This is a genomic window from Dyella sp. SYSU CM1112, assembly GCF_058216415.1.
In genome coordinates, this window is record NZ_JBZEGI010000013.1 from 57,672 (window position 1) to 114,935 (window position 57,264).

The 57,264-nt window shown below is 60.8% G+C and carries 48 protein-coding genes (2 of these 48 running past the window's edge); 30 read left to right on the top strand and 18 right to left on the bottom strand.

Annotated features, from left to right (window positions below; translation table 11 throughout):
- Positions 1–198: the 3' portion of a PAAR domain-containing protein gene (locus AC4HNJ_RS16985; RefSeq protein WP_490480788.1), read on the top strand. The gene continues 84 nt to the left of window position 1, outside the view; 198 of the gene's 282 nt are visible here — the last part of the coding sequence; its start codon lies beyond the left edge, outside the window; it ends in the stop codon at positions 196–198.
- A 166-nt stretch (positions 199–364) separates the two neighbouring features.
- On the opposite strand, the gene AC4HNJ_RS16990 is transcribed toward AC4HNJ_RS16985, so the two are convergent.
- From AC4HNJ_RS16990 to AC4HNJ_RS17000, 3 genes are all read right to left on the bottom strand, one after another.
- The gene (locus tag AC4HNJ_RS16990) at positions 365–1,813 is read right to left on the bottom strand and encodes a glycoside hydrolase family 125 protein (protein WP_490480789.1); all 1,449 of its coding nucleotides are present in this window, start codon (positions 1,811–1,813) and stop codon (positions 365–367) included.
- A 178-nt stretch (positions 1,814–1,991) separates the two neighbouring features.
- A complete protein-coding gene (locus tag AC4HNJ_RS16995; protein WP_490480852.1) occupies positions 1,992–4,658 on the bottom strand; it encodes a beta-mannosidase in 2,667 nt (888 codons plus the stop codon).
- Between the two features lie 279 nt (positions 4,659–4,937).
- On the bottom strand, positions 4,938–5,891 hold the full coding sequence (locus AC4HNJ_RS17000) for a LysR family transcriptional regulator (RefSeq protein ID WP_490480790.1): 954 nt from the start codon (positions 5,889–5,891) through the stop codon (positions 4,938–4,940).
- A 98-nt stretch (positions 5,892–5,989) separates the two neighbouring features.
- Here AC4HNJ_RS17000 and AC4HNJ_RS17005 point away from each other — a divergent pair, with 98 nt between their 5' ends.
- From AC4HNJ_RS17005 to AC4HNJ_RS17040, 8 genes are all read left to right on the top strand, one after another.
- Entirely contained in the window at positions 5,990–6,820 is an 831-nt protein-coding gene (locus AC4HNJ_RS17005) for an SDR family oxidoreductase (RefSeq protein ID WP_490480791.1), read from the top strand.
- A gap of 87 nt (positions 6,821–6,907) precedes the next feature.
- The gene (locus tag AC4HNJ_RS17010; protein WP_490480792.1) at positions 6,908–7,651 is read left to right on the top strand and encodes a dienelactone hydrolase family protein; all 744 of its coding nucleotides are present in this window, start codon (positions 6,908–6,910) and stop codon (positions 7,649–7,651) included.
- Between the two features lie 176 nt (positions 7,652–7,827).
- Positions 7,828–9,399: a PAS domain S-box protein gene (locus AC4HNJ_RS17015; RefSeq protein WP_490480793.1), complete on the top strand. Its 1,572-nt coding sequence runs from the start codon at positions 7,828–7,830 to the stop codon at positions 9,397–9,399.
- 70 nt (positions 9,400–9,469) lie between these two features.
- The gene (locus tag AC4HNJ_RS17020; RefSeq protein ID WP_490480794.1) at positions 9,470–10,102 is read left to right on the top strand and encodes a TIGR02466 family protein; all 633 of its coding nucleotides are present in this window, start codon (positions 9,470–9,472) and stop codon (positions 10,100–10,102) included.
- A gap of 272 nt (positions 10,103–10,374) precedes the next feature.
- Positions 10,375–10,890, top strand: coding sequence for an RNA polymerase sigma factor (locus AC4HNJ_RS17025; RefSeq protein WP_490480795.1), 516 nt, complete (start codon positions 10,375–10,377; stop codon positions 10,888–10,890).
- Positions 10,883–12,010, top strand: coding sequence for a FecR family protein (locus tag AC4HNJ_RS17030; protein WP_490480796.1), 1,128 nt, complete (start codon positions 10,883–10,885; stop codon positions 12,008–12,010). Before AC4HNJ_RS17025 ends, AC4HNJ_RS17030 begins: the two co-directional genes overlap by 8 nt.
- A 120-nt stretch (positions 12,011–12,130) precedes the next feature.
- Complete coding sequence (locus AC4HNJ_RS17035; RefSeq protein WP_490480797.1) at positions 12,131–14,965, top strand: TonB-dependent siderophore receptor; 2,835 nt, start codon at positions 12,131–12,133, stop codon at positions 14,963–14,965.
- Between the two features lie 326 nt (positions 14,966–15,291).
- Positions 15,292–16,827: a CehA/McbA family metallohydrolase gene (locus AC4HNJ_RS17040; RefSeq protein WP_490480798.1), complete on the top strand. Its 1,536-nt coding sequence runs from the start codon at positions 15,292–15,294 to the stop codon at positions 16,825–16,827.
- 29 nt (positions 16,828–16,856) lie between these two features.
- Here the strand turns inward: AC4HNJ_RS17040 and AC4HNJ_RS17045 are convergent, their stop codons facing one another.
- Positions 16,857–17,981, bottom strand: coding sequence for a DUF4232 domain-containing protein (locus AC4HNJ_RS17045; protein ID WP_490480799.1), 1,125 nt, complete (start codon positions 17,979–17,981; stop codon positions 16,857–16,859).
- 512 nt (positions 17,982–18,493) lie between these two features.
- Here AC4HNJ_RS17045 and AC4HNJ_RS17050 point away from each other — a divergent pair.
- Positions 18,494–20,164 carry an MASE1 domain-containing protein gene (locus AC4HNJ_RS17050; RefSeq protein WP_490480800.1) on the top strand — a complete coding sequence of 557 codons (1,671 nt, stop codon included), beginning with the start codon at positions 18,494–18,496 and terminating at the stop codon, positions 20,162–20,164.
- Between the two features lie 22 nt (positions 20,165–20,186).
- Here AC4HNJ_RS17050 and AC4HNJ_RS17055 read toward each other — a convergent pair whose 3' ends face one another.
- Positions 20,187–20,648 carry a hypothetical protein gene (locus AC4HNJ_RS17055; protein ID WP_490480801.1) on the bottom strand — a complete coding sequence of 154 codons (462 nt, stop codon included), beginning with the start codon at positions 20,646–20,648 and terminating at the stop codon, positions 20,187–20,189.
- Between the two features lie 622 nt (positions 20,649–21,270).
- On the opposite strand from AC4HNJ_RS17055, the gene AC4HNJ_RS17060 reads away from it, so the two are divergent.
- From AC4HNJ_RS17060 to AC4HNJ_RS17075, 4 genes are all read left to right on the top strand, one after another.
- On the top strand, positions 21,271–23,442 hold the full coding sequence (locus AC4HNJ_RS17060; RefSeq protein ID WP_490480802.1) for a diguanylate cyclase domain-containing protein: 2,172 nt from the start codon (positions 21,271–21,273) through the stop codon (positions 23,440–23,442).
- Positions 23,443–23,490: 48 nt separating this feature from the next.
- Positions 23,491–24,267 carry a sulfite exporter TauE/SafE family protein gene (locus AC4HNJ_RS17065; RefSeq protein WP_490480803.1) on the top strand — a complete coding sequence of 259 codons (777 nt, stop codon included), beginning with the start codon at positions 23,491–23,493 and terminating at the stop codon, positions 24,265–24,267.
- Positions 24,268–24,464: 197 nt separating this feature from the next.
- Complete coding sequence (locus AC4HNJ_RS17070; RefSeq protein WP_490480804.1) at positions 24,465–24,665, top strand: CsbD family protein; 201 nt, start codon at positions 24,465–24,467, stop codon at positions 24,663–24,665.
- A 489-nt stretch (positions 24,666–25,154) separates the two neighbouring features.
- Positions 25,155–26,186, top strand: coding sequence for an extracellular catalytic domain type 2 short-chain-length polyhydroxyalkanoate depolymerase (locus AC4HNJ_RS17075; RefSeq protein WP_490480805.1), 1,032 nt, complete (start codon positions 25,155–25,157; stop codon positions 26,184–26,186).
- 51 nt (positions 26,187–26,237) lie between these two features.
- On the opposite strand, the gene AC4HNJ_RS17080 is transcribed toward AC4HNJ_RS17075, so the two are convergent.
- Both AC4HNJ_RS17080 and AC4HNJ_RS17085 read right to left on the bottom strand, forming a co-directional pair.
- Complete coding sequence (locus AC4HNJ_RS17080) at positions 26,238–27,572, bottom strand: NRAMP family divalent metal transporter (protein ID WP_490480806.1); 1,335 nt, start codon at positions 27,570–27,572, stop codon at positions 26,238–26,240.
- 18 nt (positions 27,573–27,590) lie between these two features.
- The gene (locus tag AC4HNJ_RS17085) at positions 27,591–28,082 is read right to left on the bottom strand and encodes a universal stress protein (RefSeq protein ID WP_490480807.1); all 492 of its coding nucleotides are present in this window, start codon (positions 28,080–28,082) and stop codon (positions 27,591–27,593) included.
- 466 nt (positions 28,083–28,548) lie between these two features.
- Between AC4HNJ_RS17085 and AC4HNJ_RS17090 the strand changes: the two genes are divergently transcribed.
- Positions 28,549–28,734 carry a hypothetical protein gene (locus AC4HNJ_RS17090; RefSeq protein ID WP_490480808.1) on the top strand — a complete coding sequence of 62 codons (186 nt, stop codon included), beginning with the start codon at positions 28,549–28,551 and terminating at the stop codon, positions 28,732–28,734.
- Positions 28,735–28,761: 27 nt separating this feature from the next.
- Entirely contained in the window at positions 28,762–29,199 is a 438-nt protein-coding gene (locus AC4HNJ_RS17095; protein WP_490480809.1) for a universal stress protein, read from the top strand.
- 16 nt (positions 29,200–29,215) lie between these two features.
- Here the strand turns inward: AC4HNJ_RS17095 and chrA are convergent, their stop codons facing one another.
- The 4 genes from chrA to AC4HNJ_RS17115 all read right to left on the bottom strand — a co-directional run bounded on the left by chrA (position 29,216) and on the right by AC4HNJ_RS17115 (position 34,191).
- A complete protein-coding gene (gene chrA, locus AC4HNJ_RS17100) occupies positions 29,216–30,433 on the bottom strand; it encodes a chromate efflux transporter (RefSeq protein ID WP_490480810.1) in 1,218 nt (405 codons plus the stop codon).
- A complete protein-coding gene (locus AC4HNJ_RS17105; RefSeq protein ID WP_490480811.1) occupies positions 30,430–31,914 on the bottom strand; it encodes a multicopper oxidase family protein in 1,485 nt (494 codons plus the stop codon). The genes chrA and AC4HNJ_RS17105 overlap by 4 nt, the downstream gene beginning before the upstream one ends.
- A 15-nt stretch (positions 31,915–31,929) precedes the next feature.
- Positions 31,930–32,553 (bottom strand): class I SAM-dependent methyltransferase, encoded by a 624-nt coding sequence (locus AC4HNJ_RS17110; RefSeq protein ID WP_490480812.1) that lies wholly within the window; start codon positions 32,551–32,553, stop codon positions 31,930–31,932.
- A gap of 246 nt (positions 32,554–32,799) precedes the next feature.
- Positions 32,800–34,191 carry a cytochrome C gene (locus AC4HNJ_RS17115; protein ID WP_490480813.1) on the bottom strand — a complete coding sequence of 464 codons (1,392 nt, stop codon included), beginning with the start codon at positions 34,189–34,191 and terminating at the stop codon, positions 32,800–32,802.
- Between the two features lie 229 nt (positions 34,192–34,420).
- On the opposite strand from AC4HNJ_RS17115, the gene AC4HNJ_RS17120 reads away from it, so the two are divergent.
- The gene (locus AC4HNJ_RS17120; RefSeq protein WP_490480814.1) at positions 34,421–34,753 is read left to right on the top strand and encodes a high-potential iron-sulfur protein; all 333 of its coding nucleotides are present in this window, start codon (positions 34,421–34,423) and stop codon (positions 34,751–34,753) included.
- A gap of 307 nt (positions 34,754–35,060) precedes the next feature.
- Positions 35,061–35,600 carry a cytochrome b gene (locus tag AC4HNJ_RS17125; protein WP_490480815.1) on the top strand — a complete coding sequence of 180 codons (540 nt, stop codon included), beginning with the start codon at positions 35,061–35,063 and terminating at the stop codon, positions 35,598–35,600.
- A gap of 30 nt (positions 35,601–35,630) precedes the next feature.
- On the opposite strand, the gene AC4HNJ_RS17130 is transcribed toward AC4HNJ_RS17125, so the two are convergent.
- The gene (locus AC4HNJ_RS17130; RefSeq protein ID WP_490480816.1) at positions 35,631–37,013 is read right to left on the bottom strand and encodes a sensor histidine kinase; all 1,383 of its coding nucleotides are present in this window, start codon (positions 37,011–37,013) and stop codon (positions 35,631–35,633) included.
- A gap of 32 nt (positions 37,014–37,045) precedes the next feature.
- Positions 37,046–37,825 (bottom strand): response regulator transcription factor, encoded by a 780-nt coding sequence (locus AC4HNJ_RS17135; RefSeq protein ID WP_490480817.1) that lies wholly within the window; start codon positions 37,823–37,825, stop codon positions 37,046–37,048.
- 282 nt (positions 37,826–38,107) lie between these two features.
- Between AC4HNJ_RS17135 and AC4HNJ_RS17140 the strand changes: the two genes are divergently transcribed.
- From AC4HNJ_RS17140 to asnB, 3 genes are all read left to right on the top strand, one after another.
- Positions 38,108–39,220, top strand: coding sequence for a glycosyltransferase family 9 protein (locus tag AC4HNJ_RS17140; RefSeq protein WP_490480818.1), 1,113 nt, complete (start codon positions 38,108–38,110; stop codon positions 39,218–39,220).
- A 162-nt stretch (positions 39,221–39,382) separates the two neighbouring features.
- Entirely contained in the window at positions 39,383–40,909 is a 1,527-nt protein-coding gene (locus tag AC4HNJ_RS17145) for an ArnT family glycosyltransferase (RefSeq protein ID WP_490480819.1), read from the top strand.
- A gap of 227 nt (positions 40,910–41,136) precedes the next feature.
- Entirely contained in the window at positions 41,137–43,044 is a 1,908-nt protein-coding gene (gene asnB / locus AC4HNJ_RS17150) for an asparagine synthase (glutamine-hydrolyzing) (protein WP_490480820.1), read from the top strand.
- Positions 43,045–43,135: 91 nt separating this feature from the next.
- Here the strand turns inward: asnB and AC4HNJ_RS17155 are convergent, their stop codons facing one another.
- A complete protein-coding gene (locus AC4HNJ_RS17155) occupies positions 43,136–44,020 on the bottom strand; it encodes a universal stress protein (RefSeq protein ID WP_490480821.1) in 885 nt (294 codons plus the stop codon).
- 32 nt (positions 44,021–44,052) lie between these two features.
- A complete protein-coding gene (locus AC4HNJ_RS17160) occupies positions 44,053–44,622 on the bottom strand; it encodes a GNAT family N-acetyltransferase (protein ID WP_490480822.1) in 570 nt (189 codons plus the stop codon).
- A 200-nt stretch (positions 44,623–44,822) separates the two neighbouring features.
- On the opposite strand from AC4HNJ_RS17160, the gene AC4HNJ_RS17165 reads away from it, so the two are divergent.
- The gene (locus tag AC4HNJ_RS17165) at positions 44,823–45,626 is read left to right on the top strand and encodes a universal stress protein (protein ID WP_490480823.1); all 804 of its coding nucleotides are present in this window, start codon (positions 44,823–44,825) and stop codon (positions 45,624–45,626) included.
- 169 nt (positions 45,627–45,795) lie between these two features.
- Here AC4HNJ_RS17165 and AC4HNJ_RS17170 read toward each other — a convergent pair whose 3' ends face one another.
- Positions 45,796–46,251 carry a CBS domain-containing protein gene (locus AC4HNJ_RS17170; protein WP_490480824.1) on the bottom strand — a complete coding sequence of 152 codons (456 nt, stop codon included), beginning with the start codon at positions 46,249–46,251 and terminating at the stop codon, positions 45,796–45,798.
- Between the two features lie 199 nt (positions 46,252–46,450).
- Between AC4HNJ_RS17170 and AC4HNJ_RS17175 the strand changes: the two genes are divergently transcribed.
- Positions 46,451–47,185 (top strand): Crp/Fnr family transcriptional regulator, encoded by a 735-nt coding sequence (locus tag AC4HNJ_RS17175; RefSeq protein WP_490480825.1) that lies wholly within the window; start codon positions 46,451–46,453, stop codon positions 47,183–47,185.
- A 64-nt stretch (positions 47,186–47,249) separates the two neighbouring features.
- Here the strand turns inward: AC4HNJ_RS17175 and AC4HNJ_RS17180 are convergent, their stop codons facing one another.
- Positions 47,250–49,283, bottom strand: a complete 2,034-nt coding sequence (locus tag AC4HNJ_RS17180; RefSeq protein WP_490480826.1) for a PAS domain S-box protein — start codon at positions 49,281–49,283, stop codon at positions 47,250–47,252.
- 8 nt (positions 49,284–49,291) lie between these two features.
- Complete coding sequence (locus AC4HNJ_RS17185) at positions 49,292–50,047, bottom strand: response regulator (protein ID WP_490480827.1); 756 nt, start codon at positions 50,045–50,047, stop codon at positions 49,292–49,294.
- Between the two features lie 142 nt (positions 50,048–50,189).
- Between AC4HNJ_RS17185 and AC4HNJ_RS17190 the strand changes: the two genes are divergently transcribed.
- From AC4HNJ_RS17190 to AC4HNJ_RS17220, 7 genes are all read left to right on the top strand, one after another.
- Positions 50,190–50,885 carry an ABC transporter ATP-binding protein gene (locus AC4HNJ_RS17190; protein ID WP_490480828.1) on the top strand — a complete coding sequence of 232 codons (696 nt, stop codon included), beginning with the start codon at positions 50,190–50,192 and terminating at the stop codon, positions 50,883–50,885.
- On the top strand, positions 50,882–51,967 hold the full coding sequence (locus tag AC4HNJ_RS17195; RefSeq protein ID WP_490480829.1) for an HlyD family secretion protein: 1,086 nt from the start codon (positions 50,882–50,884) through the stop codon (positions 51,965–51,967). Before AC4HNJ_RS17190 ends, AC4HNJ_RS17195 begins: the two co-directional genes overlap by 4 nt.
- Complete coding sequence (locus AC4HNJ_RS17200) at positions 51,945–53,459, top strand: efflux transporter outer membrane subunit (RefSeq protein WP_490480830.1); 1,515 nt, start codon at positions 51,945–51,947, stop codon at positions 53,457–53,459. The genes AC4HNJ_RS17195 and AC4HNJ_RS17200 overlap by 23 nt, the downstream gene beginning before the upstream one ends.
- Positions 53,456–54,598 (top strand): ABC transporter permease, encoded by a 1,143-nt coding sequence (locus AC4HNJ_RS17205; protein WP_490480831.1) that lies wholly within the window; start codon positions 53,456–53,458, stop codon positions 54,596–54,598. Before AC4HNJ_RS17200 ends, AC4HNJ_RS17205 begins: the two co-directional genes overlap by 4 nt.
- A 282-nt stretch (positions 54,599–54,880) precedes the next feature.
- A complete protein-coding gene (locus AC4HNJ_RS17210) occupies positions 54,881–55,324 on the top strand; it encodes a phasin family protein (RefSeq protein ID WP_490480832.1) in 444 nt (147 codons plus the stop codon).
- The gene (phbB, locus tag AC4HNJ_RS17215) at positions 55,314–56,060 is read left to right on the top strand and encodes an acetoacetyl-CoA reductase (protein WP_490480833.1); all 747 of its coding nucleotides are present in this window, start codon (positions 55,314–55,316) and stop codon (positions 56,058–56,060) included. Before AC4HNJ_RS17210 ends, phbB begins: the two co-directional genes overlap by 11 nt.
- Before the next feature lie 4 nt (positions 56,061–56,064).
- On the top strand, positions 56,065–57,264 hold the 5' portion of the coding sequence (locus AC4HNJ_RS17220) for a bifunctional enoyl-CoA hydratase/phosphate acetyltransferase (protein ID WP_490480834.1). It continues 219 nt past the right edge of the window; only the first 1,200 of its 1,419 coding nucleotides appear in the window; the start codon lies at positions 56,065–56,067; its stop codon lies off the right edge, out of view.

Consider the following 57,264-nt stretch of genomic DNA (forward strand, 5'->3'; position numbering starts at 1 on the left):
GGGCGCGCTGTCGCTTGTGAAGGGGATCGGGTCATCTGCCGCACCTGTGGCACCACGGGTCGTATTGCCTGTGCAGGCAAACGTGTCACCAACACCATCGACGGCCGTGAGGTCGCTTTGACCGGGGATCTATGTCTGTGCCAATGCAATCCGGCGCCCCTGTTGATCCAGTCGCAGACGCTGGCGACCTGTGCTTGAGCTTGTTTCGGTGGAACCGACCAGGTGAGCGATGTGTCGCCAGTGTTGATGCAAGCGTTATCGGCTGAAAGTGTCGGCCAAATTCGCGTAGCGCACATCGCCGATGGACTGTCCCTCCAAGGCGACGGATGTCACTGAGTTTGCGTGGCTACGGCTTGGCGGCAGGTCAACCAGACATCTCCTTCGCCAACAGCGATGGATAGCGCCGCTGCACATCCACGATCAATTCACCGAACAAGGTATTGGCCCAGGCGAACCAGCTGCGCGTGAAATGGCTGGGATCGTCCTGGTCGAAGGATTCGTGCATGAAGCCGGTGCCGGCATCGGTGTCGCGCAGCCAGCGCAGGCATTGGCGAACTTCGTCGATGCTGTCGCTGGTCTGCGCGTAGATCATGATCGACATCGGCCAGATCATGCGCAGGCCTTCGTGCGGACCGCCGATGCCTTCCGCAGCTTTGCCGTGGAAGAAATACGGATTGCGCGGACTCCATACCCGCTTGCGGGTGTTCTGGTAAAGGGGATCGTTGCGTTCGCAGCAGCCGAGATAAGGCAGGCCGAGCAGGCTGGGTACGTTGGCATCGTCCATGAAAAGCTGGTTGCCGAAACCATCGATTTCGTAGGCCCAGAAGGTATCGCCGTTCGAATCATGCATGCGGCCGTCCCGTTGCACGGCTTGCTCGACTTCGTTGGCCAGCGCTTCGCAGTCGGCGGCGAACGCGGCGTCGTGATGAAGCGCGTGGCTCATCTCGGCCAGTTGCCGCAGGCTGCGCACCGCGAAAAGATTGGCCGGCACGAACAGCGGGTAGACGCAAGCGTCGTCGGACGGACGGAACATCGAATGAATCATGCCATTCGGTCGCGTGGGCGCGCCGTAGCCACCGAGCATCTGTGTTTCCGTCGGATTTACTGATGCGCGCTGAAAGTGATACGGCCCCTTGCCGTGTTTGCGCTGCTGTTCACGGAACGTCTTCAGCACCTGATGCATGGCGCTGCGCCAATCGTCGTCGAACGGTTCCGTGTCGCCCGTCGCTTGCCAATAGCCGTGGGCCAGGCGGATCGGATAACACAGTGAATCAATCTCCCATTTGCGCTCGCCGACGCCGGGCTTCATGTCGGTGTCATCGTGGCGCGCCCAGCTCAGCGGTTGTGCGTGCGGGTCGGGCATGAACGCATTAGCGTAGGGATCGATGCGGATGCAGCGCGCCTGGCGACGGATCAGTCCGCGAAACAATCGCTGCAGTGCCGGGTCACCCTTGGCAAGCGGGATGTACGGAACGACTTGCGCGGAAGAGTCGCGCATCCACATCGCATCGATATCGCCGGTAATCACAAACGTATCCGCTTTGCCGTCCAGCGTGCCCAGTTCCACCGTGGTGTCGAGCGTATTCGGATAGCAGTTCTCGAACATCCACGCGAGTTTTGCATCAGCGATGGATGCTTTGACCGATGCCAACTGCCGCTCGACCGCTTCGCTCGTGAATTTTCGCTTGGCAAGCGGCGGGCGCTTGCTCGCATAAGGCGAGGAAGTCGCGGACCACGCAGGCAGGGACATACCGGCCATGCTGGAGGCGGCGGTGGCGCTGAGCAGTTTGAGGAAGTCGCGGCGTGTGGACATGGGAATCCTGATAAGTGTCGATGTACAACTGAAATCCGGATGGCCAAGGGCGGCCCCCTTACCTACGTGCAGTAGGGGAGGGATGGGGAGGGGTGGAGTCCATCGAGCTTGCGGCAAGCTCGTGCAACCCAACCCTCGGCGCTCCCCTGCATGCAGGGAAAGGAGCTGTGCGCGAGGCTCACTGATGGGTACCCATCGCGCTTGCAAGGTTCTGCACCAGCAAGGCCTTTTGCAACGTAGCGAGTGACGCCTTGCTGTGCACGGTCAAGCGGATGCTTTGTCCAGGTAGCAGATTGAAAGCATTGTCCGAAACCTCGGCATCCAGATCGCCGAAGGAAAGCCACACATCACGCGCCAGCTTGTCCGTCGTCAGGCGCAACGTATAGCCATCCGGACCAGCGCTGAGAGCGGATTGAATATGCGGCACAGGTAATGACAATTGCTTGGCTGCATCGAAGAACACCAGGTTCTGCGATACCAGCTTGTCGCCGTCCAGCAGCTGGAACACTGCGAACACAGCGTGCGGATCCTGCCTCTTGAGCAAGTCGGCATCGGCATAACTGGCGACCTTGGTGCTGGACAAGGCGGGTAGGGTGACGTTCTGCGTACTCTCTTGCAGCACGTGCCCGGCGAAATCCATCACCTGCATGCGCCAGCGCAGCGTCGTGGGTGTCGTGCGATCGGAAACCAGCGAGACGGTGGTCTGTCCGTTGTTGCGCAGTGCGGCGATGAGCAGGGGTGCGTAGAAGCGCCGCGCATGGAATTGCAGCGCTTTCCAGCGGCCGAAGTAATCGATGCTGGCCCAGGATGCGCCGGGCCAGACATCGTTGAGCTGCCAATACAGCGAGCCCATCGCTTGCGGGCGGGAGGCACGCAAGTGCTCGGCAGCGAGCTGAATACCGTGTGCCTGCATCACTTCGCTGAGGAAGACGAAGTCAGCAAAGTCCTTGGGTTGGCCATAACTGCGCGTGATGTACAGCAGCAGGCGTTTGTTGCCGTTGCCGCTGTCGTATTTCTGGTGCGCGCGCATCACGGTCGATTCCGGCTGCAGGTCGCCCGGTTGCGCAAAGGCACGGATGGTGTGCATCACGGGGAAGGATTGCAGGCCGTATTCGGATTGGAAACGCGGCGTCACATTGAGATATTCGGTGACCGGCTTCGCCTCGCCGGACCACACGTTCCAGTAGTGATAGTCGCCGTCATCCAGCACGTTCGCCGGCCCGTCGTAATCGGTGCTGGGCGAGCTGGCCCAATACGGCACGGTGTCGTCGTACTGGGTGACGACATTGCGCAGCGTATTGCTGAAGAGATTCACCATCCCACTCACCACGCTGTCGCGCTCTTCGGGCGTGATGCTGGCGGCGAACTTCTTGCGATCCGGCCAGGATTCCCAACCCGTCTGTACTTCGTTATTGCCGCACCAGAGCACGATGCTGGGATGGTCGCGCAACCGCTTCACCTGCTCGATCGCCTCCTCACGCGTATTGGCGACGAAGGCCGGATCGCGCGGCGGAATCGCGCCGCCGAACATGAAATCCTGCCAGACCATCAGGCCGAGGCGATCGGTCAGCTCGTAGAACGCGTCGGGCATGTAATAACCGCCACCCCAGATGCGCACCATGTTCATGTTGGCGTCGCGGGCCGACTGCAGCACCCGCGCCATCTGTGCCTCGCTGACCCGGGTGGGGAAACTGTCGAACGGAATCATGTCCGCGCCCTTGGCGAACACTGGGATGCCGTTGATCACGAATGCGAAACTCTTGCCCCAGGCATCTTTTTCGCGGCGCAACTCAATATGGCGAAGGCCCGTCGCATGCTGTGCCTGGAACACCTCGTGCTGGCCATCGCGGATGCGTGTCTTGAAGGTGTACATATCCTGTGCGCCGTAACCGGCCGGATACCACAGCCGGGGATGATCGATGCGCAGTGGCACGCTGACGGTGTTCTGGCCGGGATCGACGGTAACCGACTGTTCGGCGTGCGCAGCCGTCTGGCCGTCCGGGCCGATGGCGTCGATGCTTAGCTGCAGCGACTGGCGCGTATCGGCATTGATCTCGAACTGCGCGCTCACCTGCGCCGCTTCAGGACTGACGTAGGTCTGCGCGATGTGCATGTCATCCACACGCACCGCATTCCAGCTATCCAGATGCACCGGTTGCCAGATGCCCTCCGTCACGATGCGCGGCCCCCAGTCCCAGCCGTATTGGTAGGCTGCCTTGCGAAGGTAATTGGCCGTCTGTTTGCCTTTCGGTTCGTCGCCGAATGCCGAGTCGAATTCGCCCGGCAATGCATACGGCTGCTTGAGCAGCCAGGGTTGCAGGCGCTTGATCGGCGAGTACAGCCGTACTTCCAGCGTATTGCTGCCTTCGTGCAGGTCGGCCTTCACCGGAAGGCGCCAGCGGCGGAACATATTGTCGGTGGCGATCAGTTTGTGGCCGTTGAGATAAACGTCGGCAAAGGTATCGAGCCCGTCGAACACCAGTTCGACATGATTGCGTTGCAAGGTCGCCGCGTCGACATGGAAGGTCGTTGCGTACTGCCAATCGGCCAGGCCCACCCATTGCACGTGCGCTTCATTGTCGCGATAGAACGGATCGGGCAGCAGCTTGGCGGCGATCAGGTCGGTCTGCACCATGCCCGGCACCGTGGCGGTATGCCAGCGCGCGGCTTCATGGTGATCCGTCGCCAGCGCATCGCCTTGCAGCAGGCGGAAGTGCCAGCCGTTGTCGATCATCTGCTGCGTGGTTTGTGCCGACGCCAGACCGTGGGCCAGCGGCAGCCATAGCAGGGATGCCAGGGCGATATTCAGGAGACGCCGGATCGCGAAAGGGCGTGACAAACGGATGCGTTCAAGCATGCAGCTCAGCCGTGTGAAGTGGAAAGAACATGCGGTTGCGCCGCTCCGCCTTGATAGCGTGGCGGGCTTCCGCGCCAGCGGTATGACCCCTATTTAGATCGATCTATATCAAGTGACACTAGCAGTTGGCTAGGGGGCTTCGCATGCCGCAGCGCAATAGGTGGGTGTGCCGTGGCTCCGACGTCCGCACGCATGCCCCATCGGTGCTGGGTAAAAGAAGGCCGCTTCCATCCTTTGTTGGCCGCAGAGCGCGCATCGCCGTCAAGCTCAAGCTTGCGGCCTGCGCCGCGAAGGACCTTTTGTGCGCACCGTATCGATTGACGCATGCGGTAAGGGCACCACCTCGCGTACCAGGTCGACGAAAGCCCGCAAGCCTGCGGGGATCAGCCGATGACCGGGGTAGTACAGGCACAAGCCGGGGTAGGCTGGACACCAGTCTTCGAGTACGCGCACCAGCCGATGTGCGGCCAGATGTTCCGCCACCAGGCCATCGCTGGTCCAGATCAGGCCGACGTCATGCAAGGCGGCTTCGATCATGAGGTTATGGTTGTCCAGGGTCAGCGCGCCCTGCACGTCGATGACCGTCTCCTTGCCATGCCTGGCGAATTCCCACTTATAAAGTGCGCCACTGGGATAGCGGCAGCGGATGCAGGCGTGCGCAAGCAGGTCGGCGGGCACGCGTGGTTTCTTGTGTTTTTTGAAGTACGCCGGCGAGCCGAACACGCCGAAGCGTATGGGCGCTGTGCATGGCACCGCGATCATGTCCTGCGGTACGGCTTCCAGGTCGCGGATACCGGCGTCGAAGCCATCTGCCACGATATCCACCAACCTGCCTTCCGTCACGATGTCCACTTTCATGTCGGGATAGCGCCGCAGGAACTCGAACACGATCGGCGCAAGTACCAGTCGCGCCGCGCCTTCAGACGTATTGATGCGCAGCGTGCCGGCGGGGCTGGCACGGAAATCATTGATGGCTTCCATGGCCGCGTCGATCTCGCGCAGTGCGGGTCTTACGCGCGCCAGGAAATGCTCGCCCGCTTCGGACAGCGACACGCTGCGCGTGCTGCGATGAAACAGGCGCACGCCGATACGTTGCTCAAGCGCGGCGATCGCATGGCTCAGCGCGGATGGCGACATGCCCAGTTCGGCAGCGGCACGCCGAAAGCTGCGGTGAACCGCCACCGCGACTACGGCATTCAATTCGGCCAGGCTATGAGGCATTGTGCAATATCCTGCATCAGTGCATGCAAGATTAGCCCGATTGTTTCATCGATGGCGCACACCTATGGTCATGGTTCTTCATGCAAGAGGTAGAACAAATGACCAAGACGGTGCTTATCACGGGCGCATCCACCGGCTTCGGCCGATCCGCGGCCGAGCTTTTCGCTATGCAGGGTTGGAACGTGATCGCCAGCATGCGTACGCCTGCGGCGGGTGCATCGCTTGTGGACCGCAGCAACGTACTGGTAACGCGGCTGGACGTGCAGGACCGCGAGAGTATCGAGCAAGCTGTCGCTGCCGGTATCGAGCGTTTCGGCGGCATCGACGTGCTGGTGAACAATGCCGGCTTTGGCCTGTTCGGCATTTTTGAAGCGACACCGCGCGAGAAAATCCAGGAGCAGTTCGAGGTCAATGTTTTCGGTGTCATGGATGTGACGCGGGCATTGCTTGCGCATTTCCGTCAGCGACGCGCCGGCGTCATCATCAATATCAGCTCGGGTGCGGGCGTGTTCGGTTTGCCGATGATCTCGCTCTATAACGCAAGCAAGTTTGCGCTGGAGGGGTTTTCGGAGTCGCTTGCTTATGAACTTCGGTCACAAGGCATCGTGGTGAAGATCGTAGAGCCCGGCGGCGTGGTCAGCACCGACTTCGGCAAGCGCTCCGCGGCCGAAGCGGTGCAGCAAACGCCTCCGCATGATTACGACGGCTTTATCGCCGATGCGCAGCAATGGTTTGCGCAACTGCGGTCGTCGCGCACGGCGACGTCGGAGGATGTGGCAAACGTGATCGTCGCTGCGGCAAGCGACGGCACCGATCGTTTGCGCTACGTGGCGACGCAGGATATCGAACCGCTGGTGCAGGCGCGGCGTGAAACCTCGGAGGATCGTTATATGGCGATGATGCGCTCGATGTTTGTTCCGACGCGCTGAAAAATAGTGCGAATGCGGACCTCCTTGTACATGAGGGTTTCTTCATGTATCTAGCATGGCCTCCCCCCCGATCTGGAGTTCCGCATCATGCCTCGCCTTTCACTCACCATCCCGACACGCGACGGCGAATGTCCGGCCTCGTTCTTCACGCCGGCCGAGGGGGCGGGTCCATGGCCCGGCGTGATCTTCTTCATGGATGGCCTCGGCATTCGCAGCACGATGTGGGAAATGGGGCAGCGCCTTGCCGATCTGGGTTACGCCGTGCTGCTGCCGGATTTGTATTACCGCGCCGGTCCCTATGCGCCGATGAAGCCAGCCCAGGTCTTCGCCGATCCTCAAGCCAAGGACAACTTGATGCGGCTGATCGGCAGCCTGGATCGCGATCGCAAAGTGGCCGATGCCGGCACCTTCATCGAATACCTGTTGCAGCGTCCGGAAGTCAAAGGCACGCGTCTGGGCGCAACCGGCTATTGCATGGGCGGCAATATCGCACTGACGGCGGCGGGTGCTTATCCCGACCGCTTTGCGTCGATCGCTTCCTTCCATGGCGGCGGCCTAGCTACGGAGGCACCGGATAGTCCGCACCGTTCCGTCCACGGCATCACCGGACGGGTGTACGTCGCAGGCGCAGTGGAAGACGCGCACTTCACCGACGAACAGAAGGCCAAACTCGAACAGGCCTTGACCGAAGCAGGTGTGAGGCATCAGGTGGAAACCTATGCCGGCGCGCATCATGGTTTTGCCGTGCCGGATCATCCCGCATTCAACGCGGCGGCAGCCGAGCGTCATTGGCAAATGTTGTCCACATTGTTCGCGCAAACACTGGCTTGAGCAGCGGGATGCGGCGCCTGCGTGGTGCCGCGTCAGGTGGTTCCCATGCTTGCGTCGATTGTGGTGCTGCAAGGTGATGTGATGTCGTGCACGAAGTGTCGCAGAGGAGTGTGGGCGTTCTTCACGTCGCTCACATAATTGGAGGAGTACAACCTGACAGCCCAGGAGGGTGCTCCATGAATGAGCGCGCAGGTTGTCAGGGCGTGGGTCCCGAAGCGCAAACTCCATCGGTTGATACGGCGACGTTGGCCAGGGTCATCGAGGCGAGCAGCATCGGCATGATCGTCACCGATGCATCGCCCGATCAGACGATTCTGTACGCGAACGATGCTTTTCTTCGCATGACCGGCTATGAGCGCGGAGAGGTCGTCGGTCGCAACTGCCGTTTTCTGCAGGGACCGGAGACCAGCAAAGAGACGGTCGCCGAGCTCGCCGGTGCTTTGCAGGAGCAACGCGAGGTCTCCACCGAGCTGGTCAACTACCGCAAAGACGGCAGCACTTTCTGGAATCTTCTGCATATTTGCCCGGTGCAGGACGCAGCGGGGCAAACCCGATACTTCTTTGGCTACCAGCGCGATATCACGCAGCGAAAAGAAACCGAGGATGCCCTGCAACAGGCATTGCGGCTGGAAGCGCTGGGCAAGCTGACCGGCGGCGTCGCGCATGACTACAACAATCTGCTGCAGGTGATCCAGACTTCGCTGGAGGTGATCGAGTTGGGCGTTTCCGCCAACGAGGACATCGCCCGTCGTGCCGTGACTCCCATCGCGGCCTGTCGTCGCGCGATTGAGCGCGCCAGCACCTTGACCAAACAGTTGATGGTGTTCGCCAGGCGTCAGAAATTTGCATCCGCGCCCATCGATATCAATCACCTGATCGGGCGCCTGCGCAGCATGCTTACGCAAGCGCTCGGCGAAGCGATCCAGGTGAAGCTGCATCTGGAGCCCGGCTTGTGGCATTGCAGTGCCGACCCGATGCAAGTGGAACCGATCATCATCAACATTGCGATCAACTCGCGCGATGCGATGGAGGGTGCGGCGGACCAGCGGCTGGATATCAGCACTTTCAATCGCGATCTCTCGCCCTCCGAATCGCGCTTGCGCAGCGTGGAGCCTGGACGTTACGTCGAAGTGGTGATCGCCGACAATGGCCCCGGCATACCGCAAACCATTTTGAGCCGGGTACTGGATCCCTTCTTCACGACCAAGACCGAGGGCAAGGGTGTTGGGCTGGGTTTGTCGGTGGCCTACGGCTTTGCCCGCCAGTCCGGTGGCACCTTGTACATCGACAGCAAAGAAGGTTGCGGCACGGCCATCCATATTCTCCTGCCCTATACGGAGATACCTATCGAGGAGCGCTTGCCCAAACGAGACGGCCAGGTCGTTGCGACTGCCGCGACGGTGCCGCGCATTCTGCTGGTGGAAGATCGCGGTGACGTCGCAACCGCCACGCGTCACATGTTGGAATTGCTCGGGTACGAAGCCGATACGGCGCGCGATGCGGACTCGGCCCTGTTGATGCTGGGCCAGAACGATGCCTACAGGCTGCTGCTCTCCGACATCGTGATGCCGGGCGCCATGGATGGTCTCGCGCTGGCACGCGCCGCCATTCAGCGATATCCCGGGCTCAAGGTCTTGCTCGTAACCGGCTACACGCACCTGGCTGAGGAAGAAAACCTGGAGTTCCCGGTGCTGGCCAAGCCTTACCGGCATGCGGAACTGGCTCGCATGCTGCGCGAGTTGCTATAAAAGGCGCGTTATTACAACCGTCACAGTAGGCCGTTATCGTGCGCAGCGTTTTTCCCGAAGGCCACGATCCATGAGCTGGAGCTACAGCGTGACGATGGGCGCCGAGGCGGCGCCGGAACGGCGCCCTGCGCAAGGGGTCGACCTGTTTCCCACGCGTATCTGGCAAGCGTACTTGCCACAGCTGTCGCCTCAGTTCGCAGCATGGGTGGCGGCGATCCTGGCGATGCGGGCCGCTGCGCCGGTTCCGGCGGGCCGGACCAATCGCGGCGGTTGGAACAGCACCGACCACGCGGTATTGCATCAACCGCTCTTCGCCGAGTTGCATGAAGCTGTGCGGCATTACTGCCTGCAGAGCTTCAACGAAATGGGCCAGGGCACGCCCGCGTTTGACGTGCAGTCGTGGGTGAATATCCACGATCGCGGCGGCTTCAACTTCCAGCACATGCATGAAGGCTGCTTGCTGAGCGGCACGTTCTACCTGCAAGTACCCGAAGGGTCGGGCTCTCTGGTATTCAAGGATCCGCGCCCGGGTGTGCTCAATGCCTATGCAAAGGGCGGCGGCGCCAATGCGTACAAAGACGTCCAACTGCATCCAAAGCCGGGTTTGCTCGTGCTGTTTCCGCACTGGCTGGAGCATTTCGTGGAGCCGCATGACAGCGACATACCGCGCATCTGCATCCCCTTCAACGCGTTACGTCCTTGATTTGCTCTGAAAGACACCATCGCTGCCTTAGGGCCTGTTTGCCCGTCATACGGCGTCATCGCTCCGTCGTGGACCGACGTACACGCCTTTGCTCTTGCTTGTCCGGCGCGCAAACAACTCCCAGCGCGCGCCACGCCAGTAATGCAAACAGGCCCTCATTCACCGGCAGGCTGACCGGCGGCGTTTCACAAAACCGTCATAACCGACCCCTACGCTCTCCAGCGGTCTCGATGCCGTAGCCTACTTCGGCTAATGCGGTCGAAGGAGGGGTAGTGCGTGAAAAGCATGCGACATGGTCGGCGCTGTTCGCGGAGAAGCGCGCGACGCTGACTAGTTATTTTCTTCGGCGTGTAGCGCATCGGTGGGATGCGCAGGATCTCATGCAGGAGGTCTACTTGCGTTTGCTGCGCATCGAGCCAGCCGATGCGGCCAATATCCGCAGTCCGGAGGCGTATCTCTTTACCGTGGCCGCCAATCTGGTCAAGGAGCACGCTGTGCTGCGCCAACAGCAGCCGGCTGGCAGCGACGAGCTGGAGCAAGTGGTGGAGCATCTGGTCGCGCCGACCAATGTCGAAGCCGATATCGACAGCGAGTCGCGCCAGCAACATTTGCATAACCTGATCGACCGGCTTTCGCCCAAGTGCAAGGCCGTGTTGATCATGCATTACCGCGACGAGATGTCGTACCGCGAAATCGCCGAGCGCATGTCTATCTCGACGAACATGGTAAAGAAGTACATTGTGAAAGGACTGGCAGCCTGCCGGCAGAGGATGGCCGACTATGAGTGAATCCACTTCCTTCGACGCAGCAAGGCAAGCGCGGCGAATCACCGAACAGGCGGTAGCCTGGTACATCGAGCAGCAGGAACCGCTTACCGAACGGCAGCGCGTGGCGTTTTTTACGTGGCTGCGCGCATCGCCCAAGCACGTCGCCGAATATTTCGCGGTGGCGCAAATGCATGGCGATCTCAAGGCGGCCGCCGTGCTCGAACAGCTTTCCACCGCTGAACTGGTGGAGCGTGCAAAACGCGACAATCCCGTGGTGATGTTCCCGCTGATGGGCAACGCCATGCCGGGCGAGCGGCATGCGCCGGCTGCATTCGATCGCGGCACGCGGCGTTTTTTTGCCGGCATGGCCGGGATCGCGGCGACGGTGGCCATGATCTGGTTGGGTATTGCGCATTGGCATACGGCCAGCAAGCGCTTCGAGCAGCGTTTCGCCGATACCACATCCGTGGTCCATTCGCTGAAGCTTGTCGATGGCACGCTGGTGCAGCTGGATCGCAATAGCGTCATCGACGTGCATTTCAACGAGCACTATCGCCGCATTGACGTGATCCGCGGCAATGCCCTGTTCGACATCGGCAAGGATCCAGCGCGACCGATGCTGGTCAGCGTCGGCCAGCATGTCCTGCAGGACATCGGCACGGTCTTCGACGTCAAGCGCGACGGTCCGGTCGATACGCTCACCGTCATCAGCGGCCACGTACGCGTCTTGAATGCACCGGAGGCATCGGCAAAAGGCGTGGCGATCTCACCGTTGACCGGGCTGGCCGTGGCAGACGTCACCGCCGGGCAGCAAATTGAATTGAGCGCATCGGGCGCCGGGCCGGTGCATCCGGTGAAAATCGCGCAGACCACGGCGTGGCTACCGACAGAAATACGCTTCGAGCACGAAACGGTCGAAGACGTTGCACGACGCTTCAATGCGTACACAAGCAAGCCACTGGTGATCGAGAACGAACACATCGCCGGCAAGCGCATCAGCGGCGTCTTCCACGCAAACAACCCTCAAGCGTTTGTCGCCTACTTGTCGACGTTGCCGGATGTGCGAGTCATTGACGGTGCGGATCGCATCCGCATCGTCGCCGTCGCGCATCAGGCAGTGGCAAGAAAGGACGAACTGTAAGAAAAAATTCATGCGATGAGCGGTACCCGATTGCCGGCGGGGGGACTCTTGAAAGGTATAGGCAAGTGAAAACGCACTCTGCGCACCTGCCATCCGTTACCCTCTCAAGGTTGCTTCTCCATGCGAAATCGATTGGCTCTTCAGATTGCGCTCGTTCTTGGTACGAGCGTTCCCCTCGCCGCGCTTGCGGGTGCTCCCTCCGCGCCGCAAACCACCGCGATTGCGCCAATGCTATTGGCCAAGGCGCTGGAGAATTTCTCGCACGAGGCAGGTTTGCAAGTCGTCTATGGCTCGGATATCGCCGACAGCGTACGCAGCCCGGGTGCGCAGGCGGGCCTCACGCCGGAACAGCAACTGCGCCAGTTGCTGACCGGCACGGGACTGACCTATCGATTCGTAACACCGAACACGGTGACGATCGTTCCCGGAGATGTAGCGGGAAACGCAGCAACCAATGCGGGCAGTCCGGCCTCCGCTGCGGTAACGACGGCCGGTAGTACGGTTCCTTCTTCTACTTCCAGCGCGGCAAGCAACAGCGCTGCATCTGCTTCGCCGAACATCGACAAGAACACCAAGGATCTCGACCAGGTGGTCGTGACGGCGCGCTCCGGCGTGGACGTGCGTACCAGGGCGGAAACCAGCTATTCGATTACCACCATCGATGAAGATCGTTTACGCATGCAGGCGCCGACCAGCGTGACGGAAGCAGTGAAATCCGTACCGGGCTTCTGGGTGGAATCGTCCGGCGGCGAAGCCAGCGGCAACATCCGCGCACGCGGCATTCCGGTCGATGGCTTTGGTTCGGTGCAGCTGCTGGAAGACGGCATTCCCGTGCAACACGATCCGGCGCTGGGTTATCTCAATGCCGACCAGGCGTTCCGTCTCGATGAAACGATCGAGCGCGTGGAAGTGGTGCGTGGCGGTCCCTCGTCGATCTTCTATTCGAATGCACCGGCTGGCGCGATCAACTTTATCCCACGCCAGGTCGGCGACATGGCTGACGGCTTGATCAAATACACCGCCGGCAACTATGGCCTGGGCCGATTGGATTTCTGGTACGGCACGCCGCTCGGCGACGGTTGGAAATTCAGTACGGGTGGCTTCTTCCGCATCGATCACAACATCCGCAATCCCGGCTTCGACGGCGATAACGGCGGCCAGTTGCGCGCGACCTTGTCGAAGGACTTCGAGAACGGTGATTTCAGCCTCGACGTGAAGCGGCTGGATGACCGCGTCTACTTCGACCTCGGCATCCCGATGTACCGCGATCCGAGTGGCGACTTGGTGTCGGTGCCCGGTTTCAACGGCAACTATGGCACCGTGGCCGGTCCCGACACCGAGCATGCGATGCTGCAGCAGGGCAATGGCAGCTATTACAACTTCGATAACTCGCTCGGCACCGATGTACAGCGTACCCAGCTCACGCTGAAATTCGACTACAACGTGTGGGACGACTGGAAGCTGGCCGAGAACGTGCGCTACAGCAATACCGACACGATACGCAACGGCGTGTACCCCAATTCAATCGAGACGGCCGACGCCTTCCTCGCTTCCGCCCAATCGCATCTGCTGCAGTACTACCCCAATGCGGCCGGCATGCGCTTGCAGTACGTCGATACGGGCGCGGTGTTCAACAACGCCAACCAGAACGGCAATGGATTGGTGATGCTGGGTGGCCTGCGCGGCATCACCATGCCGGTGAACGAAATAACCAGCGATACGCGCCTGCTGCGCAAGTTCGATATCGGCGACCAGACGCATGACGTGACGCTGGGTTACTACCACGCGTATTTCAATCAGAGCTTCGACCGCTATTCGTCCACCGTGCTGCTGGATACCTCGGACAATTCCAAACTGCTGAATCTGGTCGCGGTGAACGCAGCAGGCACGCCGATCGGCATGCTCACCGACAACGGCATCTACAACAACGGCTATGAATGGGCGCACGCCCATGGCACGTCTGATACGGATGCGTTCTACTTCTCCGATGAGTGGCAGATCAACAGCAAATTGCGCATCGATGGCGGCGCGCGTTGGGAACGCGTGAACACCCAGGGCTGGACCGAGCTGCCGGCCACGGTGAACCTCGGTACGCCCTGGAGCGCGGCAATCCTTACCGGCAGCGGCCAGTACGCGTCCTACAACCACAGTTTCAACAAGCTGGGCTGGACCTTGGGCGCGAATTACCAGTTCAGCGATCACCAGGGCGTGTTTGCGCGGTATACCTCGACCTTCCGTCTGCCTAACCTGAGTTCGTACATCACCACGCCGACGGCCACGCCGATCATCCAGACGATGGCGCTGCCGGAAGTGGGCTACAAGTTCGCCAACCGCTATATCGAAACCTACGAAACGTTCTTCTACACCCGCTACAACAACGTCGCTTTCAGCAACTACGTGTTCAATCCCACCTCCGGCGCATCGACGGCACAGACCGGCTATGCAGATACCGAAACCTACGGTCTGGAGCTGGAAGGCACGATCTATCCGTCCAAGTTCTTCGATCTGCAATACGACGCCACCTTGCAGGACCCGCGCTACAAGGGCTTGCGCTATACGGTCATCCAGGCGGGCGAGCCGCTGCTGCTGGACTACGACGATGATCAGTTGATTCGCGTGCCACGCAAGAGTTTCCGCATCGTTCCCGGTGTGAACCTGTTCAACAACAAAGTGCGCCTGCAAGCGGCCTTCGAATACGAAGGCAAGCGTTTCTCGGATACAGCCAACTCCGTGGTGTTGCCGCAATACACCACGCTCGACCTCAGCGCGCGCTACCAAGCGACGCCGAATCTGTCGTTCTTCCTGTATGCCGACAACATCACCAACTCGTTGGGCTTGACCGAAGGCAATCCGCGTTCGGGCGAACTCAAGAGCACCGATGCGGGCGCGACCGTGTTTATCGCGCGCCCATTGCTGGGCCGCTCGTTCCGCGCCTCGGTGATGTATCGCTTCTAAGCGTTGTGATCGTTCTTGCCCGAAACGTGGATACTTGCCCAGCGTGAACTTAGGCAGACACCCATGCCGCAAGAGCACAAGTTTGAATATGCCGTGCGTGGCACGCAAAACTCCGCATTGCGTGTCGCGCACGACATATCCATGAAGCATGGGATGGATAGCGATTCGATGAGTGTCGATTCACCGTGGACATCCCTATCGCGGGTAAGGACTCGCACTTCTGCGTGCAAGGAAGAGAGTCGCAAGCGCATGGCAGGGATCGGGTGCACTCAAATAATTTCCGCGGAGAGCATGCACGCTCAACGCGGCACAACGTGATCAAGACCATGAAAACATTGCCATCCCGTCACCTTTTCCCTGTATGTGCCTTGCTGGTTTTATGGCTGAGCGCCGCCTTTGGCGCGCATGCGAATGAGCAAGCCCCCGATCTCATCCTCAAAGGCGAAATCCACGGCAGCGACAACCATACCTATCGGCCCGTGCCGTTTACGGTGCCTGCCGGGGTGAGCCGCATCACCGTGCAATTCGAGTACACCGGGCACGAGCAGCAGCGCACTACGATCGATCTCGGCTTGCTCGGACCGGATGGCTTCCACGGGCAAGATGGGTTTCGCGGCTGGAGCGGCGGCAGCAAGAAGATCTTCACTGTCAGCCAGACCGATGCCACACCGTCGTACCTGCCCGGCCCGATTCGTCCGGGGCGCTGGACGCTGCTGCTGGGCGTTCCCAATATCCGGCCTCACGTCACCTCCGATTACACGGCGAAGATCTGGTTCGATCACCCGGACGATCCGGCATGGTTGCCCGGAGTATTGAATCCGCCGCTGCGGCGCGAAGCGGGCTGGTATCGCGGCGACCTGCACATGCATGGTGCGCATAGCGATGGTAGCTGCGCCAGCCAGAGCGGTACGCAGCACGTACCTTGTCCGTTGTTTTTCACCGTCGAGGATGCGGTGCATCGCGGTTTGGATTTCATTGCGCTGAGCGACCACAACACGGTGTCGCAAGCCAACGATATGCGGGAACTGCAGCCTTACTTCGATCGTCTGTTGCTGATACCGGCGCGCGAGATCACCACCTTCACCGGACACGCCAACCTGTTCGGCACCTTCGCGCCGGTGGATTTCCGGGTCGGCAGCGCCACGGTGCCGGACTGGAACACGCTGCTGCGCAACGTCGCCAAGCTGCATGGATTGATTTCCATCAATCACCCGATCCGGCCCGACGATGAAAGGTGCATGGGCTGCGGCTGGGCGCCCAAACAGCCGGTAGACATGCATCTGGTCCAGGGAATCGAAGTCGTCAACGGCATGGATGCGATGACGCCGTATTCGGGCATTCCGTTCTGGCAGCACTTGCTCGATCAGGGTTACCGTCTTACTGCCGTGGGCGGCAGCGATAACCATCACGCCGATCAATCCCCCACGCAGCCGGGCGCTCCCCTGATCGGTACGCCCACGACGGTCGTGCATGCGGAAGAACTTTCGATTCCGGCCATTCTGGCCGGCATCCGGGCTGGGCACGTATTTGTCGATGTGCAGGGTACCCGCGACCGCTTCCTCGATCTCACTGCGGTGGCAGGCAAGCAGACCGCCGACATGGGGGATGCGATCACGGCGGCGGCCGGTAGCACCTTGCACTTCAGCGTGACGGCCACCGCCACGGCGGGGGATCGCATTGAGATACTGGTCGATGGCAAAGCCTGGCAGCCGCCGGTGGATCTCACCCTTCACGGCGGCTCGCAACGTCAGTCGTTCGATTGGCAAAGCGACGGCCAGCGCCATTGGATTCGCGCCAACGTGCGCACCGCAGGCGGTGGGCTGGTGCTGGTGGGCAACCCGGTCTACGTCAATTTTCACTAAGGCTTGCTCACGCTATGTGCGTGGCGGGCTCAGTGCACCGAAGACAGGAGTGTCGAGATCATGCTGATGGGTGTCACCGTTACGGGACAACTGGCATGGGGAAAAGGGAGGGTTTCCAGCCATGTTCTCGATAGCGGCAAGGCCACCTTCACGGTCAGGCCGTAAGGCGGATCGCAAGCCGTAGCCGTGTGAAGGCCGAACCAGGCCGTGTTGTTTTTCGGCGAAAGCGTCACCGGCAGCGGTGCTCCCCGCAAGTCGGTGAAATAGGTTCGTCCGGAGTACGCCGCAGCGGTTGGTTGGGGTTTGCCTTTCGCGTTGTCGACCTGGATCGTGGGGAAACCGCGAACGCGGCATGCCGTCGAGCCTTTGTATGCGATCAGATAGGTGTTGAGAACCTGCGACATGCCGCCGTCGCCCACCTCGCCGCGCTTGAGCGATAGCTCCGACGGCTTGCAATCGGGTAAGCGCCGGTCGAGGTGGGTGGCGAAATCCGTTACATCCTGCAACCGTTGCGCGATTGCCTGCGCGATGCATGGACCCAGCTTCTCCTTGGCTTGCGGGCATTGGGATGCTGTTTGCGGAAATGCCGCTTCCTGCGTGTCGAACGCCACTCGCCACGCTGGCCTCAGCCGTGGTTGCAGCTGGCGCGACTGGGCTTCGATCTGGCGAACAGCATCGAGCAGGTGGGGATCGCCGCAAACCACCTTCGCGAAACCGGCCTCCATGGCGGAAGTCTGCATGGGGTCAGCCGGATCGCCGCACCGCGGAACCATGCTCGCTTTTTCTGCCGCTGCGATAGCCGCGTTGTCGAATGGCAGGGATGACAGCGCGTCCGACATCTCCTGGTACGCCTTCATCAAGCAATCGACGTTTCCGCCGCATACATCGCGCCGGCCATGCAGCCACGCTTGCTGCATCTGCTCGGCCTGTTGCTTCAGCGCGGGCGATTTCGCCTCCGGTCCGGATAAGGCGCGATACATGGCGGCCACCTTGTCATCGAGGGCAGCCAACTCGGGCGTTGAGCAGATGGCCCACTCGGTATCGCTTTCGGCCTGGCGACAATCGAAACTTTGCGACCAACCCGTTCGAGGCACCATCGCCAGCAGCCACAGCAGTGCAAAGGGCAGCCATCTCAGGGTCTTCTTGGCGCGCATGTTCTCGTCTCCGATAAAGAGCAAGCCGTGTCAGCGTCGCCGCAGTGAGGCAGATGCGAGCCAGATGACGTACGGCGCGTGAAAGCATAGTTCGATGCCGAGGGAATCCCTATCGAGGCGCACGAAGTCCAACCCTTGCTCGCCGCAGTCGGCCGCTTTCAGCATTCACGATGACTTCCGAAAGCCGTTCGATGGGCAAAGCGATGGCAGGCGAGATCGGATCCGGACGCCTGTAGCCAACGCAGGCGAAGAGCTGGTGCCGGTGGCTAGTCCGATCCACGTCAGTCTTGAGCAAGAGCTTCCTTCACGATTCTCAGCCTCTCCTTCGACCATGTCACACCGTGGAATAATCTCAAAACGTCGCGGAACGGTCACAATGTGACCCAAGCAGCCCTGTTTCCCCCAGAATCACGCAACCTTCACGGGGTGCTTGTTTTATGCTTCTGCATAACCGGCGGGTTCAAACAACCCGCTTACGAAACATACATGTGGGTCTTTGGCAGGGGATGGTGATGGGGAGCCGTTGGTGGAAGCACGAATGGTTGCTGCAGCTGGGCGTGGCTGGCGGCTATGCGCTTCTGTATCTCGCGATACATCCATTTTCCACGGCGCATTGGCCCATTCATGCCGGCATACGTCTCGCATGCCTGCTGCTGATGCCCTACCGGTTCTGGCCGGCGCTCTATATAGGTGAAGGGCTGTCGAACGCCTATGAAATTCTTCCGTGCGACAACCTTGGCCTTGCGTTCGTCATTGCCCGGTGCATCCCGCCCTTTACGGTGGTGATGCCCATCGTCTGGTGGTGCCGCCGCAAGATGCCGCCGATCCTCTACAAGCCGGAGCGCGTGGTAGACATCAAGGCGTTGCTTCTGTGCATCGTGCTGGTGTCTCTGGGAAACATGACCTATAGCTGGCTGGCTGTTTCCTTTGCAAACACAGTAAAAGGCCCTCTTTCTATTCTCTCGTGGTTGCCTGGTTATTTCTTTGGCCCTTATCTGGCCATACTTTCTGTTGTGCCATGGGTATTAATGGCGTGGCTTGATTATCGACCTGGCCATTGGCGTGAACAGGCACGCGCGATACTCACCAGCCGCTTGTCGCTTCACATGCTGCTCTTTCTCATTCCAACGCTGGCGCTCCTGGCATGGCTTAGCCAGACGGCCGACCAGCACCGGCAGATCAGCTTGATACCGATCATCGCCATGGTCATGCCCCTGGCATGGCTGACGCTGCAACATGGATGGCGTGCCGTTGCAGTAAGCGCGCCCGTGGTTATCGCCTGCGTTTCCCTCCCTATCCCAATTGAAGATATTCCTGAATGGAACTTCTTCAGCACCGTCATGGCGATGATGATGTTTCTAGTCATCACCGTAACTGCCTTGTTTATCCTTGGGGCACGCATCAGTACTCAACTGATGAAGGAAGAACAAGAGCGGCGTGGCGCAAGCAACGTGCGGCGCATCGCAAGAAAGAGCCTTCAGCTCAGTGAGCAGCGTATGCGTCAGGCTTCCCAGGCGCTTGAGTATCTTGCAGGAACCTCGTACATCACCCAGGGACGTTTGCTGGAGCACATGCGCCGCATCGTGCCGAATATCGAAAGCCATGCTTTCTACAAGCAAGCAACCAACATGCAGAACCAGCTATATAGCCTGGCCGAAAGCATGCACCCGGTGGCGTGGCGGGAACGTGGCTTGCCGGCAGCGCTGCATGAAACCGTCGCGCGTGCCCTGGATGAAGCTGGCATTGCCTACCGTTGCGTGATCACCGGGCGCGGGTTTACCCGGTTTGCACCCGCCGTGTTGAGCACGTCTTATCGAAGCGCTTGCGAAGCGGTGGCCTACATCACATCCCGGTTGGCCTGCACTAGCGTGAGCCTGGTGCTGCGCGGCGGTGAAACGCATGGCCGGCGCTGGATCGTGCTCCGCGTCACCGGGTCCCTGGAGGACAGTGGTGTCGCCGGTGCGATCTATTACTCGGAGCAGCGCAAACGCATCGCCCCCAAGCTGGGCGCAAGCATGCTGGATATTCCGGATATGCAAACGCAGGTGAGCATCTTTAATGGACAGCTGCACCTGCGTACGTTTGCCAGCAAACTTCAAATCACACTATTGCTGCATGATGTCCCCCGAGCGGAGGAGCCGGCGTCGCGCCGCGCCCCTCCTGTTCGGCTATGGGTGAAATAAGCGATCCGTGGCATTGGGCTGATTAGGGGCCTCCGTTGCCGCCACATCCAGGGGTGGGACAACTATCCGCCGACTGAACCGTGAACCTTGTTGTTCCGTCACTCTGTGGTGTCTCGGCCACGGTCGTCGTGCCATCGCTGTAGACAGTCTGCGTCGTGCCCGCATCGTTGGCAGTCGATGCGGCGGATGATGTTGGCGTCGAAACATTCAATGCATCCACACCCATCGGCGTGACGAATGGCGTGCCGTTGATCACGCCGATCAATGCATGCACGGTGCCGGCCTGGTCCTTGATCTGGATGTACTTGATGCCGTTGAGCACCACGGCATAAACAAGCCAATTGGAGTTAGTGCTGACATCGGTGGCGTTCTGCCATAGCGAACTTGTCGTGCTTGCTGTCTGGCCGAAGGCTGTTGCAGCAGTGCAGAGTGATAGGGCACCGACCAACGCCGCATGGCGGATAAGACGTGTTTTGTAGGACATAAGGTTTTCTCTCGTAGTGTGTGAATGATCGCGCTACGCAACCGGTAGCAAGCGAAGCCTAAGTGGAACCCTATGGAAGCGATATGCGACTACTGCTACTTCAGCAAGACCGTCACGCAACGCCATGCTGGATGGTTTGCTAAGGAATGCCTTCATTTTCATTTTGCGTTGAGGTGGATGAACTGTTCTTTTGTAAGGCCTGCGTTGTACACGCGCCGTGCATGGAATGCCCCACTGTTTTAAATACATCGCGGACCGGTTTTGCCCTCTCTCGCCTGCCGGCATGCGATCTGCAACCGCTGCGTGCAGCGCTTGCTTTCAAGCGATTCGCATAGGGAACAGAAAGATTCGCGCGCATCAGAAAAAATTTGAATCGTGACAAGCCGGATAAAGGCCGTTCGCGCGATCGGGCAAACGAAGCCCATGCACGTCCCTTTGCACGCTGTGGCGCCGCCGCCGCTATGCTGCCCTTAAGCGGGTGCCATAAGCGGAGCAGGGCATGCCGGTTTTCGGCAGGCCGTAGCGCGAGAAAGGGCTACGACAGCTGGGACGGCAGTCTGGCAGGAGTCTTGCTTGCCGCCGGATAAGGGGTACGCCCGCCATTATCTGGACTACAAATCTCATGAACGTCGGGCGGCGTGCCGCAGACATCGTATGGCCGTTCCTGGGCGTGTTCGTGCTGGGAGGCGGGCTGTCGTTCTGCACTCTGGTACTGGCGCATAGGAGCCATGCCCCCGTTGCCTTGTGGCTGGCTAACGGGGCGGTTCTCGGCTGGCTGGTGCGCAAGCCGCTGGCGCAGGCATGGCCGCTGCTGCTCGCGGTTTTCCTGGGCTTTCTGGGTGCGCGGGCCGCGCTCGGCGGCGCGCTGCTTTCTTCAGCGTTGTTGGGGGCATGTAATGCTGCGGAGACGCTTATCGTCAGTGCCGCCATTCGTCGTCGTTTTCCGGTAATCAGCACGGAAACGCCTTTTCGGGATCTGGCCCGGATCGGATTGGTCAGCGCGCTGATCGCCAGTGGTCTCTACGCACTGGCAGCCATGTCGATTCAACGGATGTGGTCGGATGCGGCGTATTGGGTCAGCTTCAACACGTTCTTCCGCGCCCATTTCGTCGGCATGATGATCGCGGGAAGCAGCTCGCTGATCGCCATGGTCAAGGGATTTCGTGTTTCCCAACCGGGCAAGGCTTGGGCGCTGGTACGGGATCTGGTGCTGCTCGCAGCGATGACCGTTGCGGTATTCATGGAGCCGCGCGTGCCGATGGCCTTTCTGGTCTATCCGCCATTGTTGCTGCTGGTGTTTCGCCATCGCCTGGTCGGCATGGCGGTCGGCATGATCGTCGTCGCCGTGGTGGTGACCCTGGCGGTGGCCTTCGGCATCGGCCCGTTCAACCTGGTCGCGGGCATTACCCCGGCCTTTCGCGTGGTGATGGCGCAGATGTTCATCGGCGCGTCTTATCTGGTCGTGCTTCCGGTGGCGCTGGCGCTGACGGAACAGGATCGTCTGCAGGCGCGTATCCAGGATAGCGAGCGTCGCTATCGCACGCTGGCGGATCATAGCGGCGACCTGGTGATGCGCATCTGTCCCAACGGCGACCGCCAATATGTATCGCCGTCGATCAAGGAGCGGCTGGGCTGGGATGTCGAGGACTTCATGCGGCCACGGCCCGATCTCATCCATCCGGATGACCGTGAACGCATTGCTGCGGTGGTGGCGACGTTGCGCCGTGATGGGGGCTCGACCACCGCGACCTACCGGCTCAGGCACAAAGACGGCCACTATCTCTGGATCGAAGCATTTGCCCGGCTGGTGACCGATAGCGAGGGAGGTGCGGACATCGTCTATACAGGCCGCGACGTCACCGCGCGTGTAAAGATCGAGCAGGAACTGCTCGAAAGCCAGGCGCAGTTGCGCACCATCACGGATAACATCCCGGCGGTGATCGCCCGCCTGGACATGTCCGAGCGCTATACCTATGTCAATCGCTTCGTCGAACAGGTGTCAGGGGAAACAGCCGCCCAGATCATCGGCAGGACTGTTCGCGACGTGCGTGGCGATTTTCTTTACGAGCGCCTGAAGCATTACCTGCAGCGCGCTTATGCGGGCGAGTCGGTGATCTTTGAATACGAGGCTACCTATCGCGGGAAATTGCTTTATTTCCAGACCCATTACGTGCCGGACAAGGACCCGGCCGGCAACCTGCGCGGCGTTTATGCGCTGACCACTGAAATCACCCACATCAAGCATGTGGAGCGCGAACTGCTTCGCCTGGCGCATCAGGATGCGCTCACCGGGCTGGCCAACCGGCGCTATTTCAGCGAACGGATCGCCGTCGTGCTGCAACACGCCAGCCGGAGCAGGGCGCCTGTTCTGCTGGCGCTGGTGGACATCGACCATTTCAAGTCGATCAACGACACCTACGGCCATGCCATCGGCGATGCGGTGCTGGCGGAAGTAGGACACTGCCTGCAAAAGCTGGTACGCGAAGGCGAAGTGGTGGCGCGCATCGGAGGCGATGAGTTCGTCGTGCTATGCCATAACGCCGGCGTCGAGAACACAGCAGAGGCATTCGTGCACTCGTTATGGGAAAGGTTGCACATGACGGTTACCGTGGGCGATGTGCGAGTGAATGTAAAAATGAGCATCGGCGCCGTACTTTGCAAAGGTGAAACCTCCCCGGACGCGGCGATGAAATTCGCCGACGACGCACTCTATACCGCCAAGGAGGCGGGCCGGGATACCTATCGCCTGGTGAGGCGGGGCTTCACCTCCAACAGGATCGACAGTGTGGGATAAGCGCGCGCGTCCACGCGACCGTGCAGACCTTTCAGCGAGACTTCGTGCATGCCTCATCTAAGCCTTCTTCAACTCGTATGGCTCGGCGTGATCGGCGTGGCGGTAGGCGCCATCAATGCCATTGCCGGAGCGGGTTCGCTGATCACGTTTCCCGCCTTGATCGCCTTCGGCTTCAACCCGCTTGCGGCTAATGTCACCAATTGCGTAGGCGTGGTTGCCGGCAACGTCTCCGCCACGGTCGCGTTTCGCGAAGAACTGCGCGGCCAGTGGTCGACCGTAGGGCGCATGGTGCTGTCCACGGCCGTGGGTTCGGTGGCGGGTGGCCTGCTTCTGCTGGCATTGCCGAGCCGAAGCTTCGATGTGATCGCGCCAGTCTTAGTGGCCATCGGTTCGATCCTGACCTTGCTGCAACCGGGCTGGGTGCGGCGTATCCAAGGGCGCCGCGGCAACGCCGGCCATCCTTCGCGTGGCCTGGGTTTCCAGCTGCTGCTTTTTCTGATCGCGCTGTATGGCGGCTACTTCGGCAGTGGGATCGGGCTGTTGTTCTTCGCGGTACTGAGCATGTGGTTTGCCGATCGCAGCACTCATCAAGTGGATGGAATGAAATCGGTCCTGCAAGGCTTGTCGAATGGCTGCGCAGGCGTGCTGTTTTGTTTTGTAGCACCCGTGTCCTGGCCAGCGGCCCTGGTCCTGACGGTCAGCGGCCTGCTGGGTGGCCCCATCGGCGTGGCGCTGGCGCGGCGCATACCCGCGAAGCCGCTACGCATGGTTATTGGTGCGTGCGGATTAGTGGCTGCCGTGTTGATCGGCCTCCACACGATCTGACATGCAAGCGCATGCATCGATGCATCGCGCAGCAATGCGGTTGCCTGCTTGTTCTCTCGATGCGCGGCGTGCAGTCGACGAACGGAAGTTTCATATCGTGCTCAGCAATATCGCGGCAGCTTTCACACCAAATGCACCGCATGCTGTGGTCGACATGATCATGATGACTCCCACCAACGATGAGTCAGGAGAATGTCATGGACAAGAACCGCACCGAAGGCACGAAGCATGAAGTCAAAGGTGGCTTGAAAGAAGCCGCCGGCAAGGTAACCGGCAACCACGCGCGGGAACTGGCCGGCAACATCGAAAAGAATGCCGGGAAAGTACAGAAAGAAGTTGGCAAGGCCAATGACGAAGCACGTAAGCATGAACACGAGATGCGCAAGCACGACCACTGAGAACGGTCGCGCCGAGTGATAGTCCGCGGCAAATGGGAAGCAAGCCGAGGACACTTCGCAAGGGAATCATTCAAGAGGACGCGTGGGGCGTCCTCTTTTTTTGGTGCGTTTGCCTATCGCCCACGCAGGCGCTTGCACAGTCCACGGGCACTACCGGTACGGCCGTTTCGCGGCAAACCAGCCACCGCCATTATCCGGTCACCAACAGCTCCGGGCATTGATGAGCACGCCAGTGAACTGGCCGAAGAAACCGGGGCAAGCGAGACATCGAAGCGACAGCCCGCCTTCGGTTTTGGTCCGTATTGCCCCTTGGTCCAATTCATCTGAGCGTGCAGCAGTGCTCTCTTAAGCGTCGCAACACCCGGTGTACGTGTTTCGCATGACGGTCGGCGTCAACGCGCCGAACGCGTCCGTCTGCGCGCACGACGTTGGCCGCGTTCGATCTGCCGCGGCCTTTTCCCACGTGTATTCGACCAGGAGAACACTGCCATGTGGTCCAGATTCGCCAGGTTACTGCCCCAGATGCTGTTGCTATGCCTCTCGCTTGCCTTGTCATCGGCGGCGTGGGCTGCTTCCACACTCGGTGCTTACAACATCACGCCGAGTGGCGTGACGGTTGCGGGTATTTCCTCCGGCGGCTATATGGCCGTCCAATTGCAAGTGGCTTATTCGAAGGCCATCTACGGTACGGCCGTCATGGCCGGTGGCACGTATTACTGTGCGCAGGATGATGAAGCGTATTGGGGAAGCGCCTGCGCAACCGGCATCAACGTGCCGGTTTCCTCATTGGTGAGCTATACCAATCAGGAGGCGTCGAGGGGTGCGATCGATCCCACCAGCAATATCGCCAATAAGCCGATCTACATGTTCAGCGGCACGCTGGACACGGTGAACTATCAAGCGACGATGACCGATCTGTACCAGTACTACCGCAGCTTCACATCGACCGCCAACATCGACTACAACAAAACCACGCCTGCAGAGCATGCATGGATCACGCCCGATTCTGCCGTGGCATGTTCGTATCTCTCGGCCCCCTTTATGAACAACTGCGGCTTCGACGCGGAACAGACCTTCCTGACGATGTTCTACGGCACGCTCAATGCCCGCAACAACGGGCAGCTTGGTGGCAGCTTCATCCAGTTCAACCAGAACGCATTCTGCCCGAACAGCAATTGTGCGGCGATCTCGATGGACAGCACCGGTTGGGTGTTTGTGCCGCAGAGTTGCGCGCAAGGTCAGGCATGCCGGTTGGTGGTGGCCTTGCACGGTTGCTCGCAGAACCAGGAAACGATCGGCACCACCTTCGTGCAATACGCAGGCATCAACGAATGGGCGGATACCAACAACATCATCGTGCTCTATCCGCAGACGATCAATGCGACCGTACCGTACAACCCGTACGGATGCTGGGATTGGTGGGGCTACACCAACGGCAACTATGCATTGAAGTCGGGTCCGCAGATGACAGCCATCATGGCGGAAGTCAATCATCTTGCCGGTGGCTCGCTGCAGCTTTGACCACCATCCTGTGACCCTGGGATCGCTCCGTAACCCTCCGGAGCGATCCTGTCAGCCGCCCGCCAGCATACGTACCGCTGCTGCGCCCATCACGGCCGTGGTGATCCAGCCAAGCACCACGATAAAGCGCGGCGCAGTAAATGGGCCCATCACGGATCGGCGCGTCACCAGCAGGATAATCACCACCATCAGCGGTACCGCAACCACGCCATTGATCACGGCGCTCCAGAACAGCGCCTTCATCGGTTCGATCGGTGAATACTGAATGGCGAGCGCTGCCAGCACGCTGAAGGCAATCACGCCGTAAAACCCGCGCGCGTCTTTCGCCTTGCGTTCCAGGCCCCATTTCCAGTTCATCGCTTCGCACAGGGCATAACCGGCGGAACCGGCGAGCACGGGCACGCCGATCATGCCCACGCCCAGAATGCCCAGCGCGAACAGCAGGCTGGCAAATTCACCCGCGAGAGGTTGCAGGGCGCTGGCCGCCTGCGCAGCGGTGGCGATAGAGGTGATGCCCGCGACATGCAAGGTGACGGCCGTAGCAAGGATGATGCAATACGCGGCGATGTCCGAATAGAACATGCCGTTCCAGGTGTCCCATTGGATGCGCCGGAGTTCCGCGCCTGCGTGCGCGGGATCGCCAGCGAGCGGCTTTGCCGCCGGATCCAGGCGCATGTCTTCCACTTCTTCCGAGGCCTGCCAGAAGAACAGATACGGGCTGATCGTGGTGCCGAACACGCCGATGATGACGGTGGCCGCTTCGGCATTCGGTACGAAGCGCGGCCACAGCGTGCGCCAGGCTACCTCTTTCCACGGCACATGCACGGTAAACAGCACTGCGGCATAGGCGAGCAGTGAAAGAGTCAGCCATTTCAGGTAGTAGACATAGCGGTGATACGGCACGCTGATTTGCAGTATCAGTGTGGTGATCGAAAAGACGATCGTCATGGTTTCGCGGTGGATGCCAGTCACCAGCTCCGCAGCCTCGCCCATGGCAGCAATGTCAGCGGCAATGTTCAGGATGTTCGCGATCAGCAGGAGCAGTACCACGCCTTTGAGTACATAAGGCGGAAAAGCAGCCTTGATGTTGGCGGAAAGTCCCTTGCCGGTGACGCGGCCGATGCGCGCGCACATGGATTGGATGGCCGCCATCAGCGGAAACGCCAGCGGCATCGTCCACAGCATGTTGAGCCCGAACTGCGCGCCGGCCTGTGAATAGGTAGCAATGCCGCTGGGATCGTCGTCGGCGACGCCGGTGATCAGGCCGGGGCCGATGTGCGCAAGCGGATGCACCTTCAGCCGGTTCCAAAGCATCCTGCACAGGTGCCTGGATGCGCCGCCGGCAGGTTTTTCTGCGTGGGATTCCGGATCCTGCGCGGCGGACATGACGGTATCCTGCACAGGCTATCGGCAAACAAGCACGGGTACGCAACTCTTGATGAGCACCTTCTGCGTCTCGCTGCCCAATACCATCTTGTTCATGCCATGCCAGCCGTGGGTTGCCATCACAATCAGGTCGCAGTGTTGCGCGTTGGCGGTTTCCACGATCGCTTCATAGGGGCGTTCGCCGAACGAATAGCGGCATTCGCACGCCACATCGGCCTCTTTCGCCATGGCCTTTACTTTGTCGAGGTACCGCGATGCGCTTTGCACCGCCTGCTGGCTGTAGCGCAATTCGGCCGCGGCGAGCAATTCCGTCATGTAGGCGAGGGAATTGAACGGCGGCACGACGTGCAAGGCCGTGACCTTGGCGCCGAACACCTTCGCCATTTCCAGTCCGGTCGTGAAGGCATTCAGCGACAGATCCGATCCATCGATCGGCAACAGCAAGTGCTGGAACAGTGGTCCAGGCCGGGTGCCTGGCTGCTCCGCACGCGGAGCGACAGTGGCGGACATTGAGCAGACTCCAGCGTGTTCACGCATATTCCGTTGCAGCAAGGCACACGCACAGGGCGTGTGGACATGCTCATGATGCGGCGTGTGCCTGCAGGGATATTGATTACCGTCAACTACATGCGTGACGTTTGCCGCGTGCTTGTCACGTAGCTTTTGCTGCAGCGCTCAGTTGATCGTGATCAAGATCGCCTGCACTTGTCCGCCTAAGCTGTGATCGGGCTATCTGCGGCGGGAGGTTCGCCATGAAGCGCCGGACGTTTCCAGACTCAATCCAAGGGGCACCAGGCTTGCGCGCGCGCATCAAAGCATGGCTTGCCTGTTTCAGTTTGCCGCGTTCGCTCGATGTGGCCGATGTGTTTTACCCGTGTCGCGCCATGCAGCCGGTGCGGATGACCTGCCTTGACATCCATGCATGGCAACTGCGCGGCCGTGAGCACGCGCATCGCGCCTCGCGGCGAGACGGGCCATGAAAGAGCGATCCTCCGAGCCGGCCTTCTCGACGCTGTCCATCTGCCTGCTGCTGATGGCCGTAGCGAGTGCGCTGGTAAGCATCGTCAAGGACTACGAGTCGATCTGGCCGATTGCTGACTGGATCTGCGGCATCAGTGTGGTGGCGCTGATCGCAAGCCTGATCTATGACGCACGCAAATAAGCGATGTACGGACAGCCGAGGATCTCTATGTTCAACCATATCCTGCTGCCTACCGACGGATCGGAACAAGCCGTGAGAGCGGCGCGACTCGGCCTGGCGTTGGCGCGACAAGTGGGTGCCCGCGTGCATGCGTTTCATGTGCTGGCCCCGCTGGCGGCTGTTTCCTATTTTGTCGATGTCATCCGGCACGCACCGGACGACTACGAAAACCAAGCGATTGCACGCGCGCAACGTCATCTTGAGGTGATCCACGTGCTGGCCAGGGATGCGGCTGTGGCCTACGAAGGATCCTATGCTTTCGACCAGCGTCCCTACGCGGCAATCGTCGGCGCTGCGCATCGCTACGACTGTGATCTCATCGTGATGGGAACACACGGCCATACCGGCCTGGATCGCCTGGTGCTAGGCAGCGAGACCAACAAGGTGCTGGGCTGCGCGGATATTCCGGTGCTGGTCTGCCGTTAAATGCGCGACGGCAGCATCAGATCGACAACGCTGTGCGCAGCATCGAGACGCCCACGCAGCCGATGACAATCGCCAGCGCCGACCAGCGCGCGGCAACCAGCAAAGTGAAGGCGAGCAGCGCGATCGCAAAGTCCTTGGCATCGTGCACGGCGCTGACCCAGACCGGATCGTAGAGCGCTGCCGCAAGCAAGCCGACCACCACTGCGTTGACGCCCGCCAGCATGCGCGCCGCCTTGTCGCGCGATGCCAGCGCACGCCAGAACGGCAGGCAGCCGGACACCATCAGCATGCCGGGCAGGAAAATCGCCAGCACGCTGATGGTTGCGCCGGCGATGCCGCCGCAACCATCCGGCAGGTGCTCGCCAAGCAATGCGGACAAGGTGAACATCGGCCCGGGCACGGCCTGCGCAGCCCCGTAACCGGTGAGGAAGGTATCGTTGTCGATCCAGCCCGGCGCCACGATGGTTTGTTTCAGCAGTGGTAACACCACATGACCGCCGCCGAACACCAGTGCCCCCGTGCGATAGAACGCAGCAGCGATGCGCGCCATCAGCGGCCAAGAGTGGGGCAGTGTCAGCGCGGCAAAAAGCAGCCATGCATAGGTCCCCAGCAACGCCATGCCGGTGGAGCGCCCGTAAGCGAGCGCGAAGGTTTCGCCATGTCGCGCTGTGACGTTTCTGCAACACCACAGGCCGAGCAATGCGCCGGCGGCAACCACCGCGAGCTGCATGGCCGAGCTTGCGCTTACCGCGATCAGTCCTGCTGCCATGGCGGCCATCAGCGCGCGTGGCATATCCGGTGTCAGGCTGCGCGCCATGCCGAACACGCCTTGCGCCACCACGGCCACCGCGACCAGCTTCAAACCGTGAATCACACTTTGGCCCAGCGCGCCGGCCAGATGTCCGCTCCACGCTCCGAACGCAAACAACAGCAATGCGGAAGGCAGGGTAAAGGCGAGAAAGGCCGCGATCGCGCCCAGCCATCCCGCGCGCAGCAGGCCGATGGAAAAACCGAGCTGGCTGCTCGCGGGCCCCGGCAGGAATTGACATAGCGCAACAAGCTGGCCGAAGTGTTCTTCGTCCAACCAGTGCCGTTGCTCGACACATTCGCGACGGAAATAGCCCAGGTGCGCGATCGGTCCGCCGAAGGAGGTAAGACCGAGTTTCAGAAATACGGCGCCGACCTCCCAGGCGCTGCCGGACGCGGGAGGGCGTGAAGACGAGGCGTCGCTCATGCGCAATCGAACAAGGCCATGAAGCCGAAATCCATGTGCAATTGCATGTGGCAGTGAAAGAGCGAGAGGCCGCGCTGGTCGGCGACGAAATCGATATCCATCGATTGATAGCCGCCCAGCATCGCCACGTCTTTCATCAGCCCGCCAGTAGGCCGCCCAGCGATGCGTGTGATTTCGAACGTATGGCGATGCAAGTGCATGGGATGGATATCGTCGCTGGCATTGTGCATGCGCAAGCGATAGCGCTTGCCGTACTGTAAGTGGAACATCGGCCGCATGGCTTGCATATCGAACGCGACATCGTTGATGGTCCAGCGGTTGAAGCCGTGTTCGGCCGCGTTCTGCTTGGCGAAGGTCAGGTCGAAGATCTGATCCGGCTGCGCCACCCTGGCATTCGGCTGGGTAAAACGCCGATAGTCCCATTGGAACGGTGGGGGTGCGATCCACCGCGGCTCGCCGCGGGCGCCGGCGTATTCGACCACGATGCCCATGCCGTGGCCGCGATCGTCATCATCCAGGTCGCCCATGATCCACACGCCTGGATGATGCATTTCCACGATGGCGCTGATGCGTTCCGCCGTGCCGATCCAAAGCACCGGTACGTCGGCTGGCTGCGGCACGGCATTGCCATCCATCGCCACCACCTTGAAGGTATGCCCGGGCAGCGCCAGGCTGCGAATCTCGGTAGCGCTTGCGTTCAAAACATGAAACAGCACGCGCTCGCCGGCTTTCACGCGGATCGGATCGCCGTGGCCGAGCATGCGGCCATTGATGGCGAACGCTTGATAACCCACTTCGTAGCCGTGTGCATGGCCGGTGGCCAGCGATGCTTTCATGGCGGATTCGCCGCGTTCTTCCAGCGAGTGGTCGCGATCGCCGGGGTGCAGGAAATCCATGGCCATGTCACCGCCATTGCTAAAGAACGGATCGAATTCCTTCAGCACCAGGAACACTTCGCGATCGTAGTGGCCCGGTTCGTGATGCGGCTCGATGTACACCGGCCCAGCCAGGGCGCTGTACTGCCCCAGGGTCAGATCGCTGCCCGCCACGACATGGGTGTGGTAGAAGCGAAAGCCCGAGGGGCCCGGTACGAACGACAATCGGCGCATGCCATGTGCGGGAATGTAAGGCGTGCCTTCTTCCGCGGCGCCGTCCACATCCACCGGCAGGAATTGTCCGTGCCAGTGCAGTTGTTCCGGCACCTCGGTGTCGTTATGGACGTCGACCACGACGCGTTGTCCCTCCTTCAACCGCAGCAGCGGCCCGGGAAACTGGCCGTTATAGGTTCTGGTGGAAACGATATGATCGGGCGCCAGTTCCACCAGGCTGCGGGCAATGCGCAAGGTGTAATCGGCTTTCGCTGGCAGGAGTGACGGAGCAGGGGTTTGCAACGGCTCTGCCGCATGCAGCCAGGTCGGAGCGCTTCCCGCTACCGTGGCCCATCCGCTCCATTTCAGGAATTCACGACGATCGATCGGCATAGCCCGTTCTCCGTCTCATTTGCCACGCCGACGCAGGCGCAAATAGGTAAAAGACTGAGCGGATCCCCATGGAGTCAGGTGCAGCTCGCGTGCCTCAGTCATGCGTTCAAAATCGGGGCCAAATAGTGTGCACAGCGTATCGGCCTGATAGCGCACGACATCCAGCCCGCTGCAGCGTGCAGGTCCATCCTGCGCAAAGGCCGCAACGATCACCGTGCCGCCGGGAGCTACGCTGCGCCGCACGCTAGCAACGTAGGCGGCGCGCGCTGCATCCTCTGTAAGGAAATGCAGCACGGCGCGATCATGCCAGAGCGCATACGTACGATCCGGTTGAAAGCGCGTCACTTCTTGTGTGACCCAATGCACCTGCCGGGCCCGCACTGGCCCGAGGCGTGTCTGTGCCTGCGCCATGCCGTGCGGAGAAATATCCAGCACCGTCACATCGGTGTAGCCCTGGTCGAGCAAATGATCGACCAATGTAGATGCGCCACCGCCCACATCAATCAGGGGTGCATCCCGCGGCACCTGGCTATCGGCGATGAACGACAGTGATCTTTCAGGGCAGGCCTGAAACCAGCTTACGGTGTCGTAAGCTTTGCTCTGGTAGACGTCATCCCAGTGGCGGGCGGTATCGGTCATGGCCGTTGCGCAAACGGGGTGAGAAGGGACCGCTGAATGGCATCCGAGGTAGCGGGCCTGGAATGAGGTTCAGCAGGATCTTTGCCGGACTGCCGCCATGATCCTACTGCAACGCTTAGCCTTTTCTTACAGAGGGTTCGGTAGGGGCGGTGCAAGCAGCCATGCGCCCTCGCGGCGCATGGCTATGGCTGGATAGGGGCGGTTGGCTTCCACGCCGCGGCGCGCACCGGCCATCAGGGGCGTGACTCAAAACGCCATCCACGCGTAGAAATACAGCGTGTCGTTGTCCGATGCATTTCTGCCTGCGCCATCGATGTTGTGTACCAGCCCACTGAAGCGCGTATACCAGGTGTACTGCAGACCGAACCGCACGTTCGCATAGGGTTGTGCCCATGAGCTGGCTTGCCCGAACGGATTCCAGTTCAGCTCGACCACGCCGCCGTCGGTATTGGGACTGCCATTGTTGCCGTAGAGCAGCAGATCTTTGCTGCCGTCATTGGTGAAACCACCCAGCGTGACCCCCCAGGTGTTCTTGTACCAATAGCTGGCATTGACGTTGAGGGCATGCAAGTTGTCGTGCAGGTTAGAGGAGCCGCCGCTCCCGTAGGTGGCGTCCAGTGTCTGCTGCTCGGTGAGGAATAGCGCGTTGGCGGTAATGATGTGGTCGCCGCCGTTGATGAACTGATAGCTTGCGTCCGCGCCGATGTCGCGGAATGTATCGGTAGGTCCGCCGAGGGCCACCGCATTGCCGGCAGCATTGGTGCCTGCCAGGCCGCGTGCGGTGTCGAACAGAAAGCCACCGACTTCGACATTTCCGGTCGGCAGGTTCCAGGTGTAGGCCACGCGTGCATACGGCGATACGCCGGACAGGCGCCCGCTGAAATCAGCATTGACGTCGCGCAGGAACGCCGGTGAAAGCGAACGATACACGCCGGTTTCCACATACCAGGCATTGTTGAACTGCGTATAGGCGTTGACGCCGATCACCTGTTGGGCAAGACCCCCCATCAGAATGGGTGCTGCTGGCGCACCGGGCGCCAGATCAGGCGAGGCATAAGGAAATTGCCAGGCTGGCGATGTGTTGAAGACGTCGGTCACGCTGGGATTGTTGTTGACGGAGATACCCCACAGTGCGGGATGCCCGGCAAGCGTGAACGAGCGCGCGTAACGCAGATCGCTGTTGTCCCACCCGAGCAGGCCACCATTCTGCGAATAGGTGGCTTGTGCCAGCACGCCAAGGTGATCGGTAATGCGCCCCGCCAGAAACAGCGAAGCTTGCTGCAGTTCCGTGTTGTCATTGGTCGAGAAACCGTTTGCCGGCGGCGATGTCTGTGCTTTCGCCGTATGTGTGTACGACTCGATCAGCATCAGCGAGAGCGGCACCTTGGTGTCATTGCCGACTTTCAGGGTATAGCCGAGCAGTTTGAACTGACGCCCAAATGCCGTGAGCTGCGGCCCGAAGCCGCCGATGTGGCAAGCGCTGCACGGTTGATGCGTTTGTCGCGCAAAAGCAGGCACCGCACGGCTCTGCTCGGGAAAGAGCAGGAGCATGATTGCAAGAACGCCGATAACGAACGCCAGCACGGCGCTTAGCCAGGATCCGTGCAGCGTGCGCTTGCATGTAATGTCGATATCCATCGTATTTCCCCCTCGCCTGCTGATTCCATCGGAGTGATTGGCGGCCTCCCCGTGTGGCGGAACCAGGCCGCATCGGCCACGCAGCGAGCGAGGGACAGACTGCACTGCTTGTGAGGAATTCGTTTGATCCAAATCAAATAATGGATGGGTGAAAGCCGTACGGTAGTCGCATCAAAGCGCACGCCAGCGCGGCGGCGTTCATCAAGACCTGACAGAGAAGGAGAGCGTCATGACATATTGCGACGAGCAGGACCCATCACGTCGCCGGTTTCTCACGTGGACTGCGGTGACGGCAGTGACAGCTTGCCTGGGTGGCTTTTCGGTACGTGCACGCGCCTCCGATCTGCCGCACCTGACAACGACAGATCCCACGGCCAAGGCCATGGACTATGTCGAAGACGCGAACACATCGAAGAACGGTCTGTACAAGCCGGGAAGCAGCTGTGCAAATTGCCAGTTCTATGCCGGCCCGGAGGCGGGCTATGGTCCTTGCCAGCTGTTCCCGGGCAAAGCAGTCAATGCGAAAGGCTGGTGCACTTCGTTTACGTCGAAGAAATCCTGACGGCGTTATCGCATCAAATGGGTGCTTCCAGGATTGCCTTGATGGTCCATCTGCCGCTGGCATCGTTCACGCAGAATGCAGGTGTGTCACTACAAAGGATTTGCACGCGGGATGGCAGATATGTGAGGTCAACGTCGTTGCTTGGTTGAAGTATCAAGGATCGTGGTCGAAAGACAGCGAAAACTTTACGCGTTGCTAAGCCAGTTCGAAGTTTACAGCCCATGCGTTGGTGCTGACGGTCTCCAGCTAAGCTGCTGCAAAGTGGTCGTATGGCAGTCTTGCTCGCTTGAAAACCAAGGACGCCGCTATGCATCAAGCTGGGAAATCGCCCGTACGTTACGATCGTGCCGCAATCAGCCTGCACTGGATAAGCGTGCTATTGATTGCACTGGCTTATCTGGCGATTGAGCTGCGGGGGCCGCACGGTGATCCGTATCGCAACTTCTGGATGAATACGCATGCCTGGGCGGGCACGCTGCTTTGGTGCGTTTCCGTCATCAGGCTGGGATGGCGTCTGCGCCACCGCGCTCCCGATCCATTGCCGGGACATGCAGTGATGGTGTGGCTGAGCCAATTCGTGCATGCGGCGCTGTATGTGTTCGTGCTGGTGCAGCCCATGCTCGGCATGCTTGCTTATAACTTTGGCGGCCATGTGCTCACGCTGCCAGGAACGGGCGGGTCATTTTCGCTGGTGGCGCCGAACCGTACCCTCGGACACCGTATTGAGGATATTCACGCGCTTATCGGCAATGTCTTCTATGGCGTTATCGGTGTGCATGCCGCCGCTGCGCTGCTGCATCACTTCGTCTATCGGGACGACACACTGCGTCGCATGAGCTGGCGTTGAGTGATGCGAAGCCGCGCACACCACCCCCCATCAGGAACGGATGCTCACTTGCAGATCCTGACCTTGCAACGACAGTTCCAGGCGCAGTGACTGCGCATGCGCGGCGGACGCGGCGAGCGCCAGTCCCAGGCCGGTGTGCACGCCGGCATCCTTGCCCTTGCGCCAGAACCGCTGCTTCATGCGTGCAAGGTCTTGCACGGTAAGATCCGGCGCCTGGTTCGTAACGGACCAGATCTGTGGCGAACACCGAAGGATAACCGTGCTGCCGGATGGAGCATACGCAAATGCATTGCTCAGCAGATTACCGAATACGACATCCAGCAACGTCACGTCGGCGATCCAGCTGATGCCAGGGTCGATATCGGCATGCAGCACCAATTTTCGTTCCGCCATGCGGTACTGCTGCCGTCCGATCACTTTATAAGTGAGGGCGGTGACATCGACCGGCTGCAGAGTGATCTGCTCGATACCTGCCTCGATACGCGTAAGCATCAGCAGCGCCGTGACGATGTGCTCCAATTCCAGACCGATATCGCCTATCTCGGCGAGCAAGGTTGCGATGTCGCGCCCGCCGGGAAAACGCTGTTCCACCTCGATTGCCGTACGCAGTTCAGCCAGGGGAGTGCGTAGTTCATGCGCAACGCCGCTGGCGAACTGTCGTTCACGCAGCAGGCCTTGCTCCATGCGCGACAACACTTCATTGAATCGCGTGCTGAGCGGAGCGAGCTCGCGAATAGGGGTTCTCTGCAGTCGCATGCTTGGTGTATCCGGCCCGATCTTGTCCATGGCATCAGCCAGTCCGGAGAGGGGGCGCAAGCCGCGCATCACCAGCCATGGGGTCAGCACGGCGACCACCAGGAAGCCGAGCACCACGCATCCGAATTCAATCTTGTCCATGGAGCGCTGGAAGTCGAGTACCTCGCTGCGGTCCACGGCCAGGCCAAGCAAACAGGCCGACGCGGTAGCTACCGGACGTTCGACGGGGTCCTGAGTCAAACCCTGGCTGAAATGGGACTCCGGCGAAAACCGCATCGCCACGGCGCGCAGGTCCAGGCCTTGCCGGTCGGCGATATCGGCAAAGGCGACGGATTGCCCGTGCGGGAGTTTCGGCCAGGCGAGCGTTGATGCTTCGTTGGACGACACCACATGTTCGCCGCGACAGTCGATATGAAAGTACACCGTGCCGTCATCCGACAGGAACGACGGAATCCGGTAAGAAGGAAAATGAAGCGATCGCGCTTTGCTTTCGGTGGTGAAAATATCGGCGAGCGCCTGGGCGCGTTCGAACAGGTTGGTATCTGCGCGTTGCGCTACTTCGTTGTCGACCCGTTCGTCGATGATCAGTGTGGCGGTACCAAGCACAAGCACGATTGCGGCGATCAGCAGCAGGGTGATGCGAAACCGCAGTGACATACCCTTTTCCGTCTTGCCTATGCGCATGGCCGTCAGTTCTTCGGGATCAGATAACCAAAGCCGCGCCGCGTCTGCACCAAATCGCCTTGCCCGGCTTGTTCGAGCTTGCGCCGCAGGCCGAAGACGAGTACTTCCACACTGCGATCGGACACTTGCGATTCACTGCCGGCCAGGCGATCGAGAATTTCGCTGCGCGAAAACGTCCTGCCGCGATGCCGCATCAGCAATTCGAGCAACGCGAACTCCCTTGGCGTCAGCGACAGCAGATGGTCATTCACATGGACGGCTCGCGTCACAGGATCAAGGCAAAGTGAACCGATCATCAATTGCGGTAGCTGCGCATCCTTCGAGCGCCGTGCCAATGCATGCAGTCGCGCTAACAGTTCATCGAACGAAAAGGGCTTGACCATGTAATCGTCAGCGCCTCGATTGAGCGCGTCGACGCGGTCGGAAGTCTGGTCGCGTGCCGACAATACCAGCACACGTGGGCGCAGGGCGCGTCCCTGGAGGTGGCGGAGTACAGACAAGCCGTCGATGCCGGGCAGCCCCAGATCCAGGATAACGAGATCGTATTCGTAAGTATCCAGATGCTGAGTGGCGACGCTGCCATTTGCAGCGACATCCACGGTGAATCCTGCCGATTTCAGGCCACGCTCCAACGAGTCGCGCAGACGTGCGGAGTCTTCCACGATAAGAACGTTCAGAGCAGTTCCCCTCTTGCCTGGATGGAGCGGCACGCCGCGTGTGGGCGGTTCGACCGTGCTCATCACGACAAGTGCCGAATACGCTTCAAAACTTTTGCCCGCAGCCATGACTATTCATGAGTTCGTGCAGGAAAGATCTCTTCTTGCGCGATCACTCTTTTAGCGGAAGTCGTCATGCAGGTACGGTTACCTGAAAGAATAATGCACGAAAAACGGCGTTTTTCATCGGATTACAAACTTGTAACGTCCTGGTAAGAGTGAGCTAAGTTTGTGCATCCACACTTGCTGGCATGCGCCGCCAAGGATGTGCTGCCGGGTGATGTGAAGGGATTGCATGCCTCTCGCTCACCCGAATCGCCATTACGCAGTCCAATCCCGTCAGGTGTTTTCTTGAACCTTGCTATCGCCGCCCTTCATTCCGACGGCGTTCCGCGGAATGGGATCTACCGTATCCTGATTTGCCGGCCGAATCATCGGCTGGGCAATATGCTGTTGATGACGCCGCTCATTACTGAACTGGAGCGTCTGTATAAAGGGGCGGAAATCGACATTGTCGCGGAAGGTTCGCTGGCGGCGGATATCTTTGCCACGTTCTTCAGCGTCAAAAACGTTTATGGCTTGCCGCGTCGCGGCTTTAAGCGCCCGATTCGCTTCCTGTCGTTGATCTTTCGTATTCGCAAGACGAATTACGACCTGATCATCGATCCTTGCATGGGCTCCGGTTTCAGTCGTGCACTCACCAGAGTATTCAAGGGTCGCTACAAGCTCGGTTATGCCTATCCGCGGGCGCAAGGCTTGACGCACGCCGTGCCGGCGTCCAAGGCGCCGGCACACATGGCAAAGCGGCCGGTGGCGTTGGTCAGGCATGGCTTGCCTCCGGCGATGCAGGCGCATGCGGCGTTTCCCGTCATGGATATCCGCCTGACCGAAGCTGAGCGTTTATGCGGAAAGGCTCTCGTAAGGGAGTTATTCGCCGAGGCGCCGCAACGCGGCTCCCACACCATCGGTATTTTCGCTGACGCCACCGGCCGCAAACGTTATTCACCGGAATGGTGGACGGCATTCATCGGCAGCTTGCGCGAGCGCGCACCCCATTGCGACATCATGGAAATTGTACCGATGCATGGTCGGTCAATGCTCGGCGCGCAATGGCCAAGCTATTACTCCAGCAGCATTCGCCGCATGAGCGCGGTGATGGCCGCGATCGATCTGATGATCAGTGCCGATTGTGGCGTGATGCATCTTGCCGTTGCATCGCAGGTGCCTACTGTCGGCATGTTTTCGGTGACCGACGCGAACATCTATGGGCCGTTGGGAACCCGCAACAGCCCGTTGCTGACGCATGACATCTCGGCGGCTGACGCCGCATTGCGTATCGCCGACGCATTTCCCGATGTATGTGGGGCGACGCAGGCACCGGTCAAGCAGCAACGCTCTGCCGATGCGACCGCCGCGCGCACTCCGCAGCATGCCGGGCTGCCAGGTGATCCGGGATTCTGCTGAAGTGAGGCCAGGATCGGCTGTGCAAAGCGGGCAAGCGAAAGCCAGCACACTCTTGCCGCGGCGCGCAAGTGGATTGCGCTGTGCAGCGGGTGTGTAGATCATCGCCCTCCATGCATGCCCGGCTTCTCTCATCCAGGGCGCGTTTCTTCTCCGGGATTCCACATGCTTCATGACCGTATCAAGCAGAGCCGCTTGCGGCCCGACTCCCCATTGGCAACACGCTGGTCTTTGCTTGCCCTGATCCTCTTCGGGCTGATCCTCGGCTTCGCCTTCCAGGGTTCGCGTGGCTTATGGAGTCCGGACGAGGGGCGCTATACGGTGGCGGCGCTGCAAATGCTGGATTCGGGCAACTATCTGGCACCCGCCTACAGCCCGGACGAGGTCAACTTCTCCAAGCCGCCGACCACGTATTGGATCATTGCGGCATCTTTCAAAGTTTTTGGCCGCAATACCTGGGCGGCGCGTATTCCGTATGGCCTGGCGTTCCTGCTGACATTGCTGGCGCTGTATGCGATGGGCAAGCGGTTGATGCCGGAAAAGGCGTGGCTTCCCGCGCTGATCTACGGTTGCTCGCTCGCTCCGTTCGTCGCCGGCAACATCATCAGTACGGATGCCTTCCTCACATTGTGCGAAGCCATTGCGATGCTGGGTTTCCTATGTGCGGCGTTCGATGAAAACGAACGGCACCGCCGCCGCTTCGTGCTGTTGATGTGGCTGGGCTGGGGACTGGCTTTTCTCACCAAGGGGCCACCGGGGCTGATTCCGCTATTGGCCGTGATCCCCTTTATCGTCAGCCGCGATGGCTGGCGCGGACTGGGCCGTTATGTCCCCTGGCTGGGCATTCTGCTGTTCCTGCTCATCGGCGGCTCCTGGTACATCGTGGTCATCGCGCGTTATCCCGGCTTGCTGCACTACTTCCTCCATCAGGAGGTCTACAACCGCCTGTTCACGGCAGCCCAGCATCGCAATGCCGGTTTTTTCGGTTGGATCAGAATCTATGTACCGACTCTATTGCTGGGCACCTTGCCCTGGTGGCCCAGCCTAGGGCGTAGCTTGCGCAACTGCGCCTCGGCGGATCAGTGGAAGGCGTGGAAAAACGATCACGCCGTCGAATGGTTCCTGGTGCTGTGGTTTCTCGTTCCATTCGTGGTGTTCTGCCTGGCGCAGTCGCGCCTGCCGTTGTATTTGCTGCCGCTGTTCCTGCCGCTGTCGTTATGGCTGGCGTTTGACTTGCGCAGCCGGATCGACCTCAGCAAACCCGGGCAGCGGTTGGCCCTGGCGGCGTGGATCGTGACGCTGCTGATACTGAAAGGGGCCATCGCCTATGGCTGGCATACCTCGCGCGACAATCGCCTGGCGGCGCGGGAACTGAGCGCGATCACCCAGCCAGAGGCTTATCAGGCGGTGATCTTTGTCGAGAGCACCGCGCTGGATTACACCATCGAAGAGGCCACGCCCTGGGGGCTGCGCCTTTATCTGGGCAAGCCGGTCTACGGCATCCCCTGGCTTGCTCCCAAGGGTGCGGACGCCCTTTGCCATGCGCTGCGCACTGCCGGGTCGTCGCTGGTCGTGATCAGCCCCTATATCAAAGCGGAGACGCTGGCGCCTGTCTTGAGCCGATGTTCCGCCCAGCGGGTCGTCAAGTTGGGGACATGGCGGCACAATACGCTGGAGCAGGTCCAGATCTGAGTCAGGTCCGGACTCCCAGGATGCTGATTCCCGCACGCCGCCCCGGCAGCGTGCGCTCCGTCATGCGCCGCGACCGGCCGGTCCGGTTCGCATGCTGCCGACACGACAGGCCGACCGTCCTCCTTGCCTGACCGCCACGGCGTCGGCACACGGACGAGATGGCCGGTCGTGCCTGCCAGTAAAATGGATGGAATGCGTCCTCATCCCTACCGGAAGGTTGTGCCTAGATGTGTGGAATTTGCGGTCTCTTGAGTCGGGATGCAGGTCATCCGCTTCCCCACCTGGAGCAAACATCGAGACAGATGCTGCGGGCACTCGCGCATCGGGGACCGCACGGCGATGCATTCGTATCGCGTCCCAACCTGGCCATCGCGACCAATCGCCTGGCCATTCGCGGGGTGGATCAGCATCAGCCGCCGCTGCTCGAATACGAAGCCGGCGTGGTCGTCGCCTGTAACGGCGAGATCGACAATCACCGCGAATTACGCCGTTCCCTCGCCGAAGCCGGGCACGAGATCGTGCATAGCACGGATATCGCCGTACTCGCGCCGCTGTATCTCGAGAAAGGCCTGGATTTTCTGCAGCACGTGCAGGGCGTGTTTGCGCTGGCGCTATGGGATGAACGCCACCAGCGCTTGATCCTGGCGCGCGACCGCGCGGGCGAACGTCACCTTTACTACGCGGTGATGGGCCAGAACGTCTACTTCGCCTCGGAGCTTGCCGCGCTGGTCAAGGCCTGCAAGCCCGATCTGCAGCTTGATGCCGCCGCTCTCGCCGGCTACCTGCGTTCGGGCTATTGCGCGGCGCCGGGCAGTCTTCTGCAACACATCCATAAGGTTTGCCCTGGCGAAATGATCGTGGTCGAGCCGGGCGGCATACGTCATCTGCGTTACTGGGATTTTCCGCAAGCGAAAGCGACGTCCACACCGTCGATCGCATCTTTCGATCCTGTTTTTCGCGAGGCGGTGCGGCGGCAGAGCGACATCGACGTCGACTACGGCGTCTTGCTCAGTGGCGGCATCGATTCCGCGTTGATGACCGCAGTGGCCCGCCGTGTGCGGCCGGAGAAAAAACTTTCCGCGTACTGCATCCGTTTTTCCGAAGCGTCGTTCGATGAGGGGCATGACGCTGCGCAACTTGCCCGCGATCTCGGTTGCGATTTCGTGCAGGTCAATGTGTCGGCCCAGGATTTCCCAGGCATGCTGCGCCGCCTGGTCGAAAGCACCGGCGAGCCGCTGGCCGATCCGGCGTGGATTCCGCTTTCGCTGGTCACCCAGCGTGCCTCGCAGGATGTACGCACGCTGCTTGCCGGCGAAGGTGCGGATGAATTGTTCGGCGGCTATCCCACCTATCTGGGCGCTCGCTGGGCCAGTCACTACGCCCATCTGCCCCCTGCGGTGAAAGGCTTGTGTCAGCGCCTGATCGAGGCGCTGCCGACCAGCGACAAGAAGGTCACGCTCTCGTTTCTGTTGAAGCGTTTCATCCGCGGGCAGGAGCTCGACGGCCTGGCGCGTCACCTGCTGTGGACGGCAAGCATTCCACCGGCCTGGCTGAGCCGCCTTGGGGTGCCGTCGCCGCTGGATGACACCGCGCACGATGCCTCACGCCTGATCGATACCATCCAGCGTTACGATTTCGGGCACTCGCTGCCGGATGCGCTGATGGCCAAGGCCGATCGCGGCGGCATGTTGCACGGCGTGGAAATCCGCGCGCCGTTCCTCGATCAGGCGGTGATCGAATTCGCGGCAACGTTGCCGGTGGAAGCGCGCGTGAAGGGATTCACCACCAAAGTGTTTCTCAAGCAATACGCCATGCAATATCTGCCCAAGGCCGTGATTACGCGACGCAAACGCGGTCTATCGGTGCCGCTCGCATCCTGGCTGCGCGGACCGCTGCAGGAATGGGCGCACGATCATCTTTCCGGCAGCGCGCTCGCCGAAGCGGGCATCGATACCCGGGCCGCCATGGATCTGTTCGCCGAACATCAGGCACGCAGCAGCGACCACGCCCGTGCGATCTGGACGCTTATCGTGCTGAGTGAGTGGCTACGCTGGTTGCATGCCGAACGGTCCACCTCGGTTTCAAAGCATGCCGATATGGCGGATGTTTCCGTAGGGTCCTTATTGGGTTTGTAAAGCACCGCCGTCGGCAGCGGATGCGAAGAAGGATGTGTGCCTGCGCGTACGGCGAAGCGGCCGGCCGACCATCCGCCGCTATCACCCCTATTCAGTGCTGCATGAATAACGGCATGTCAGCGTGCGCCAGCACATGGCGCGTGGCGCCGCCCAAGACACGCTCGCGAATGCGCGAATGCCCATACGCGCCCATCACCAGCAGATCGGCGCGTATGTCACGGGCTTTCTGCAATAACGCACCGCCAGCTTCCTCGGCCGTCACGCGGATGTAATGCGGCCGGGCGGCAACGCCATGGTGCATGAGGTACACGATCGGATCCGGTTCCGTCACGCCGACCTGATTATCGTAAGGCGTATGGATTTCGCCGTTGATCAGTACCACTTCGCGGGCGAGCTGGATCAGCGGCAGCGCACTGTGCAAGGCGTGGGTGGCTTCAAATGTGCCGTTCCACGCTATCACGATCCGATCGAACTTCAGTGCTTCGTCCCAGTGCGGCGGCAGGATGATGCAGGGGATGCGGCAACTGAGCATGGCTTCGCCCAGCACATCGAACACATGTGCTTCGTTCACCATGTCACGTTCAAGTATGGCCAGATCATGCCATGCGCCCAGCTTGCGCAGCGTAGGTGCAATGGCTGTGCGGGTGACGGTCCACGCGGCATGGTGCGCGCCGCGATGTTTGGCAAAGGTCTGGAAAGCGACGGCGTCGTCGATGTTTTCCTTCTCCACTTCGGCAAGCAGGCTCATGACCGTGGGGTCAGCATCATACGGGCGTTGTTCGCGCAAGCCGCTCGGCACGTAGCAGCCGGTGACATTGCCACGCCAGCCGGCGGCCAGCTCGATCGCAGCGAGCAAGGCAGGGCTCCACGGGCCGGTAGAGGTTCCAAGCCCAAGCACGTCGTGAAAACGCTGCGTGGAACGCGCGTCGTGTGGTGCGCGGGAAACGGATACATCGTGCGATTCGTCGGCAAGCATGAGCGTTCTCCTGCAAATAGCCGTCGCCTATGTCACAGCGCCAGCGAATAGATCATCGTCTTGGGATCTTCGGGGTGCGGCTCGATCTTGAATCCAAGGAAATGCGCCAGCTCGCGCATGCCCTCATTGCTTACGTCATCCATCGAGAACATCCGGGTGAATTTTTGCTTGCGCGCCATATCGATCAGGTGCTGCATAAGCAGCACGGCGAGCCCACGGTGACGCCAGTCATCCGCCACCGTGACAGCACATTCACACTGCTTGCCGTCTTTGCTTGCCGAATAACGGCTGATGCCGACCTCGCGCAGATGTCCGTTATCGTGCGCCAAGGCCACAAAGGCCATGTCATGGACGTAATCCACATGCATCAGCTGATCGATTAACGCCTTGCTCGGCTCCTTGAAATCGCCGAGAAAGCGAAAGCGCCTGGCTTCGGGAGAGAGGCTGCGAATAAATGCTTCTTCCAAAGCCCGGTCGCTGGCGCGGAGCGGACGAACCAGCACGCGCGTACCGTCGCGCAGGGATTCGATCCAATGATCGCCTTCCAATGCGGTGACGGAAAAAGTGTCGGAAACGGGCGGTTGCTTGGTGGTCGGAGTCATGACGTGGACCTCGCAGGAATGGGCAATGTCGCAGGACGTGACGCATGTTTTAGCCACCTACGCCCCGGCGCCACTTGACCGCGATCAACTCCAACGGGAATCGCCATCGCCTGTCGATCGACATCATCTCGATTGATGCAGATCAATGCGGTGCGCAGAGAGGTACACGATCATGTTGCATAACCCTCAAGGTGACGCTTATGTTCGAGCTGCTCGTGAACGTCGAGAACATGCGCGATGACGATTCCGCCGTGCAGATGGGCATGGCGCTCGCAAGCCGGCACCACGCGTTCCTGACCGGACTTCATATCGTCGAGGTGGTGCCGTCGACGTTGGCGATCCCCGACGTCGTGCAGGTGTTGGAAAGCGAAGAGAAGGAAGCGAAGGAGCGTGAGGCGTGGTGGACGGAAATACGCAGCAGGCATGCTGTCGAGGGTGTATGGGAAGTCATCCGCGGTATCTATGTGCCGACGCTAGCGCGCCGCTCATGCATGGCTGACGTGACCGTGAGTCGCCTACCCAGCCGGGAGGATGGTCTGCCCGTAGGCATGGATGACATCACGCGTGTGCTGTTTTCATCGGCGTCGCCGATGTTGTTGGTGCCGCCTAAACGGGAAGTGCCACACCGGTTGGAACGCATCCTGGTGGCCTGGAACAGTACGCAGGAATCGATGCGCGCTTTGCGCGCGGCGTTGCCCTTTCTCCGCGAAGCGGAAATGGTGTGCCTCGTCGACGGTTCGCGCGACGAACTGCCCGGTCTCGCGCCACCGCCGTTGCCGGTCCGCGACTGGCTGAAACGACAGGGTGTCAGCCTGCAAACGGCACGCGACTTTCCTGCTTCCGCACATGTCGGTGAAGCCTTGCTCGGCCATGCCTATGCGATGCATGCAAACCTGTTGGTGATGGGCGCATGGGGACACTCGCGCATCGGCGAGCTGCTTCTGGGTGGTACGACGCGTCATGTGCTTGAGTACGCGCGGTTGCCAGTATTGCTTGCGCATTAGCCGGGCTGAATGCTTTCAACATTGACGCCCGCTCTTGCTCGCAAGAGCGGGCAGGGGCGAAGCCATCGCGTATGGAACGCAAACGGTGCAGGAAAACGGCTGCAACGCCCGCCTGGTCCGAAAGCACTCCCGGGCGTGCATGCGAGAAAGCGAATACACGAAAGATGCCTTACCGATCGATTGCCCGCTCGCCGGTCAGCGCCTGCGAGACCCGATGCATCAACTCGGCCAGCGCCGCCACGACATCATCCAGGCAGACGATGCCGGCAAGCTGCCCTTCGTCGTCGACGATCGGCACGCGTCGCACATGGCTGCCGAGCATGATGCTGATCAGTTCGTCGACAGTGGCATCGGCGCGGCAGGTGGCCAACGGCAGCGACTGAATGTCGCGCAAGGTTTTCTCCTGACCGTCGGTGTCGACCGTGTTGTCGGTTATCTGGCCGAGCAGGCGAATGGTGAGATCGCGGTCGGTCACGATGCCGGTAGGTACGGTGCCCGCTACGGTATTTTTCACCACCACCACGCAGCCCACATCATGCTGGCGCATGGTCGAGGCTGCCTCGTGGATGCCGCACAGTTCGTTCAACTGGATGACGCGGGATGTCCCGATATCGGCAGCGCGCATGACGATCTCCCATCGTGAAGACGCCGCCAATGCTAGGCAGCACCGGCACCTGCAAGCTTGACGCGCATCAAGCCCGGCGTACGCATCGGGCCGCCGTTACAAACCGTTACAAACGGTTGCCGGCGCGAACTACTGGCGTTACGCGCCACCCGTAGAGTGAACCCTGCAGTCGACGGAGGCTGCGTCTCGGGGAACGAACATGACAGCGCTAGCATCCGCCGTCCGCGCCGCACCTACCGCCAAGCCCTATGCTTCACTGGCACTGGCCCACACCGACGGCATGGGCATCGACATCGAAGCACTGCGCCAGCACGTCCCGGTACGCCGCTGCAAGCACGCCGCCGGCCAGGGTATTTACCACGCCGGCCAGCCGTTCCAGGCGATCTACCTGGTCCATGCCGGTTCGTACAAGACCTGCGAGCTGGCCGACGATGGTCGCGAGCAAGTCACCGGCTTCCGCATGCGCGGCGATCTGATCGGCGTAGAGTCGATCGGCCTGAAAACCTATTCCAGCGACGTAATTGCGCTGGAAGACAGCGAAGCCTGGGAACTTCCTTATCCGGCCGTCCTGCGCGCCTGCCTGCATCTGCCTGAACTGCAGTCGCACTTCACCGCCGCGCTGGCCGCGGAAATCCGTTGCGACCGGTCATGGATGCTGATGCTGGGGACCCTGGCCGCCGAGCGCCGCGTCGCCGCGTTTCTGCTTGACGTTGCCGCGCGGTACGCGCGGATGGGCTATAGCGCCAAGCATTTCATCTTGCGCATGAGCCGCATCGACATGGCCAGCTTCCTGGCCTTGAAACATGAAACGGTGAGCCGCGCTTTATCGCGACTGCATGACATGAACTACATCACCGTGCAGCGTCGTGAAGTGCAAGTGCTGAACGTGGAGGGCCTGCGCGCGATGGCAGGTTCCGGCGCGACGGTGAATTGAAACGTCGAGCGACGCAGGGCAAGCGGCGGGATAGCTGATATACCCCACGTTCCGCATAGCGGCGTCAGGATGAATCCCGGTCAAGCACGCGCCGGATCGAAATGCCCAGCTGCTCGCGCCGATAGGGCTTGCGCAGCAACTCAAACGTGCCGAAGGCGGACGTATCGATATCCAGCGAGGCGTATTCATAGCCCGACGTGAAGAGCACCGGCAGATGCGGATAGTGCTCACGCGCCTCGGCTGCCAATTCGAAGCCGGTCATGTCGTCGCCCAGGACGACGTCCGAAAACAGCAGATCGATGTTCGGATGCTGCGACAAGCATTCGAGTGCGGCTTTTCCGTTCGCCGCTTCGAACGGCACGTAGCCAAGCGAACGCAGGAATGCCACGGCCACACGCCGCACCTCCGCCTCGTCCTCCACCACCAGCACGGTTTCATGGCCTTTGCGTGAGATGGTTGCCGCCATCTCGTCATTGGCGGCATGGGCGGCGACAGGCAGGTATAACTCCACGCGCGTGCCGCGTCCTTCCTGGCTGTCGATATTCAGGTGGCCGCCGGATTGCTTCACAAAGCCGTAGACCATGCTGAGCCCGAGTCCGCTTCCCTTGCCCGGTCCCTTGGTGGAGAAAAAGGGTTCCAGCACATGAGCCAGCGTTTCCGGACGCATTCCCACGCCGGTATCCGATACGACAAAGACAACGTAGGCGCCCGGCGCGAGCCGGGCATCGCTGTTGCTGCTTGTTGCCTGATAAGGACGTGCCGTGATGGACAGGCGTCCGCCGCGCGGCATGGCGTCACGCGCATTCAGCGCAAGATTGATCAGCGCGGCTTCCAGCTCGCCCGGATCTGCAAAAACAGAGGGCACGTCGTTGGAGCATTCCGCCGTCACGGTGATGCGCTCGCCGAGCGTGCGCCCGAGCATGTCACTCAAATCCGCCAGCAGTTGCACCGAGCGTACCGCGCGCGGCAGCAGATGCTGGCGCCGCGAAAACGCCAGCAGTTTGCGAGTAAGCGCAGCACCGCGATCGACCGCGCGCGACGCGCTTTCCAGCGTTTCGCGGGTCGCGGGATCGCGTGGTGTTTCAGCCTCCAGCAATTGCAGGTTGCCGGAGATCACCGTGAGCAGATTGTTGAAATCGTGCGCGATGCCACCGGTAAGCTGGCCCAGCGCATCCAGGCGCTGCGCATGCGCGAGCTGTTCTTCGCTACGCCCGCGCTGAATGGATGCCGCCAGGATATTGGCGACCGATTGCAGGAATTGCAGCCGGTCCCGATCGAAGTTGCCGCGCTCGTGTGAAAGCGCAAGCAACAAGCCCATCGGCCCACGCCGGTCCGGCAGTGGCACGATGGCAGCATCGTCAAAGCCATCCGCCAAGCCTGGGCAGGCTTCGCGCAGGCCGCTGATCGCCATTCCCTGCAGCGGCGCCTGCACATCGGCCTCGGCAACCGCGTGGGGCGTCATGGCTTGCAAACTGGCGCGGGTCGACAAACAGTCGAGCATATCCTCGGACAGGCCGACCGATGCGGGAACGTGCAGGCCGGTCGCGTGATGCGGATCGATCAGTACGATCGCCGCCGCGGGAATGCCAAGCGTGAAAGTCACCAGGTCCGGTATCTCGCGGATGGCTTTTTCGTCATGCGTGGCTTCCAGCAGACGCCGGCTGATCTGCGCCACCGCTGCGTCGAAGCGCGCGCGCTCCAGGGCTTGCCGTGCGCGCTGTGTTTCGGAGATATCGCGAATCGAAGCGGCGTAAAGCGTGCCGACGGAGGCCGCGACCGGGCTGAGACCGATTTCTACCGGAAACGATTGCCCGTCTGCGCGCACGCCGGTCAGCTCGTAACCGGCACCCATCGGGCGCACGCGTGGATTGGACATGTAGTTCGTGCGGTGCGAGATATGCGCCTGCCGTACTGCTTCGGGCAGCAAGGCTTCCACCGGCATGCCGGTCAGCATGCCTTCGCCGTAGCCGAACAGGCGTTCCGCATGGGCGTTTGCCAATACGATCACGCCGCGCAGATCCACCACGATCATCGCATCGGGCGCGGTTTCGAACAGCGACCGGAACAGGCTGGCATCCGGTGCGTGCTTGGACAACATGTCGCCGCTCATACGCGTTGCACCTGCGGAGAGAAAAGATAGCCAGTGCCGCGGATCGACTTGATGCGCAGGGGTTGCGCAGGGTCGATTTCAATCTTGCGCCGCAGACGCCCGATCTGCACATCGATGGAACGATCGAACGGTCCGGCGTCGCGGCCGTGGATATGCGTCATCAACTGATCGCGGGTCAGCACCTGATTGGCGTGCTCCACCAGCACGCGCAGCAGCGCGAACTCGCCGCTGGTCAGCGCAATCGGTTCGCCCTGTGGACCTTGCAAGCTGTGCGAGGGCAGATCGAGCACATAACCATCGAAGGCAAATCGCCGGGACGGTTCGGATGGCGAAGGCGGCGTCTTGCCCGTTGGCACAGTACGGCGCAGCACGCTGCGTACGCGCGCCAGCAGTTCACGCAGGTCGAACGGCTTGGTGACGTAATCGTCTGCACCGAGTTCCAGTCCGACGACGCGATCCACCGATTCGCCGCGACCGGTGACGATGATGACCGGCCCATGCCAGTGCTCACGCAGGTGCCGGGTCAAGCTGAAACCATCCTCGCCGGGGAGCCCAAGGTCGAGCATGACCACGTTGATCGTCTCCGTGGCGAGGATGCGCCGCATCTCGATGCCATCGCCGGCAACGCTGACGCGGAAACCATGCGAACTGAAATAACGGTGGAGGATTCGGGCGATCTCGGCATCGTCGTCGACCACCAGCAGGTGCATCGGCTGGGTCGGCGGTGGCACAGAGCCCGGTGAGATAGCCATTAAGAAACCTCGTCCCCCGAATACGCGCATCCAGCAAACCTGGAAAGCATACGACAGCGTAGGGTGCCTTGCAGCAGATGGCGTGACGATTTAATTGATTTTTCTCAATCGCAGTGGCGCGACGGCTCTCTAGAGTCGGCGCATGGAAAACGTCGCCATCCAAGCAACTGATCTGACGAAATCGTTCGGCCAGGGCGACACCGCTACCTTGGCCGTGCGCGGTGCCTCGTTCGAAGCTCGCTATGGCGAAATGCTCCTTATCGTGGGGCCGTCCGGCAGTGGCAAAACGACGCTGCTCAGCATGATCTCCGGCATCCTGCGTCCCACCTCGGGCACGGTCATGGTCAAGGGCGCGAATCTCTGGGACATGAAAGCCGATGCGTTGGCCGATTTTCGATTGCGGACGATTGGTTTCGTTTTTCAGGACTATCACCTGTTTCCGCGCCTGACCACGGCCGAGAACGTCGCCATTCCGCTGGTGCTGCGCCGGGAGGCCTGGGATGAGGCCGTGGTCAAAGGCGAACAGGCGCTCGACATCGTCGGCCTGAAGAATCGCGCGAGCCTGCCACCGGTCAAGCTCAGTGGCGGTGAGCAACAACGCGTGGCGATTGCGCGTGCTTTGGTCGGCAATCCCGAATTGCTGATTTTCGACGAGCCCACGGCCTCGCTGGATGGCGATACCGGGCGCATGATCGTGCAGTTCGTGCGCGAACACGTGCTCAATGCCCAGCGCTGCATCCTGATCGTGACGCATGACGCGCGTATCTTCGAGTTCGCCGATCGCATCATGCACATGGAAGACGGGCGCGTGACCGACAACGCGAAGGCCGCCGCATGAAAAACCAGATCATTTTCGGCGTGGCGGCCCTGGGCGTGGTATTCGCCGTGATCAGCGCCTACCTCTACGGCATGCAGAAGCCGCCGCTTCCGCCGGTCTTCAATCCGCCGACCAATCCGTATGCAGGCGGCATCTACACGAACGGCATCGTGGAAAGCTTTCAGGGTAGCGGCGAGAACATTGCCATCTATCCGGATGTGTCAGGCCGCATCACACGCATTTATGCCCACGAAGGCGATCGCGTGACGGCCGGGCAACCGCTGGTGCTGGTCGACGACTCGGTGCAGCAGGCAGTGACGGCGCAGCAAAAGCACCAGGCCGAGGCCGCGTTTGCACAGTTGCAGGAGTTGCGTGCCGAACCGCGCAAGGAAACCCTGGATGTTGCCGCTGCACAGGTGAGGCAAGGAGAAGCCGCCGTACAAACCGCCAGCGACGCGTACGAGAAACAGCAGCACTCGTTCCGTATCGATCCGCGTTCGGTCAGCAAGGATGCCCTGGATAGCGCGCGCGACGCGCTGCAAGTGGCGCGTGCCAGCCTGGATTATGCGCGACGGCAATATGCGCTGACCAAGGCCGGCGCATGGGTGTACGACATCCACAATCAGGAAGCGCAATACAACGCGCTCGACCAGGCCTATCAATCCTCTTACGCGCTGCTGCAGAAGTTCACGCTGCGCGCACCGGCCGATGGCATCGTGCTCGCCATCAATGCGGCTTCGGGCAGCTATGTCTCGGCGCAAGGTACCTACGACGCTTATACGCAGGGCTACGATCCGGTCGTGGTCATGGGCGAGTCCCAGGGTTATCTGTCGGTGCGCTGCTTCATCGACGAGATCCTCGTTGGGCGCCTGCCTCCCGCCACTCGCATGCGCGCCGAGATGTCGCTGCGCGGCTCCAGCGTAAAAATTCCACTCGAATTCGTGCGTATCCAGCCCTATGTCACGCCAAAGATCGAATTGTCCGATCAGCGGCTTGAACGGGTGGACCTGCGCGTGCTGCCGGTGATCTTCCGTTTCAAGAAGCCGGCCGGCGTCGCCATCTATCCGGGGCAGCAGGTCGATGTCTACGTGGGCACGAAATAGCATCGCTGCCGCCGTGGCGGTGACGGCGCTGGCTGCATGCGCGGTGGGTCCGGATTTTCATCCTCCCGCCGCACCACCTGCAGCGCGTTACCTGCCAAAAAACGACTTGCCCGGCTATCTCAGCGCGATCGGGCAGACCCAGCATGTCGCCTTCGGCAGTGAACCGGACGCTGCGTGGTGGCATCGCTTCGGCTCGCCTGCGATCGATGCATTGGTGGCGGAAGCGGCGGCAGGCAATCCGAGCTTGCAGGCGGCACAGGCCAGCTTGCGTGAAAGCCAGGCCAGCCTGCGCGCAGGGCAGGGGATTTTCTTCCCCCAAGTGAGCGGCGGTGTCGATGCCGCACGCCAGCGTGTTTCGCCCGCGACCCTGGGTGCCCGCGGCCTCAGTGGCATAGGTGGCATTTTCAATGTCTTCACACTGAGCACGACCGTCAGCTATGTGCTGGATGCCTTTGGCGGCGAACGACGTACCGTCGAGGGCCTGCGCGCCCAAGTGGATGTGCAGCGCTACACCATGCAGGGCGCTTACCTCAGCTTGACCGGCAACGTCGTCAATACCGCCTTGGCACGACAAGCGTATGCAGACGAGATCGACATCGTGCATCAACTGATCTCGTTGCAGACACAGCAGCTTGACTTGGTGGATGCGCGCATACGCGGCGGATCGGAAGCGTATGCCGACCGCTTGAGCCTGAGCAGCGCGCGCGCGTCCGATATCGCGTTGCTGGCATCGCTGGCATTGAAGCGCGATCAAGCCGACCACCTGCTGCATACCTTGCTGGGCAAAACACCCGGCGAAACACGACTGCCGGACATAACGTTCGTCAGCCTGCACCTGCCCGCGAGCTTGCCGGTCAGCCTGCCTTCCGATCTGGTGCGCCAGCGCCCGGATATCCTGGTAGCGGAAGCACAGCTGCATCAGGCCAGCGCGGCTATCGGCGTAGCGACCGCTGCCTTGTTTCCGAGCATTACGCTTGGCGGCGACTATGGTGCCGCCGCCAACACCACCGGTGCCCTGGGCCAGGACAAGAATCGCTTCTGGAGCACCGACGCCAGCATTCAGTCACCCCTATTCCAGGGCGGTTCGCGCTGGTTCAATCGCAAGGCGTCGATCGAGGCGTACAAGGCGGCGCTGGCCAGTTACCACGGCGTGGTGCTGTCCGCATTCCAGCAGGTCGCCGATGTGCTCAAGGCGCTGCAGCACGATGCCGAGGCGCTGCAAGCCAACGATGAAGCGCGCCGCGACGCCAGCGAAGCCCTGCATCTGATACAGGCCAACTACGCCGCCGGTCTGGCCAATTACGTCGATGTACTGACCGCGGATGCGCAATACCGGCAATCCGAGATCGCCTATGTGCAGGCTTTGGTGCAGCGCTATCAGGACACCGTCGCGCTGTATGTGGCGGTGGGCGGCGGCTGGTGGCGCGAGCCCAACGGAGACAGCGCATCGCCCGTCGCCGAGCGGCCGGTGCAGGCGGAGCGACGTCCATGAGTTACGCGGGCATTCTCAAGCTGGCCTACAAGCTGTTGGTGAATGATCGCGGCAAATTTTCCGCGCTACTGCTCGGCATTACCTTCGCCGTATTCCTGATGGTACAGATGACCTCGCTATTTGCGGGCGTGCTCGCGCGCTCGGCTTCCACCGTCACCAATGTCGGCGCGACGCTATGGATCATGGATCCTGCCGTGCAGACCGTAGCCAGCAGCATTCCCATGCCGGATTATTTATTGGATGCAGTGCGCAGCATGCGTGGCGTGCGCTATGCCGTGCCGCTTTACTCGGGCGGCGCGCAGGTCAAATTGAAGGACGGTACATACCAGGCCGTGACCGTGATGGGGCTGGACGATACCAGCCTGCTCGGCCGGCCTCCCCTGGAAAAAGGCGACATCCAGGACATCTACGCGGAGAACGCCTTCATCGTGGTGGACGATGCCGAGTACGGCAAGCTGGAAAATCCGGCCATCGGCACCGAGTTCGAGCTTAATGACCATCGCGGGGTGATCGTGGGCATTGCCAAGGTCAATGCTTTCGGGCTGTTTGGCATCCCCACGCTCTACACCACCTACCAGCGCGCCATCGAATACATCCCCAATCCGCGTTTCACGACCTCCTACATTCTGGCTGAACCGACCGACCTTGCCGCGATTCCCTCGATCAAGCGAGAGGTTGCGGCCCTGGGTTATCGCGCGGAAACCCAGGATGAGTTCAAGCAGCGCATCGCCAGCTTCTACAAGTACCAGACTGGCATCGGCACCAACATCATGCTGATGACGATCATCAGCTTCATTGTCGGCTTGTCGATCTCCGCGCAGACCTTCTACACCTTCGTGCTGGAAAACCTGGATAAATTCGGCGCGCTGAAGGCGATCGGCGCCAAGAGCTACGAATTGACCTACATGATCCTGTTCCAGGTCACTTTCACCGGCCTCACCGGCTATGGCCTGGGCACTGGCTTATGTGCGTTGATGATCAGCGTGGCGCGTGTCCGTCTGCCGGATTACGCCGCGCAGATCACCATGACCAATCTCGGGCTGGCGTTGATCATGGTGATCCTCATCGCCGCCGTATCCGGCTACATCAGCATCCGCAAAGTGCTTCGCGTGGAGCCGTTCGACATCTTTCGCGGCTAGGTGCTCAGTCCCGGCATTTGCGCGGCACCCCGCCCGCGTTCTGCTTGACCTGCGTCAACGCGTCGGCTGGCCGGCCGTGACAACGTGAAGCTCTGGCCGTCGGAGTGTTTTTGTCAGCCCGTGACTTTCCCGCTGCCGTCATCGATCAGCTTGCGTGGCAGCGCCGGGGTACGACGGTCTGGAGAAGTGATTTGCCTGCGCAGCCGTTTGCGCGGGCCCGGCATCACGTCGATGAGGGCGTGATGATTCGCCGCAAGGACACGCATGCATGAGGAAACCGTTATGACCATCCAATCCGATCTTCCCTTCGAGTTGTACAAAGCCAATCTGCAATTTGCCCTGCGGACCAACAAGCTACTGAAAGAGTGCGGCCAGCGCTGGCTCGATGCCTGCGAGCACGCGGTCGACGAGAGCGTGTCCGAAACGCAGCAGGAGATCGACAAGCTGTCGCTCGGCGATGACTGGCAGTCGCTGGCGGCGATTCCTGGCGACACCGTGCTGCGGCTGCTGCAGCAACGCGTGGGCGACACCCAATTGGCTGCGCAAGCAGCTGTCACCAATCAGACCAAATTCCTGACGGGTTTGCAGGATGCATTCCTGCTGTGGCAGCGCGAAACCAGCAAAGCCATGGGTGGCCTGGAAAACACGAAGCCGTTTAATGTGATGCTCGGCGACTTCTTCAAACTGTTCAATAACAGTGGGACGGGACCCAGTCATGGCCAATGAGCGCGTCGCCTTGGTGACGGGTGGCATGGGCGGCATCGGCGCAGCGATTGCCAGGGCTTTGCATGACGCGAACCATAGCGTGCTCGTCACGCATTCGCCCTGCAACCATCACGTCGAGGCGTGGCTGCAGGAACAGCAGGAGCAAGGCTATCGCTTCAACGCCTATGCGGCGGATGTCGCCGACTTTTCATCCTGCGAGCGGATGGCCGACGCCATCGCCAAGGACGGCTACCAGGTCGACGTGCTGATCAACAACGCCGGCATCACGCGTGACACGCGACTGGTGAAGATGAGCCGGGATGACTGGGAAGTGGTCTTGCATACCAACCTCGACTCCATGTTCAACATCACCAGGCAATTCTGCGACGGCATGATTCAGCGTGGCTGGGGACGCATCGTCAATATCAGTTCGATCAATGGCACCAAGGGCCAGTTCGGGCAGTGCAATTACTCGGCGAGCAAGGCGGGTGTTCATGGCTTTACCGAATCGTTGGCGCTCGAAGTGGCGCGCCACGGCATCACGGTGAACACCGTATCCCCCGGCTACATCGATACGCACATGCTGGCGGCCGTGCCCAAGGAAGTGCTGGCGTCGAAGATCATTCCGCTCATTCCAGTGGGGCGCCTGGGGCATCCGGATGAAGTCGCCGCACTGGTGGCTTTCATCTGCAGCGATGCCGCGGCGTACATGACCGGCAGCAACGTCGCCATGAATGGCGGCCAGCATATGTATTGAACGCATGAACGACACAACCCCCCGCGCGCAGACCGTCTGCATCGAGAACCACACCTTCGACGACATCGCTGTCGGCGATAGCGCGCGCATGCAGCGCACGCTGACGGATCGGGATGTGGAACTATTTTCGGCGTTATCCGGATCCGCCGATCTGCTGGATGCCGCTCCCGGCGACACTGTGCCCGATCACCAACTGGCCATGCATGGCATGTGGAGCAGTTCCCTGATCGCCACCGTGCTTGCCACCCAGCTACCGGGACCGGGCACCATCTATCTCGCTCAGGATCTGCACTTTCATGCGCCAGTGAATGTGGGCGACACGGTGGAAGTGATCGTCACGGCGGTCGAGAAGGATCCACGCCGGCATCGCATTAGCTTCCACTGCTGCGCACGCAATCAGTATGGCGTGGACGTGGTGCTTGGCACGGCCACGGTGCAGGCGTCGACCGAAAAAATCCGCTGCCAGCCCATGGACGTGCCGGATATTCGCATTGCCGACCATCACCGGTTCAAGGCCTTGTTCGCGCGGGTGAAAGGCAAGCCGGCCATCCCTGCAGCCATCGCGCATCCCTGCGATGAGAATGCGATAGCGGGAGCCGTCGAAGCTGCAAGAGCAGGTCTGATCGAGCCGATATTTGTCGGGCCGTCCGCCAAGATCAAGGCAGCGGCCGAGCGCGCCGGCGTCGATATCACGGCGTACCGGGTCATCGATGCGCCGCACAGCCATGCGGCCGCTGCTCAAGCCGTCGCGCTGATCAAGCAAGGCGACGCCCAGCTGCTGATGAAAGGGTCGCTGCATACCGACGAACTGATGCATGCCGTACTGGCCGAAGATGGCCTGCGCACGGATCGAAGGCTGAGCCACGTATACCTGATGGACGTACCGGACTACGCGCGGTGGCTGCTGGTGACCGATGCCGCCATCCATATCGCGCCGACCTTGTCGGAAAAACGCGACATCATCCAGAACGCGATCGATCTCGCCCATGTCCTCGGCATTGGCGTACCGAAAGTAGCGGTGCTCTCGGCAGTGGAAACCGTCAATCCAGCGATCCCTTCCACCGTGGACGCCGCAGCCTTATGCAAGATGGCCGAACGCGGACAGATCACCGGTGGCATCGTGGATGGACCGCTGGCTTTCGATAATGCCGTCAGCGTGCTTGCCGCGCGTGAGAAGGGTATTGCGTCAGACGTGGCCGGTATC

What these genes read in the sequence shown, in the direction of transcription:
- AC4HNJ_RS16990 (WP_490480789.1), bottom strand. Translation starts at nt 1,813, where the DNA reads ATGTCCACACGCCGCGACTTCCTCAAACTGCTCAGCGCCACCGCCGCC.
- AC4HNJ_RS17000 (WP_490480790.1), bottom strand. Translation starts at nt 5,891, where the DNA reads ATGCCTCATAGCCTGGCCGAATTGAATGCCGTAGTCGCGGTGGCGGTT.
- AC4HNJ_RS17005 (WP_490480791.1), top strand. Translation starts at nt 5,990, where the DNA reads ATGACCAAGACGGTGCTTATCACGGGCGCATCCACCGGCTTCGGCCGA.
- AC4HNJ_RS17010 (WP_490480792.1), top strand. Translation starts at nt 6,908, where the DNA reads ATGCCTCGCCTTTCACTCACCATCCCGACACGCGACGGCGAATGTCCG.
- AC4HNJ_RS17015 (WP_490480793.1), top strand. Translation starts at nt 7,828, where the DNA reads ATGAATGAGCGCGCAGGTTGTCAGGGCGTGGGTCCCGAAGCGCAAACT.
- AC4HNJ_RS17020 (WP_490480794.1), top strand. Translation starts at nt 9,470, where the DNA reads ATGAGCTGGAGCTACAGCGTGACGATGGGCGCCGAGGCGGCGCCGGAA.
- AC4HNJ_RS17030 (WP_490480796.1), top strand. Translation starts at nt 10,883, where the DNA reads ATGAGTGAATCCACTTCCTTCGACGCAGCAAGGCAAGCGCGGCGAATC.
- AC4HNJ_RS17035 (WP_490480797.1), top strand. Translation starts at nt 12,131, where the DNA reads ATGCGAAATCGATTGGCTCTTCAGATTGCGCTCGTTCTTGGTACGAGC.
- AC4HNJ_RS17040 (WP_490480798.1), top strand. Translation starts at nt 15,292, where the DNA reads ATGAAAACATTGCCATCCCGTCACCTTTTCCCTGTATGTGCCTTGCTG.
- AC4HNJ_RS17045 (WP_490480799.1), bottom strand. Translation starts at nt 17,981, where the DNA reads ATGCGCGCCAAGAAGACCCTGAGATGGCTGCCCTTTGCACTGCTGTGG.
- AC4HNJ_RS17050 (WP_490480800.1), top strand. Translation starts at nt 18,494, where the DNA reads ATGGGGAGCCGTTGGTGGAAGCACGAATGGTTGCTGCAGCTGGGCGTG.
- AC4HNJ_RS17055 (WP_490480801.1), bottom strand. Translation starts at nt 20,648, where the DNA reads ATGTCCTACAAAACACGTCTTATCCGCCATGCGGCGTTGGTCGGTGCC.
- AC4HNJ_RS17060 (WP_490480802.1), top strand. Translation starts at nt 21,271, where the DNA reads ATGAACGTCGGGCGGCGTGCCGCAGACATCGTATGGCCGTTCCTGGGC.
- AC4HNJ_RS17065 (WP_490480803.1), top strand. Translation starts at nt 23,491, where the DNA reads ATGCCTCATCTAAGCCTTCTTCAACTCGTATGGCTCGGCGTGATCGGC.
- AC4HNJ_RS17070 (WP_490480804.1), top strand. Translation starts at nt 24,465, where the DNA reads ATGGACAAGAACCGCACCGAAGGCACGAAGCATGAAGTCAAAGGTGGC.
- AC4HNJ_RS17075 (WP_490480805.1), top strand. Translation starts at nt 25,155, where the DNA reads ATGTGGTCCAGATTCGCCAGGTTACTGCCCCAGATGCTGTTGCTATGC.
- AC4HNJ_RS17080 (WP_490480806.1), bottom strand. Translation starts at nt 27,572, where the DNA reads ATGTCCGCCGCGCAGGATCCGGAATCCCACGCAGAAAAACCTGCCGGC.
- AC4HNJ_RS17085 (WP_490480807.1), bottom strand. Translation starts at nt 28,082, where the DNA reads ATGTCCGCCACTGTCGCTCCGCGTGCGGAGCAGCCAGGCACCCGGCCT.
- AC4HNJ_RS17090 (WP_490480808.1), top strand. Translation starts at nt 28,549, where the DNA reads ATGAAAGAGCGATCCTCCGAGCCGGCCTTCTCGACGCTGTCCATCTGC.
- AC4HNJ_RS17095 (WP_490480809.1), top strand. Translation starts at nt 28,762, where the DNA reads ATGTTCAACCATATCCTGCTGCCTACCGACGGATCGGAACAAGCCGTG.
- chrA (WP_490480810.1), bottom strand. Translation starts at nt 30,433, where the DNA reads ATGAGCGACGCCTCGTCTTCACGCCCTCCCGCGTCCGGCAGCGCCTGG.
- AC4HNJ_RS17105 (WP_490480811.1), bottom strand. Translation starts at nt 31,914, where the DNA reads ATGCCGATCGATCGTCGTGAATTCCTGAAATGGAGCGGATGGGCCACG.
- AC4HNJ_RS17110 (WP_490480812.1), bottom strand. Translation starts at nt 32,553, where the DNA reads ATGACCGATACCGCCCGCCACTGGGATGACGTCTACCAGAGCAAAGCT.
- AC4HNJ_RS17115 (WP_490480813.1), bottom strand. Translation starts at nt 34,191, where the DNA reads ATGGATATCGACATTACATGCAAGCGCACGCTGCACGGATCCTGGCTA.
- AC4HNJ_RS17120 (WP_490480814.1), top strand. Translation starts at nt 34,421, where the DNA reads ATGACATATTGCGACGAGCAGGACCCATCACGTCGCCGGTTTCTCACG.
- AC4HNJ_RS17125 (WP_490480815.1), top strand. Translation starts at nt 35,061, where the DNA reads ATGCATCAAGCTGGGAAATCGCCCGTACGTTACGATCGTGCCGCAATC.
- AC4HNJ_RS17130 (WP_490480816.1), bottom strand. Translation starts at nt 37,013, where the DNA reads ATGTCACTGCGGTTTCGCATCACCCTGCTGCTGATCGCCGCAATCGTG.
- AC4HNJ_RS17135 (WP_490480817.1), bottom strand. Translation starts at nt 37,825, where the DNA reads ATGGCTGCGGGCAAAAGTTTTGAAGCGTATTCGGCACTTGTCGTGATG.
- AC4HNJ_RS17145 (WP_490480819.1), top strand. Translation starts at nt 39,383, where the DNA reads ATGCTTCATGACCGTATCAAGCAGAGCCGCTTGCGGCCCGACTCCCCA.
- asnB (WP_490480820.1), top strand. Translation starts at nt 41,137, where the DNA reads ATGTGTGGAATTTGCGGTCTCTTGAGTCGGGATGCAGGTCATCCGCTT.
- AC4HNJ_RS17155 (WP_490480821.1), bottom strand. Translation starts at nt 44,020, where the DNA reads ATGCTTGCCGACGAATCGCACGATGTATCCGTTTCCCGCGCACCACAC.
- AC4HNJ_RS17160 (WP_490480822.1), bottom strand. Translation starts at nt 44,622, where the DNA reads ATGACTCCGACCACCAAGCAACCGCCCGTTTCCGACACTTTTTCCGTC.
- AC4HNJ_RS17165 (WP_490480823.1), top strand. Translation starts at nt 44,823, where the DNA reads ATGTTCGAGCTGCTCGTGAACGTCGAGAACATGCGCGATGACGATTCC.
- AC4HNJ_RS17170 (WP_490480824.1), bottom strand. Translation starts at nt 46,251, where the DNA reads ATGCGCGCTGCCGATATCGGGACATCCCGCGTCATCCAGTTGAACGAA.
- AC4HNJ_RS17175 (WP_490480825.1), top strand. Translation starts at nt 46,451, where the DNA reads ATGACAGCGCTAGCATCCGCCGTCCGCGCCGCACCTACCGCCAAGCCC.
- AC4HNJ_RS17180 (WP_490480826.1), bottom strand. Translation starts at nt 49,283, where the DNA reads ATGTTGTCCAAGCACGCACCGGATGCCAGCCTGTTCCGGTCGCTGTTC.
- AC4HNJ_RS17185 (WP_490480827.1), bottom strand. Translation starts at nt 50,047, where the DNA reads ATGGCTATCTCACCGGGCTCTGTGCCACCGCCGACCCAGCCGATGCAC.
- AC4HNJ_RS17190 (WP_490480828.1), top strand. Translation starts at nt 50,190, where the DNA reads ATGGAAAACGTCGCCATCCAAGCAACTGATCTGACGAAATCGTTCGGC.
- AC4HNJ_RS17195 (WP_490480829.1), top strand. Translation starts at nt 50,882, where the DNA reads ATGAAAAACCAGATCATTTTCGGCGTGGCGGCCCTGGGCGTGGTATTC.
- AC4HNJ_RS17200 (WP_490480830.1), top strand. Translation starts at nt 51,945, where the DNA reads ATGTCTACGTGGGCACGAAATAGCATCGCTGCCGCCGTGGCGGTGACG.
- AC4HNJ_RS17205 (WP_490480831.1), top strand. Translation starts at nt 53,456, where the DNA reads ATGAGTTACGCGGGCATTCTCAAGCTGGCCTACAAGCTGTTGGTGAAT.
- AC4HNJ_RS17210 (WP_490480832.1), top strand. Translation starts at nt 54,881, where the DNA reads ATGACCATCCAATCCGATCTTCCCTTCGAGTTGTACAAAGCCAATCTG.
- phbB (WP_490480833.1), top strand. Translation starts at nt 55,314, where the DNA reads ATGGCCAATGAGCGCGTCGCCTTGGTGACGGGTGGCATGGGCGGCATC.